Source organism: Rhizobium sp. BK312, assembly GCF_014193605.1.
Lineage (GTDB): Bacteria > Pseudomonadota > Alphaproteobacteria > Rhizobiales > Rhizobiaceae > Rhizobium.
The window spans coordinates 111,826-167,963 of sequence record NZ_JACHZP010000003.1; the positions used below are offsets into that span (position 1 = coordinate 111,826).

The following is a 56,138-nucleotide window of genomic DNA, read 5'->3' on the forward strand; positions in this document are numbered from 1 at the left end:
TTATCGGAAAAGGGAACCGGCCAATTAGCCGATGATGCCCATGATGTCGGCTTCCTTCATGATCAGAAGGTCTTCGCCGTTGAGCTTGACTTCAGTGCCCGACCACTTGCCGAACAGAACGCGATCGCCAACCTTGACGTCGAGTGCTACGACCTTGCCGGCCTCATCACGAGCGCCGGAACCGACGGCGACGATTTCGCCTTCCTGCGGCTTTTCCTTGGCGGTGTCGGGAATGATGATCCCACCCTTGGTCTTTTCTTCCGACTCGACGCGACGAACGACGACGCGGTCATGAAGGGGGCGGAAATTGGTGCTTGCCATTGTCTAATCCCTCGATCAAATGACATTCACGGATCAGCGGGGATCCGTATGGATTTTGTTAGCACTCATCCTCAGAGAGTGCTAGCGACCGTGATTTAGGGGTGGCTTCCGGACGAGTCAAGGACAGCACTGTGAATTTTTTGCGGCGCGCCTCGGCTTGTTTTGAGGATGATTAACGCCCATGGCGAAGCCGCGTAGCATGTAGTTGCAAAGGTTCTCTCATTTTGCCCTCGTGAAGACAGGGTCAGGTCAAGCCTTTTCCAGAGCGTCATCCCGTTGCTTCCGCTGCGCAATCTTGCCGCTCGCCGACCTTGCCCACGCCTGCTGCTCAGGCCTTGTGCGACGCAAAAACCTTGCATGGCGCTCTTGTAATTTGCCGGCCGGTTTGCGATGTCAGCCCGTGATTTATTTGATGCGAGGACGGCATGGGCAAACGGATCGAGAGCTTTCGCGACATCGGCGGACTTTATGATGTTGCGCTCTGCGATGTCTGGGGCGTGCTCCATAACGGCGTCACGGCCTACAAGGAAGCCTCCATCGCGCTCGAAGCCGCCCGCGACGAAGGCCTTGCGGTCGTCCTCATCACCAACTCTCCGCGCGTTGCTCTGAAGGTCGTCGAGCAGCTGCGTGCGATCGGTGTTCCCGACAGCGTCTACGATCGCATCATCACCTCGGGCGATGTCACCCGCAAGCTGATTGCCGAGGGACCGAAGAAGGTGTTTCTGCTCGGTCCGGAGCGCGACATTGGTATCCTCGAAGGTCTTGACGTTCAGCGGGTCGATGCCGGCGAAGCGGAAAGCATCGTCTGCACCGGCTTCTTCGATGACGAGACCGAAACGCCTGACGATTATACCGAGATGCTGACGGCCTGGGCGGCCCGCCACGTACCGCTGATCTGTGCCAACCCGGATCTGGTGGTCGAGCGCGGCCATCGCATGATCCCCTGCGCCGGCGCCATGGCCGCCTATTACGAGCGGCTCGGCGGCCAGACGCGCATCGCCGGCAAGCCGCACCAGCCGATCTACGATGCAGCGATCGCGGCCGCCCGCGAGGTCAAGAGCGAATTTCCGCTGTCGCGCGTGGTGGCAATCGGTGATGGCATGCCGACCGACGTGCGCGGCGCACTCGATTACGGCCTCGATCTTCTTTATATCAGCCATGGCATCCACGCCCGCGAATATGTCGTCGAGGGGCATACGGATGAGGCCGCTCTCGGCGCCTTCCTGGCGCGCGAACAGGCCTCGCCGAAGTGGTGGATGCCGCGCCTTGTCTGAGGAGGGTGGCAGTCGATGACCGTTTTCCACCGCAACGAAACCCGCGAGCCGCTTCCCGATGCCTTGAAGGGCGGCGTGGTCGCCATCGGCAATTTCGACGGCGTGCACCGCGGCCATCAATCGGTGCTGACGCGCGCACTGGAGATCGCCAGAGAGCGCGGCATTCCGGCTCTGGTGCTGACTTTCGAGCCGCATCCGCGCACGGTCTTCAAGCCCGATCAACCCGTGTTCCGCCTGACGCCTGCGCCTTTGCGAGCGCTGCTGCTGGAAGCGCTCGGCTTCAACGCCGTTATCGAATATCCTTTCGATCGCACTTTCTCGCAGCGCTCGGCGGATGAATTCGTGCATTCGATCCTGATCGACTGGCTGCACGCATCGGAAGTCGTCACCGGCTTCGATTTTCATTTCGGCCATGATCGTCAGGGAGGCCCCGCCTTCCTCATGAATGCCGGCAGTCACAACGGCTTCGGCGTGACGTTGATCGATGCCTTCCGCGACGAAAACACGGAGGTCATCTCGTCGAGCCGCATTCGTACGCTGCTCGCGGACGGCGACGTTGCCCAAGCCGCCGGTCTGCTCGGCTATCGCTATACCGTTCAGGCGCCTGTCATCGGTGGCGAAAAGCTCGGTCGCACGCTCGGCTTCCCTACGGCAAACATGCAGCTGCCACCCGAGACATCGCTGAGGGCAGGCATCTATGCGGTTCGCTTTCGAACGGCCGATGGCACCATCCGCGATGGCGTCGCCAGTTACGGCCGGCGTCCGACGGTAACGGACAACGGGGCGCCGCTGCTGGAAACCTTCGTTTTCGATTTCAGCGGCGATCTCTATGGCCAGATCTGTTCGGTCTCCTTCTTCGGTTATCTCCGCCCCGAACTGAAGTTCGACGGTCTCGATCCGCTGGTCGCGCAGATCCGCAAGGATGAGGACGAGGCACGCGCGCTGCTCGCCGGTGTCCAGCCGCTCAGCGAACTCGACCGGGTCATCGCTTTCAGCTGATTTTACTCGCCGAATTGCGCGCGGGGATTGCGGCGCTGCAATATCTTTTTGCCTTGAGCGGGTGGGAAGGATGTTGCAATGCTCATATAGCCGGGTGCGAGTCGCCGCGCCCATTTTCCGAAAGGCGCACGAGATGGATAAACGTTTCGGGACGGCGGCCTGCTGGCTGCTCGTTATTCCCTATATTGGTTTGCTTTGGGTCCCCTTCTACAACAGCCACGATCCTGTGCTGTTGGGTTTCCCTTTCTTCTACTGGTATCAGCTGGCGTGGGTGCCAATCACCGCTATTCTGACCTGGATCGCCTATCGGAGCATGCGCCATGATAACTGATATCGATCCGACTGCGCTTGCCGTCTTCATCTTCTTTTTGGCGCTCGTCACCGTCATGGGCTTTGTAGCTGCCCGCTGGCGTAGGCCGAAGACCCTTGCTCATATCGACGAATGGGGCCTCGGCGGCCGCACCTTCGGGACCTGGATCACCTGGTTCCTGGTCGGCGGCGATTTCTACACCGCTTACACCGTGATCGCCGTCCCGGCGCTGGTCTACACGGTCGGCGCCTATGGCTTCTTCGCGCTGCCCTATACGATCGTCGTCTATCCGTTCGTCTTCATGGTCATGCCGCTTCTCTGGAGGCGTGCGAAGGATCATGGTTACGTCACGGCCGGCGATATCGTACACGGCCAATATGGCTCGCGGGCGCTGGAACTGGCAGTCGCTCTGACGGGCGTTATCGCGACGATGCCCTATATCGCCCTGCAGCTCGTCGGTATGACGGCGGTATTCAAGGCGCTCGGACTTCATGGTGAACTGCCGCTCGCCGTCGCCTTCATCATCCTGGCGCTCTATACCTATTCGGCCGGCCTTCGCGCTCCGGCGCTGATCGCCTTCGTCAAGGACATCATGATCTACATCGTGGTGATCGCGGCCATCGCGCTCATTCCGGCGAAACTCGGTGGCTATGCGAATGTCTTTGCCGCGGCCGATGCGGATTTCAAAGCCAAGGGGGCGGGTAGTCTGCTGCTCGGCGGCAACCAGTACGTCGCCTATGCGACGTTGGCGCTCGGCTCGGCTCTGGCGGCCTTCATGTACCCGCATACGCTGACCGGCATCTTCGCGTCCAACAGCGGCAATACCATCCGCAAGAATGCGGTGCTGCTGCCGGCCTACACGCTGCTGCTCGGTCTCTTGGCGCTGCTCGGCTATATGGGCCATGCGGCAAATCTGAAGCTGGACAGCGCCAATGACGTGGTGCCTGCACTGTTCCAGACCTTGTTCTCGAGTTGGTTTGCTGGCTTCGCCTTCGCGGCTATCGCCATCGGCGCGCTCGTTCCCGCGGCCGTGATGAGCATTGGCGCTGCCAACCTCTTCACCCGCAACTTCTGGAAGGCTTACATTGATCCGCAGGTTTCCGATGCTGGCGAGGCGAAGGTCGCCAAGATGACATCGCTTGTCGTCAAGGTCGGCGCGCTTCTCGTCATCATTTTCCTGCCGACGCAGTTCGCGCTCGATCTCCAGCTTTTGGGCGGCATCTGGATCCTGCAGACGCTGCCGGCTCTGGTCTTCGGTCTCTATACCAAGTGGTTTCGTGCACCCGCTCTGCTCGCCGGCTGGTTCGTCGGCTTCTTTGGCGGCACCTATCTCGTATGGGATGCCGGCTGGAAGCCGCTGCACATGGTTCCGCTCGGCGAAACCGGCTTCACCGTCTATACGGGGCTGCTGGCGCTTCTCGCCAATATCGTCGTGGCCGTTATCGTCAATGCGGTCGTGCCGGCACGGGCAGCAGCACGAGCCTAATTAGATAGACCCTCAAATTGGCCGCGGGCGGAAACGTCCGCGGCTTTTCTATGGATTGCCGCAACTGTTTCCTCTTCCTTTCCCTGGAAAAAACGCCTATGAACCGGCGACCATGACCCAATTTCGGCTGAGCCACGCGATACGAATTATTGGCCCGGCCTTCCGCGCGCTTTAAGCTGCCGGAAGGTCCGGGTTTTTGGCGTCTCGTTCACGAGGCGCTTTCCGCCGCCGAAAAATCCCCGTATGGCTGCGCCAGTTGAGGCGCAAGACGCCCGAGACACCGAGGCAATTGTCACGACTATGACCGATACCGCTGAAAAGATGGATTACTCCAAGACCCTTTACCTGCCGGAAACCGATTTCCCGATGCGCGCCGGGCTGCCGCAGAAGGAGCCGGAACTGGTGAAGCGTTGGGAGGAGATGAACCTCTATAAGAAGCTACGCTCTTCCGCCGCTGGCCGCGAAAAGTTCGTGCTGCATGATGGCCCGCCCTATGCCAATGGCCACATCCACATCGGCCATGCGCTGAACAAGATCCTCAAGGACGTCATCACCCGCTCGTTCCAGATGCGCGGCTATGACAGCAATTACGTTCCGGGCTGGGACTGCCACGGCCTGCCGATCGAATGGAAGATCGAGGAGAAATACCGCGAGAAGGGCAAGAACAAGGACGAGGTCCCGGTGAACGAGTTTCGCCAGGAATGCCGCGACTTTGCCGCTGGCTGGATCAAGATCCAGTCCGAGGAGTTCAAGCGCCTCGGCATCACGGGCGATTTCGACAATCCCTATCTGACCATGAACTTCCATGCGGAATCCCGCATCGCCGGCGAGCTTTTGAAGATCGCCCGTACCGGTCAGCTTTATCGTGGCTCCAAACCGGTCATGTGGTCGGTGGTCGAGCGTACTGCGCTCGCCGAAGCCGAAGTCGAATATGCCGATGTCGAGAGCGACATGATCTGGGTAAAGTTCCCGGTGGCTGAAGGCCCGGCGCATCTCGCCGGCGCCTTTGTGGTCATCTGGACGACCACCCCCTGGACGATCCCCGGCAATCGCGCAATCGCATACTCCTCGCGCGTGTCCTACGGACTCTATGAGGTCACGGAAGCTGCCAATGATTTCGGCCCACGCCCCGGCGAAAAGCTTGTTTTCGCCGACAAGCTCGCCGAGGAATCCTTCGCCAAGGCAAAGCTGCAATACAAGCGCGTGAGCGACGTGACCGCCGCCGACCTGGCCGCACTCACCTGTGCTCATCCGCTCGCCTCTCTCGGCTACGGCTTCAAGGTGCCGCTGCTCGATGGCGATCACGTCACCGATGATGCCGGCACCGGCTTCGTGCACACGGCGCCCAGCCACGGCCGCGAAGACTTTGACGCCTGGACGTCGCATGCCCGCGATCTTGAAAAGCGCGGGATTTCCTCCGCCATCCCGTTCCCTGTCGACGACGCGGGCTTCTACACCGCCGATGCCCCGGGCTTCGAAGGTGGCCGTGTCATGGACGACAACGGCAAGAAGGGCAATGCCAACGACCTCGTCATCAAGGCGCTGATCGAGACGAACACGCTGTTTGCGCGCGGCAGGCTGAAGCATTCCTATCCGCACTCCTGGCGCTCCAAGAAGCCGGTCATCTTCCGCAACACGCCGCAATGGTTCGTCTATATGGACAAGGACTTTGCCGACGGTTCGACGCTGCGTTCGCGCGCCCTGAAGGCGATCGACGACACCCGTTTCGTGCCGGCTGCAGGCCAGAACCGCCTGCGCGCCATGATCGAGCAGCGCCCTGATTGGGTGCTGTCGCGCCAGCGCGCCTGGGGCGTGCCGATCGCGATCTTCGTCGACGAGCAGGGCAACATCCTGCAGGACGATCGTGTGAACGCCCGTATCCTCGAGGCTTTCGAGCAGGAAGGCGCCGATGCCTGGTTTGCCGAAGGTGCGCGTGAACGCTTCCTCGGCGAAAAGGCCAACGAGGCCTGGACGCAGGTCATGGATATCCTTGATGTCTGGTTCGATTCCGGTTCGACCCACACCTTCACGCTGGAAGACCGCCCGGACCTGAAATGGCCGGCTGACCTCTATCTCGAAGGCTCCGACCAGCATCGCGGCTGGTTCCATTCGTCGCTGCTCGAAAGTGCCGCGACGCGTGGCCGTGCGCCATACGATGCCGTCCTCACCCATGGCTTCACCATGGATGAGAAGGGCGAGAAGATGTCGAAATCCAAGGGCAACGTCACTTCGCCGCAAGAGGTGATGAAGGATGCGGGCGCCGACATCCTCCGCCTTTGGGTCATGACGTCGGACTATTCGGAAGATCTGCGCGTCGGCAAGGCCATCATCCAGACCAATGTCGATGCCTATCGCAAGCTGCGCAACACCATCCGCTGGATGCTCGGCACGCTGGCGCACGACAAGGGCGAAGTCATCCCCTATGCCGACATGCCGGAGCTGGAGCAGCTGATGCTGCACCGTCTCGCCGAACTCGATGAACTGGTGCGCGAAAGCTACGATGCCTTCGACTTCAAGCGCATCGCCCGCGCTCTGATCGATTTCGCCAATGTCGAGCTTTCGGCCTTCTACTTCGACGTCCGCAAGGATGCGCTTTACTGCGATGCGCCGTCGAGCTTGCGCCGCCGCGCCTCGCTTGCCGTCATCCGCTCGATCTTCGACTGCATGGTGACGTGGCTGGCGCCGATGCTGCCCTTCACCACGGAAGAGGCATGGCTCTCGCGCAATCCGTCGGCAGTCTCTGTTCACCTCGAGCAGTTCGTCACCATTCCCGTCGAGTGGAAGAACGAGGCGCTGGCCGAGAAGTGGAAGAAGATCCGCGCTGTGCGCAGCGTCGTCACCGGCGCGCTGGAAATCGAGCGCAAGGACAAGCGGATCGGCTCCTCTCTGGAAGCTGCTCCGGTCGTCTACGTCGCCGACCCCGAGCTGCTGAAGGTGCTCGAGGGCCAGGACTTCTCGGAAATCTGCATCACCTCCGATATCACCATCCTGGGGGAGCAGGGCCCTGCGGATGCCTTCCGCCTCGACGACGATGCCAAGGTCAGTGTCGTGCCCAAGCTCGCGGAGGGCCGAAAGTGCGCCCGGTCCTGGCGCATCACGACCGACGTCGGCTCCGATCCGGAATACCCGGATGTCTCGGCGCGTGACGCCGCGGCACTGCGCGAACTTGCCGCTGTCAACTGAAGAAAATTGCCGGATGAATTGCCTTTGCGGCGTTCATCCGGTAAAAGCTGCCTGAAAATGGCCAGAATTTTACGGCAGTTGCCGTTGAATGGGGTCCTATTGCGTTTATTCCGGCATGGCTGGGAAGGGTTTTCATGAGAGCGATGCATAAGGTTCGTGTCGGCGTCAGCTTGGCGGCACTTGTGGTTGGCTGCGGCGCCATGTCCGGTTGCCTTAGCAGCCCTACTTACGGCACCGACAAGACGGCCGGCGTCCAGCTCCTGGATGACCTCGGCGACATCGCCTCCGTTTCGGCTGCAACGCCGAAGGACAAGGGCGTGAAGTATCCGAACCGCCCCGGTCTGGTCGTTGCCGGAAGCAAAGACACTCTGACCGCTCCACAGCAGTCCCTGGCAAGCAAGGACAACCCGGCCTGGCTCGAATCGCCGGAAGACGCCCGCAAGCGCCTTGCCGCGGAAGCCGACGAGAAGAAGAACGACGTCAACTATCGCTCGCCGCTGGCTCAGGCTGACAGCGCCAAGAATCACATGAGCGAAGCACAGCAGACGGCAGCCTATCGTGCCGCGCGCCAGGATCAGGCCGGCAGCTATATCGATCAGCGCCGTTACCTGATCGACCCGCCGCAGCAATATCGTCAGGTTGCCGACCAGGCTGCCCTCAACGATCTCGGTACACCCGAGTCGAAGAAGGAAAAGAAGCGCAAGAAGGACGCCGAGGCCGCGCAGCAGACGAGCAACAGCAGCTGGTGGAAGCCTTTCCAATAAAAGCCCTCAAGGCGGCGGTATCAAAACCGCCGCTTTTCAGTCTTCGGAGCGTTTCGCCTGAAAGAAACCTCTGAGGATGTCGGCGGATGCGGTCTCGCCGAGGCCGGAATAGACCTCCGGCGCATGATGGCAGGTAGGCTGGCGATAGAAGCGCACGCCATTGTCGACACCGCCGCCTTTGGGATCCTCGGCGCCATAGTAGAGACGTCGGATGCGCGCGAACGAAATGGCCGCCGCGCACATGGTGCAGGGTTCCAGCGTCACATAGAGATCGGCGCCCGCAAGACGTTCCTGGCCCAATTCCTCGCAGGCCAGGCGGATGGCGACGATTTCGGCGTGGGCGGTGATGTCGTTGAGCTCGCGGGTACGGTTGCCGGTAGTGGCGATGACTTTGCTGTCGAGCACGACTGCGGCGCCGATCGGCACTTCGCCACGCTCTCCGGCACGGCGCGCTTCGGTCAAAGCAAGCTCCATGAATTGATTTGTAGCCGCCATTCAAGTTTTTCCACTTAACCGCAAGGGCGTGACCTGATAGGAACACGCGTTAAAAATTCAGGCAAACAACAAATGACGATGAATGACAAGCCCAAGCGGCCTGGGTCTAAACCCTTTGCTGGCGACAAGAAGACGATAAAGCGCGATGGCGCGAAGCCTGCGAAGGCCGCAACCGTCAAGGCTGCGGATGAAACCGCAGTCGAGGATGGAAAGGCCGAGCGCATTTCCAAGGTGATGGCGCGCGCTGGTGTGGCCTCGCGCCGCGATATCGAGCGCATGATCCTCGATGGCCGCGTCAAGCTGAACGGCGTGCTCCTCGATACGCCGGTGGTCAACGTGACCCTGACTGATAAGATCGAGGTCGACGGCGTGCCGATACGTGGCATCGAGCGCACGCGACTGTGGCTCTACCATAAGCCGGCCGGCCTGGTGACCACCAATGCCGATCCTGAGGGACGCCCGACCGTTTTCGATAATCTGCCGGAAGAGCTGCCGCGCGTTATGTCGATCGGCCGCCTCGATATCAACACCGAAGGCTTGCTGCTGCTGACCAATGATGGCGGCCTTGCCCGTGTTCTGGAATTGCCGACCACCGGCTGGCTGCGCCGTTATCGCGTGCGCGCCCATGGCGAGATCGATCAGGAAGCGCTCGACAAGCTGAAGGAAGGCATTGCCGTCGACGGCGTGCTCTATGGCTCGATCGACGCGACGCTCGATCGCACGCAAGGGTCCAACGTCTGGATCACCATGGGCTTGCGCGAAGGCAAGAACCGCGAAATCAAGAACGTGCTCGGCGCGCTCGGCCTCGAGGTCAACCGCCTGATCCGCATTTCCTATGGCCCGTTCCAGCTCGGCGAGCTGCCGGAAGGCCATGTGCTCGAGGTGCGCGGCCGCACGCTGCGCGACCAGCTCGGCCCGCGCCTGGTCGAAGATGCCAAGGCGAATTTCGATGCGCCGCTCTATAACGCCCCGGCCATTGCCGAGCCCGAAGAGGCGGATGCCAAGCCGGCGCGGACGCCCCCGGTTCGCGCGGGCAAGGAAGAGCGCCCGCGTCGGGAGCGTCCCGAGGATAAGCGCGAACGTGCGCTCAGCCGTCTCGATACCAAACGCGATGCCAAGCGCGACGATCGTCGCGAAGGCGGCCGCGATGTTGGGCACAAGGACGATGACCGTCAGAAGCGCCAGCCGCTCGGCCCGCGCCGCAGCGCCAATGTCTGGATGGCGCCCGGCGCCCGCCCGCTCGGCGAAAAGGCAGCCGCGAAGGCGGCCAAGAATGCAAAGACCGCCTTCCGGCGCGGCGAGCCCGAACGCCCGCAGCGCAGCGGCTTCGACCGTCCGGACGAAGGCCCGCGCGTTCGCATCAACCGCGTCGACGAGGGCGATGGCGAGTGGATCCGTTCGAGCGAGGAAGCTCCGCGCCGGTCGCGTGGCGATGATGAAGGTTTTGACCGCAAGCGCCCTCGCGGCGATCGCCCGCAAGGTGATCGTCCCCGCGGAGATCGTCCGTTTGGCGATCGTCCGCGTGGTGAACGTGGTTCGCGGCCAGAGGGTGGCGATCGTCCTCGTGGGAAATCCTTCCAGGGGGAGGCCCGCTCCGAGCGCTCCTTCGGAGATCGGCCCGCGCGTGGCGACCGGCCTTTCGGCGATAAGCCCCGTGGTGATCGACGTCCGCGCGCCGAGGGAGACGAGCGTCCGCGCAGCAAGTCTTTCGGCGGCGAGCAGCGCTCCGAACGTCCCCGCGGCGCTCGCCCGCAGGGGGATCGTCCGTTTGGTGATCGTCCGCCCCGTGGTGACCGACCCTTCGGTGATCGCCCGCAAGGCGATCGGCCGGCCGGCAAGCCCTTCGGCAAGAAGCCAGGCGGCGGCAAATCCTTTGGCAGCAAGCCGGGTGGAAAACCCGGTGGTTCGCGCGGCTTTGGCGGCAAGCCCAGCGGCGCAGGTCGCCCGTCTGGCGGTCCGCGCGGTGGTTCCGGTCGGGGTGGCCCCGGCAGGGGCGGTCCCAAGGGCGGCAGGGGCTGACGCGCGGTGAGGATCGTCGGCGGTGAGTTTCGCGGTCGCTCGCTTGCAACGCCGAAGTCGAACGACATTCGTCCGACGGCGGATCGCACGCGCGAAAGCCTGTTCAACATTCTGAACCACGCCTATCCCGAAGCCATCGACGGCACGCGGATGATGGATGTGTTTGCCGGCACCGGCGCCGTCGGGCTGGAGGCAGCCTCGCGCGGCTGCCGGCATGTGCTCTTCGTGGAAAGCAGCGTCGAGGGCAGGGGTCTCCTTTGGGAAAACATCGATGCCCTCGGCCTGCATGGCCGCACGCGTATGCTGCGCCGTGACGCGACGGATCTCGGCAGTGTCGGCAATCTCGAGCCCTTCGATTTTCTCTTCGCCGACCCGCCATACGGTAAGGGGCTGGGTGAGAAGGCTTTCGCGGCCGCTGCAGCCGGTGGCTGGCTGGTGCCGGGCGCTCTGGCGATCCTCGAGGAGCGCGCCGATGTCACAGTTGCCGCGCCGTCGGATTTCCTGTTTCTGGAGGAGCGAACCTTCGGTGACAGCAAGATGCATTTCTTCCGTTACCAGCCGTTGGCGGCCTGACGGAGGAAGGAGAACAATATGGGCGATTATGCTGATTTCGTCGGCAGCGACTATCCGCTCGCCGCTTCCGGCACGCCGAGCGTCGCAGTCGCCTTCGGCTGCGGCGGTGCGCGCGGTCTCGCCCATATTCACATCATCGAGGCGCTGGACGAGCTCGGTATCCGCCCCGTCGCCATAGCAGGTTCCTCCATCGGCTCGATCATGGGCGCGGCCATGGCCGTCGGCATGAGTGGCGCTGAGATCCGCGATTATACGCTGGCAACCGTCGGCAATCGTCCGGCCGTTCTCAACAAGATCTGGAGCCTGCGGCCGGTCAGCATGCGCAGCATCCGCTTCGGTCAGTTCAATCTCGAACGCATTCTGCGCACCTTCCTGCCGCCGGCCATTCCGGAAAGCTTTTCCGAGCTGCACATCCCGCTGAAGGTGGTCACGACCGATTATTACGACCAGGCGGAGGTCGTCATCGAGAAGGGCGAGCTCTTCCCTGTGCTCGCCGCCTCTGCCGCCATTCCCGCCGTCTTCATGCCGGTCAAGCTCGGAGACCGCGTGATGATCGACGGCGGCATCATGAATCCGGTTCCTTATGAACATCTGGCCGGGCTTGCCGATATCATCATCGGCATCGACGTCGTCGGCGGGCCGGAAGGCAGTGGCCGACAGGTTCCGAACCGTATCGAGAGCCTGTTCGGTGCTGGCCAGCTGACAATGCAGTCCAATATTGCCTTGAAGCTGCGCCTGCAGGCACCGCAAATCTTCCTGCGCCCCGCCGTCGGCCGCACCGGCGTTCTCGATTTCCTGAAGGCACGCGATATCCTCGCCATGTCGGCCGGCGTCAAGGACGAACTGAAATTCGCCCTCGACCGGGTGATGACAGCGAAGAATTAGTATTTAGCCAGTAGCCGCTGGCTGTGTTTCCGCCGGGACCGTACGAAGATTAAGCCCGCTCCGGCTCCTCCTGCGGCAAGGCAACGAGATCGTCTGCATCGCTGTAGGTTTCGGCCGCACGCTTCGGCTTGACCAGCGGCTCCGGCTTGACGGGGCGCGAGTAGAGCATGTCGGTGCCGGCCTGCAGCCCCTCGCTGACCTGCAGCACGAGCCGCTGCTCGTCGCGTTTGCGGATATCCTCGCCGATCTCATAAGCTTCCGCCTCGCTGACCCCAAGCGCTTCCAGGGTGCGGCGGCCGAAGAGCAAACCGGATTCCAGCGTTTCGCGCAGCTCGTAATCCACGCCTTTGTGTCGCAGCTCGATCGAGTGAATACGGTCGTAGGAGCGCACGAAGATGCGCGCGTGCGGATAATCCGTCTGCACGAGTTCGACGATCTTGTCGGTCACCTCGCGCAGATGCGTGCTGACGACGACGATCTTGGCGCGATCGATGCCGGCGGAGCGCAGTACGTCCTTGCGGGTGCCGTCGCCGAAATAGATGCGGAAACCGAAGCTCGATGCCTGGCGGATGCGATCGGCGGAGAAATCGATGACGGTGACGTCGCGGCCGCTGGCAAGCAGGATCTGCGCGGCAATCTGGCCGAAACGTGAAAAGCCGATCATCAGCACGTCGGAGCCTGCGCCCTCGAAATCCTCGTCCAGCTCTTCCTGCGCGTCTCCCTTGACCATCCGCTTCGCCAGCGCGGAACTCAGCGGCGTCAGCGCCATTGATAGCGTCACGATGGCGATCAGCGTCGATGCCGTGTTGGCGGAGAAGAGCCCGCCGCTGGCGCTGGCCGCGCTGAAGAGCACGAATCCGAATTCGCCGCCTTGTGGCAGGAGGCCGGCAATACGCACGGCATCGTTATGCGGGGAGCCTGTGACGCGGCAGAGCGCATAGATCACGATCGCCTTGATGAACATCATCATCGGAACAGCGAGCACGATCAGCACCCAGTTGTCGAGGATCACGTCGAGTTTCAGCGACAGGCCGACGGCGATGAAGAAAATGGCGAGCAACACGCCACGGAAGGGCTCGATATCCGCCTCCAGCTCATGCCGATAGGAGGATTCGGCCAGCATTACGCCGGAGAGAAAGGCACCCATCGCCATGGAAAGGCCGGCAAGCTGCATCAGCGTTGCCGATCCCATGACGACGAAGAGGGCGGCCGCAATCATCGCCTCGCGGGCGCCGGTGCGAGCGATCACCTGAAACAGCGGCGTCAGCAGATAGCGCCCCGCGATGATCATTGCCGCCACCGCACCGACGGCGATTGCCAGGCTCGGCAGGGGATTGGCGGTTTCCTGCGCGCCGTCGAGCACAGTGATCAGCGCCAGCAGCGGCACGATGGCGAGATCCTGTAGCAGCAGCATCGAGAAGGAGCGCTGGCCGTATTTCGTGTTGACGTCGCCTTGCTGTTCGAGGATCTGCATTGCGAAGGCAGTCGAGGAAAGCGCCAGGCCGAAGCCGATGATGATGCTACCCTTCCAGCCGGCAATGCCGCCGAAATAGGCGGCTACCATCAGTGCAAGTCCGCTGAGAACAACTTGTGCCGTGCCGAGACCGAAAATATCGCGACGCATCTGCCACAGACGCGATGGTTTCAACTCCAGGCCGATGATGAAGAGCAGGAAGACGACGCCGAGTTCGGCAACGGCAAGCACGGCCTCGCTGTCGCCGATGCTATGGAGGATCGGCCCGATGACGACGCCGGCGGCGAGATAGCCGAGCACGGTGCCAAGCCCCAGTTTCTTGAAGATAGGCGCCGTGACGACGGCACCGCCGAGCAGCAGCAGGGTTTCGGTGAAAAGCGTATTGGGGGCGGACATCGTCTGTTTCTTTCCGTGGGGCAGGCGGTGTTGCGACGCTTGGCCATGATAAACAACCATGCGTGAAGGGATTAGTACAAGAATCGGCTTTGCCGCACTTGATGCTTTATGTAGTGCACAATAAATGGAACGCGAAGGAAAGGCTAAATCATGACCTCTGAAATCGATTCCGCCGCTCTGCTTTCCCGCGCCAGCCAGTTGATCGATCTTGCCCGTAAAGCCGGCGCGGATGCGGCCGATGCTGTCGTGGTGCGATCGAGGGCCCATTCCGTCAGCGTACGCCTCGGCAAGGTGGAAGGCACGGAATCCTCCGAGAGCGACGACTTTTCGCTGAGGGTCTTCGTTGGCAATCGGGTCGCCAGCGTTTCGGCCAATCCAGGCTTCGATCTGAATGCTCTTGCCGAGCGCGCGGTCGCCATGGCCAAGGTTTCGCCGGAGGATCCCTTCGCCTGCCTTGCCGATGAGGCGTATCTCGCCAAGAGCTATCCCGATCTCGAACTGTTCGATCCGACCGAGGTTTCCACGGAGCAGCTACGCGAAGCGGCGCTTGCGACCGAGGCGGCAGCTCTTGCCGTTTCCGGCGTCACCAATTCTTCCGGCGCCGGCGCCTCGGCCGGCATGGGCGGGCTTGTGCTCGTCACCTCGCATGGTTTTTCCGGCCACTATATGGGCTCGCGCTTCGGGCGCTCCGTCAGCGTCATTGCCGGCGAGGGCACCGGCATGGAGCGCGACTATGATTTCGACAGCCGTCTCTATTTTGCCGATCTCGATGCGGCTGAGGAGATCGGCCGCCGCGCCGGCGAGCGGGTGGTCAAACGCCTCAATCCGCGGCAGGTTCCGACCGGCAAGAATGTCACGGTCGTTTTTGATCCACGTGTCGCGCGCGGCTTCGTCGGCCATATCGCCGGCGCCATCAATGGCGCGTCCGTCGCCCGCAAGACCAGCTTCCTGCGCGACAAGATGGGACAACAGGTGCTGAAATCAGGCCTTTCGATCACGGACGATCCGCTGATCGTGCGCGGCCCGTCCTCGCGCCCCTTCGACGGCGAAGGCGTGTCTGGCAAGCGGCTCGTCATGATCGAGGACGGTGTGCTGAAGTCCTGGTTCCTGTCGACGGCGACGGCGCGGGAAGTCGGTGGCGGGCTGAAGACCAACGGTCGCGGTGTGCGCGGCGGCACGTCCGTATCGCCTGCTTCCACCAACCTCGCGCTGGAACCCGGCGATATTTCACCCGAGGAACTGATCCGCAGCGTCGGTGCGGGCTTCTATGTCACCGAGCTCATCGGCCAGGGCGTCAATATGATCACCGGCGAGTATAGCCGTGGCGCCACCGGTTTCTGGATCGAGAACGGCGAATTGACCTTCCCGGTTTCGGAGGTGACGATCGCCTCCAATCTGAAGGACATGTTCATGCGCGTGACGCCGGCGAACGACATCGATCGCGATTTCGGCATCGCCGCTCCGACGCTTGCCATTGAGGGCATGACGCTCGCGGGCCGCTAAAAACGAGCGGAGATTGGAATTCGTCAATGATCGATAGCAAGGCCGGCCAATTGAGCGACGTGGACCTGATCGTGGGTGCCGCGCTCGAGGCGGGCAAAATCGCTCTCGGTTTCTTCCGGCAATCGCCGGAAGTCTGGTGGAAGAATAACGGCCAGTCCCCGGTCAGCGCCGCGGATTTTGCCGCGAACGAAAGCCTGGCCGCTACGCTTCGTACCGCAAGGCCCGATTATGGCTGGCTTTCCGAGGAAACCGATGATGACGCCGAGCGTCTGAAGCACGCGACCGTCTTCGTCGTCGATCCGATAGACGGCACCAGAGGTTTTCTCTCCGGCCTGGATCTATGGTGCGTCAGCGTTGCCGTCGTCACTGACGGCCGGCCGGTGGCGGGTGTCCTCTATGCGCCGGCGCTGGACGAGCTCTTTGTGGCGACGGCCGGCGGGCAGGCCTTGAAGAACGGCGAGCCGATCAGCGTTTCCCAGAGGGTCGGCGACGATATCAATCGTCTTGCGACCGGCGAGGAGATGCTGAAGGGCTTCGATCCGGATTTTCGCAAGACGGTCGAGCGGGTGAAGCACGTGCCGTCGCTCGCCTACCGCCTTGCCATGGTGGCGGACGGCAGGCTTGAGGGAACAATCGTCAAACGCAACTCCCACGACTGGGATCTCGCCGCCGCCGATCTCATTCTGGAGCGAGCCGGCGGCGCTCTCGTGGATCTCTCCGGCAAGACCTTGCGCTACAATCGCGCCGAAGTATCCCATGACGAACTTTGCGGTGCGTCGGCAGCACAATTACCGGAGTTCCTCCGTCAACTATCGAACCGACGAGACGGTTGACCTTTCCGTCAAAATCCCGCAGATGAAGGACGGAGGGGGACGACAGTAGAAAGAGACGAAAATGACTGATACCAGCGGCAAAAAGCAGCTCCTGCACCTTGTCTTCGGCGGCGAATTGGAAAACCTCGAAGAGGTTCAGTTCCGCAATCTCAATGAGCTCGATATCGTCGGCATGTATCCCGATTATGCGAGCGCGCTGGTGGCGTGGAAGTCCAAGGCACAGCAGACTGTCGACAATGCCCATATGCGTTATTTCATTGTCCACCTGCATCGCTTGCTTGATCCGCAGGAAAAAGCGGCATCCTGAGGTCGCATTACTCCGAATTTTGCATTTGATATCTCTATCCGGGAAAGCGTTGTCGCTTTAAATCCGGCCATGAAGCAGTATCTTTGACACAATAAGAACGAAAATTCGGCTGCTTATTCGGCCGCGTGGTTATCGGGATTTGGCATAGATGATGATCAGCTGGGATGGGAGGCGGTCGAAATGAGTAGCCTCAGGGCGCGTCTTGCCTTGAGCGCCTATCGTTTCGGCGGAATTGCCGTTTATCCGTTCATCGGGCCTTATCTCGCCGTGCGCGCGGCGAAGGGCAAGGAAGATAGCTCCCGCAGGCTGGAGCGCTCAGGCTATGCCAGCGCCAACCGCCCGCAGGGACCGCTGATCTGGTTCCATGCCGCAAGCGTCGGCGAAACCTCGGCCGTCATTCCGTTGATCCGAGAAATCCGTCGCCGAGACATTCACGTCATCCTGACGACGGGCACAATCACCTCTGCCAAGGTCGCGCATCAGCGGCTTGGCGACGAGGTAATCCATCAATACGTTCCCCTTGATCTCAAGCCTGCCATCAAGCGGTTCCTCGATTATTGGCAGCCCGATTGCGCCATTTTCGCCGAATCCGAGATCTGGCCGACAACGATCATGGAGCTTGGCCGCAAGCGCATTCCGCAGATCCTCGTCAACGCCCGCATGTCGGATCGATCCTTCGCGCGCTGGAGCCGGCATCCCTCGCTTGCCGAGGCGCTGTTCGAAAATCTGGCGCTGGTCGTGGCACAGTCCGACCTCGACGCCGAGCGCTTCCGTGATCTCGGCGCACTGCAGGTTCTCAAATCAGGTAATCTCAAGGTGGATACCGACGCGCCGTCCTATGATGCGCCGACGCTTGCCGGCTACATGAAGCAGGTCGGCGACCGCAAGACCTGGGCAGCCGTCTCCACCTTCGAGGGCGAGGAGGGTGCTGCAGCCACCGTCCATTCGATGCTCAAGGAGCATAACGGTCAGCTCACCATCATCGTGCCGCGCCATCCTGAGCGCTGCGATACGATCGAGGCGATGCTGGTCGAACAGGGCCTGAAAGTGGCGCGCCGTACCCGCAATGACATCCTTTCGCCCGACGTCGATGTCTTCCTTGGGGATACGATCGGCGAGATGGGGCTTTACCTGCGGATGACGGAAGTCGCCTTCATGGGCAAATCGCTATTCAACGAAGGCGGCCAGAACCCGCTTGAGCCCGCCATGCTCGGCTGCGCGATCCTGACGGGCGGCCATGTCCAGAATTTTCGCGACTCCTATCAGTTGCTGGCCCGCCGCGGCAGCGCCCGCATGGTGCGCGATACCGAGATGCTGGCGCGCGGCGTGCATTATTTGCTCACTAACGACACGGCACGACGCGGTATGATCGACGCCGGCTTCGCAGCCGTGCATGAAATGCGTGGTGCACTGGCAGCAACGGTGAAAGGGCTGGAGCCTTATATCAATCCGCTTTCGGTCAAGGCGCGGCTGATGCCGAAAACGATGGCGAACGGATAAGAAGGGAAGGGTATGACAGCGGCGAAGCTGGGAGCGATTGCGGGCATTCTTTTCGACAAGGACGGCACGTTGCTCGACTATGACCAGAGCTGGCTGCCGGTCAATCGTGAGCTTGCCAGGATCGCCGCTCAGGACGATCCCATTCTCGCCGATCATCTTCTCTCCGCCTGCGGCATGGACCCGATCACAGGCCACATCGTGCCGGATAGCCTGCTTGCGGCAGGTAATACTCGGCAGATTTCCGAGGGCCTGGTGGCTGCCGGCTCGAAAGTGGATGTCGCGGAGCTGGTGGAAAAACTCGACGCGCTTTTTGCGCATGCGGCCGATTTCTCCTCGCCCGTCACCGATCTTGCGGCCTTCTTCCAGCGCCTGCATGAGCGCGGATACAGGCTCGGCGTTGCCTCCAGCGACAATGAGCGCTCCATCCGCCAGACAGCGCGCCGCTTCGGCTTCATCGACTATATCGATTACATCGCCGGCTACGATAGCGGCTTCGGTACCAAGCCGGAGCCGGGCATGGTACTCGGCTTCTACGCCGCGACAGGCCTTTCGCCGGCACAGGTCGCTGTGGTCGGCGACAACAATCATGATCTCCACATGGGCCACAACGCCGGCGTCGGCCTGACCGTCGGCGTGCTGACGGGCACCGGTTCGCGCGAGACGTTGACGGCCGCATCGGATTATTGCCTCAACGACATTACCGAGCTTGAAAACCTGCTCATGCCTGTGGCGCAATCGGCCTGATCCCGGCAATGGCTTGCTTTTTCATGCAATCTGCCCTTTCTTGCCGCTTGGTCGCAGGCACAGGAATAGGGCTGGATTAGACGCATGGTATCGGAAGCCCCACCTTTCTGGTGGCGAAAGCCGGATTGGCGTGCCTGGGGGCTCTCACCCTTTTCTTTCCTGTATGGCCGTATCGCCGGACATCGCATGGTGCATGGCAAACGCACCTCCGTGCCAGTGCCGGTCATCTGCGTCGGCAATTTTACGGTCGGCGGCGCCGGCAAGACGCCGACGGCGCTCGCGCTCGCCCAGGCCGCGAAGGCGAAGGGGCTGAAGCCGGGGTTCCTCAGCCGCGGCTATGGCGGCTCGCTCGATGTCACGACGGTTGTCGATCCCTCGCATCATCATGCCACGGCCGTCGGCGACGAACCGCTACTGCTTGCCCGCGAGGCGCTGACGGTCATTGCCCGTCGCCGTGCCGATGGTGCGGAAAGGCTCGTGCGCGAGGGGGCTGATCTCATCATCATGGATGACGGCTTCCAGAGCGCGCAGATTGCGATCGACTATGCCCTTGTGGTGGTCGATGCAGGCAGGGGCATCGGCAACGGTCATCTGGTTCCCAGCGGTCCGGTGCGTGCACCGCTGCGCACACAGCTCCTCTATGCGTCCGGCCTGCTGAAAGTCGGTGAAGGCACCGCCGCCGATCGCGTTGTGCGTCTTGCGGCAAGGGCGGGGAAGCCTTTCTTTTCAGCGAGCGTCAGAGTGCGCGGTCAGGAGGATTTGCGCGGCCGCAAGGTGCTTGCCTTCGCCGGCATCGCCGATCCCGCCAAGTTCTTCCGCACGGTCGAGACGCTGGGGGCTGAGATCGCCGTCCGGCGCAGCTTTGGAGACCACGAACATCCCGGTGAGGATGACGTTTCCGACATGCTCGACATAGCCGCGCGCGAAGGGCTGGAGATCGTCACCACGTCGAAGGACTACGTGCGCCTGATCGGCCATCATGGCCGCGCCGACGAACTGCTGCAGCGCTGCCGGGTGATCGAGATCGATATGGTCTTTGACGATCCTCAGGCCCCAGCCCTGATTATCGACAGGGCCATTGCAGCCGCGCGAGAGCGGCGCTTGCGGGAAAAGCGCAATAGCAAAGTGGCCTAGGGCCACGTCTGGTTATTCAGGAAGAGAAATCAACGCTTCTGATTGGGCAGCGCGCCGGCGCGCTTTTCGGCTTCGAGCGAGGTGATGACGTCCGCATAGGGTTCCTGCCGGGCAACGCTCCAATAGCGCAGCTCATCGAGCGCAATATGCTTGCCGGTCATGGCGCAGACTACATAAGAACCCGGCATCAGGATTTGGAAATCGCCGTCGAGGTAGCGAATTTTCGCCTCGCGATTTCCATGTCCCTCGAAAAGATTCATCTGATGCCGTCCTTGATCTGTCTCATCCGTTTGCCATACCGCACTACAGCGCCATGCGTCAAATATGACGCGCAAGGTCGCTACGGCGGGCGTGACTTTCCTGACTATTATTTCGCGGAAAAGTTCCTTTTGGAAATAGCTTAGGTCAGCTGCGCCCGAACAGCCGCTCGATGTCTGTGAGCTTCAACTCTATATAAGTCGGCCTGCCGTGATTGCATTGTCCGGAGCCCGGCGTCGCCTCCATCTGACGCAAAAGCGCGTTCATCTCTTCCGGGCGCAGGCGCCGGCCGGACCGTACCGAGCCGTGGCAGGCCATGGTCGCGGCCACATATTCCAGCTTGGCGGCAAGGCCTAAGGCCGTATCCCATTCGGCAATCTCGTCGGCCAGTTGCCGGACCAGGCCCTGTGCGTCGACCTCGCCGAGCATGGCCGGCGTCTCCCTAACGGCGACCGCGCCTGGCCCGAAGCGTTCGACGGCAAGGCCGAGTTCGCCGAGCTCTTCGGCAAACACCATCAGCCGGTCGCAATCCTCTTCGGGCAGCTCGACGATCTCAGGAATGAGCAGGACCTGCGAGGGCAGGCGCTTCGAATGCAGGGCCTTGCGCATAGCTTCGAACACCAGCCGCTCATGCGCCGCGTGCTGATCGACGATGACGAGCCCGTTTTCCGTCTGGGCGACGATATAGTTTTCATGCAGCTGAGCGCGGGCAGCGCCCAGTGGAAAGCGAGCGGGTTCCTCGGCCCGTACCGGCTCCACCGGCGGTGCGACTTCCGCGCGAGCCGTCGGCATGGCAAGTCCGTCGAAGGCGGCCTGCGGTCTTTCGGCAAATCCGTAGCTCGCCGGTGCCGCTGCTCGCTCATAGGGACGAGATGGCGAAGTTTCCGCCGTCCATGGAGCCGCTGCCGGCGCGGGTCGCCAGCCCGATTGGAAGCCGGAGCGGCCAGCGGTAAACGCCCGCAGCATGCCGTCCGCGCCTGTCGTGGCGGCCCGGTCGCCCTCGCGCGCCAAAGCTTCGCGAATGGCACCGACGATCAGGCCGCGCACGAGACCGGGATCGCGGAAACGTACATCGGATTTCGCCGGATGCACGTTGACGTCGACCAGCGCGGGGTCGAGCGTCAAGGAAAGGACAGCGACAGGATAACGGCCGGAGGGGATGGTTTCCGCATAGGCACCGCGGATTGCCGACAGGATCAGCTTGTCCTGCACAGGCCGGCCATTGACGAAGGCATATTGATGCGCGGAATTCCCACGGTTGAAGGTCGGCACGCCGGCAAAACCGGTGAGGCTCACATCCTCTCGCACCGCATCGAGCGCGATGGCATTGTCCTTGAAATCGGCCCCCAGTATCTGCGCCATGCGGGCGAGATGATCATCTCCGGTCGCGGGAAATTCGAGCGTCGAGCGGTCGCTGCCCGACAGCACGAAGCGCACGCGCGGAAAGGCGATCGCCATTCGCTTGACGACCTCGGTGATCGCTGCTGCCTCCGCCTTCTCCGTTTTCAGGAATTTGAGACGCGCGGGCGTCGCGAAGAACAAGTCGCGCACCTCGACGATCGTGCCGGGATTGGCGGCCGCTGGGCGCAGATGCAGAACCTTGCCGCCGGCAACGGCGATCTCGGCGCCGCTGCTTGCTCCCGCTCTGCGGCTTGCAATCGAAAGCTTCGCCACCGAGCCGATGGAGGGTAGGGCCTCGCCGCGAAAACCGAGAGTACGGATATCCTCCAACGTGTCGGAAATCTTCGAGGTGCAGTGGCGCCGGACCGCGAGTTCGAGGTCGGCTTCCTCCATGCCCGAGCCGTTGTCGGTCACTCTCAACAACGCCTTGCCGCCGCCTGCGGTGGCGATCTCGATGCGGGTCGCACCAGCATCGAGCGCATTTTCGATCAGCTCCTTGGCCGCGCTTGCCGGGCGCTCGATGACTTCGCCGGCGGCGATCTGGTTGATCAGGGTCTCGGAAAGTTGCTTGATGGCCATGGCTGCATTCTCGTGGATTCGCGCCGGTGTGGAAAGAGGAAAGGCGATCCGCACGCGCTTACCCACTCGTTTCCCGCCCGTGCTTTGTTGAGAAATTTAATCAATGTTTAAGGGAATGATGACAGGTTGCCGAGACAGAACTTGAAATGACCGCAGGTGGCGCGTTTCGTGCATGCTGACGGCTCTCGATGGCAGGTTGGTGGCCGTCAACTTTCATGAGCCAGGTGCCATCTGCTTCAAGTGCCAAGGCCAGCATGCAACTTCCACGAATTTGCCTTGCAGAGCGAATGCCGCTTTGTCGATTTGCCGTGTTGTGAAACTAGTTGAGCGTAGGAATCCGACGAATGACTGCCGAGATTGAAAAGGCAGCTTTGGCAATGACGACGGCTGATGCCCCTTTCGGCGGCAGTCTGCAGACGATGTTCTTCGGTGCCCTTTGCGATGGTCTTTCCAGCGCCTTTTTCGCCTATGACAAGAACGACCAGCTGTTGTTTGCCAGCCGTCAGGTTCTGAACTTCTTCCCGATTGCTCCGGAATTCCTGCAGCCTTCCACGCGGCTGCGCGATTTTCTGGGTGCCGTCTTCGATACCGGTGTACGCTATCAACGCCATCAGACAAAAACGGCCGCCAGCCGTGACGATTGGATATCGCAGCGCATAGCCTCGCATTGGCGCGAACGCTTCGAGACCACCGAGCACTTTGCCGACGACCGCTGGGTGCGCGTCCTCAACCGACGGCTATCCTCGGGTATCGGCTTCTGCATCATTTCCGATGTGTCCGAAGCCAGGAAACGCGAAGAGCAATGGCGCGTCGATATGGAGCGCGTGCAGCTGACCGAGGATATTCTCGACAATCTGCCCTTTCCGGTTTTCGTCAAGGACCAGAATCTCGTCTATGTCGCGGTCAACCGGGCATTCTGCGACAAGTACCAGACGGCGGCGGACGAAGTGCGCGGCCGCAAGAGCATCGATATCTTCTCCACCGACCTCGCCAATCGCTTTCATGAGAGCGACCGGCATGTGATCGAGACCGGCGAAATGTCGATCTCGCGGCAGCGCCAGATTGCGCGTGACGGCGTCGAGCGCGATATCGTCACCCGCAAGCAGCGCATCGGTAAGCCCGGCCGCTATTTCCTGGTCAGCACCATGCAGGACCTGCCCAAGGATGGCGGTGATTTCGACGAGTTCGCGCTGGCATCGAGCATCCGGGAAAACAGTGATCGCTCCTATCGCCGCGCCTATGTTCCGATGGTTGCGCTGCAGACCATTTCGCGCCGCCCGGCCGCCATGGAAACCTTCGTTCCGGAGAATTTCAACGGCCGCAAGGTGCTCGTCGTCACGCCGGATTTCGCTGCCGAAACGGCGGCTCTGAAGACGCTCGAGAAATATGGCTTCGAAGCCTGCGTCGTTCACAACGAGAATGAGGAGGCGGCTTTTCTGGACGTGGCGAGCGCGCATGGCGTCAAGATTGACCTGGTCATCGTCGACAACCAGCTCGGCAAGCGCGGGATTGAGCTGGCCGAACGGCAGAACCTTACCGCGCTGTCGTTGGACGGATCGCAGCTTGCAACCGAGCTTGCCTTCCTGATCGCGCGTCATTTCAATCGTAATATCCGTGGCGAACTGGGCGAGATCGTCGAGCCGGGGCTTGCATCCGAATGGCGGCGCGCGGCCGGTGAGGAGCGCCGGGCGCAAATCCTGGTCGCCGAAGACAATGACATCAATCAGATCGTCTTCTCGCAGATCCTCGAAGGGTTGGGATACAGCTATGTGATCGCCGCAACCGGTGATGAGGCGGTGCGCCTGTGGCAGGAGCATCGTCCGGAACTGATCCTGATGGACATTTCGTTGCCGGGGCTGAACGGTTTTGAATCCACCCGGCTGATCCGCGGCGCGGAAAAGGGCAGCGGCACCCATACCCCGATTATCGGCGTCCTGACCCAGGCTTTCGAGCGGGACCGCAAGGAATGCGCCGAGGTCGGCATGGACGACGTCATTCTGAAGCCGGTAAGCCCCGACATCATCGAGACCGTCTTCCAGAAATACATGCGCGGTGCCCTGAAGGCGCAAAATAGATAAATGCTACGATGATATCACCACCGACGGCAACTTATCGCCGGTGCCGAATGACCGTCTTGTTGGCATCCTTTATTAAGACTTCCCCGGCATGCTTTTCCCCCGGGTGGAGAAAAGGTCGGAACCAAATATGAAGTCGACTGAGATGCTGCCGGGGCCAGCCAGTCAAGAACCGCAAGCAATTGCCTATACCGATCCGCTCACGGGGCTCGGCAATCGATATCGCATGCGTGAACGCGCGCGCGCGCTTTCGCTGGAACGTGCCGACGATCCGGCACCCTTTACGATCGGAATCGTCAATCTCGATGCCTTCAAGCCGATCAACGACCTGTTCGGCGTCGAAGCGGGTGACGAGATCCTCTGTCAGGTTGCCCATCGCCTCAAGGCTTGCATACCCGATGGCGCGCTGGTGACACGTCATGACGGCGATGAGTTTGCCTTTGTGCTGCCGCTTGTTTTCGAACGGGTCGGTGCCGAGAAATTCGGACAGATGATCCGCGAAGTGCTGTCGGCACCCTATGATCTCGGCGATCGCAATGTCCGCCTTTCCGCGTCCTTCGGCTTCGCCATCCATCCTTTCGCCGGAGAGGAGTTCGACGATCTCCTGAAAAATGCGGATACGGCGCTCTATCGCTCAAAGCGTCGCGGCCGCGGCCAGATCACCGTCTATTCCCGGGAGATTGCACAGGAAATGAGGCGGGCGACGCAGCTCGAGCAGGCGCTGCGTAATGCCATCATTTCCGATTCCATAGACGTGCACTTCCAGCCGATCGTCTCGCTTGCCAATAACATGGTTCTCGGTTTCGAGGCCCTGGCGCGCTGGAACGATCCGGATCTCGGCTTCGTCTCTCCCGCTGTCTTCGTGCCGCTTGCCGAAGAGAGAGGCTTCATCGACGCGCTGTCCGAAACCCTGCTGCGAAAAGCAGCGGAGGCAGCACTCTCGTGGCCGCGCGAATTATTCCTCTCCTTCAATCTCTCCTCGGCACAGCTGATGGACCCCGGCACGAGCAGCAGCATTCTCGCGATCCTGACGCGCGCCGGCCTGGATCCGCATCGTCTCGAACTCGAAATCACCGAAACCGCGGTCATGAGCTCAGCCGAGACGGCCCATCGCATTATCACCGACCTGCGCGCGGTCGGCGTGCGCATCTCTTTGGATGATTTCGGCACCGGGCAATCCAGCCTTGGACGCTTGCGGGAGTTCATCTTCGACAAGGTGAAAATTGACCGGGCGTTCGTCTCCCGCATGAATTCGGATAGGGCTTCCGAACATATCATCAAGGCTGTTCTTGCCATGTGCGAAGGACTTGATCTGCGTGTTGTCGCTGAGGGTATCGAGGACCATGCCGAAGCGACGAAGCTGAAGGCGCTGGGCTGCGCCATGGGGCAGGGCTATTATTTCGGAAAGCCGGTCGACGGCGCTGCGACGCTTCGTTACCTGCAGACCCATTATTTCGATCTCAGCCACGAACGCGAAATTGCTTGAGTTTGAAAAAAAGGTCAAAGAAAGCGGCGATCCGTAAGGGTCGCCGCTTCTATATTTCGCCAGACTTCGTCGATATTTACTTGTTGGTGGTCGACGAAGTTGTCGTGTTGTCGGTTGCCGGCATTGTCGACGTTCCGGACGATTGAGCAGCCTTTTCGGAAGCCTGCATCGAGAGGGTTTTGAACTCCGGTGCGGCCTTCAGGGAATCGGCCGTTTCAGTCGTCGTCAGCTTCACCGTCCCGTCCTGAGGGTTCTGGGTGGCGCTGATCTTATCAAAAGGAACCGCGACGTTTTTCTGGCCTAAGCCAAGGAAACCGCCGACACCGACGATGGCGGCAACGACGCCGCCCTGCTTCTGCAGGATCAGGTCGTTGATGCTGCCGATGCTTTCATTCTGACCGTTATAGACCGACTGGCCCATATAGGTCTTGGCGCTGATCTGATCCGCGGATTGTGTGGTCAGATAGCCAGCTTGGCCGCCCGTTGCGGGGGCAGGAGCCTGAGCACTTTTCTGTGCTGCCGAGCCAGCAGGCTTGGTGACGTCAGGCGTTGCCGGTGCGCTTTGCGTCACTGGCGCGTTATTGCCTGCGCCGCCGTTCGATGGCTGTTGCGCCTGGGCAAAAGCCATGGGTGAAAGCACGGACGCCGTAGCAAAGATGGCGCCTGCGGCAACGGAAGTAAAGAGTTTCCCAGTCATCGTGAACCTACCTTTCATTCTGATGGGCATGCTTCGTCATACGCGCATGCTTACCAGCGCGAGTGGAACTTTTGTAATGCCGGCCGTTGTCGGACCGGTCCTAGAAGCAATGGCTCAGGGAGGTATTGGTTCCGTCAAAAGTTGCAGAAATTGCGTCGTGCAGCTCGGAAACAAAAGGAATATGTTGGGGAATCAACGGCTACTGCAGCAAAAGACAACCGGAAAGATTATTAGGATCGCAGAGAACGATTGAGTTTAGATTTCAATTTGTTTCGAAGCCGAACGTGTCTTGCGCCCTGCATGATCCGTCAAAATAATACCGCCCTCAGCCAGATCGGTTGAGGGCGGCCTTCAATCAAAGCTTGTATGGGGGGTCGAAAACGCCCTTCACGGTCAGGCCAAGCTCCAGAAGAGCACCGGCCTGCGGCTGCATCGAGCGGGCCTCCTCATCCAACCCTTCCCAGGCGGTCGTCACGGCCAGCCGGTCCGCATTCTTGCCGATGAAGGCGGGGCAGGACGGCTGCATGGCGGGTACGCGATAGCGCTCGATGCGCAGGCCATCCGGGCTGTATTTGTCGACGAAGCCGGAGCCCCAGCGCGCGTTCCAGATATAGCCGTCGGCATCGCAGACCGAGCCGTCGAGGCCGCCTGGATCTTCCATGCTGTCGACCATGACGATCGGCTCGCCCGCCGGAAGCCCCGTCTCGGGATCCACGAGCACGCGCATGAGCTGGCTGACGCGGGTATCGGTGAAATATCCGATCGTGCCATCGGGCGAGAAGCAGATGGAATTCGGAATGCTGATCTGGTCGAAGATCTTGGTCACCTTGCCGCCGGCGACATGATAGATCGCGCCTGCCTGCATCTCGGCGCGTTTTCCCATGGTGCCGATCCAGAGCGATCCGGAAATATGCGTGCGTCCGTCATTGGAGCGGTTTTCGGGCTTGTCGGCTTCAATGGCCGCATAGAAGCTCAATTCGCCAGTTGCGATATCGCGCAGGAAGAGACCCTGTTCGGTCGCGATCATCTGCCGTTCCGCATCGACGCGTGCCAGCACGCTCGCCATCATCGGCAGCTCGTGAACCTGCTTCTTGCCGGTCGGCAGGTGCAATTCGTGCAATTCCTTGCCGAGGATGTTGAACCACCAGACTGTATCCGTATCAGGGTCGTAGGTTGGGCCTTCCCCGAGGACGGAGGAGGTGTTGCAGAGAATATTCCCCTGAAAATCATGAATATCGGTCATAGATCAGGCTCCTACGGCTGCATCATAGGCATAAATGGTGACCTTGGCACGTTCGGCAACCTCTGCAGCCGTCATTCCCGGCTTGTAGAGGCTGGTGCCGAGGCCGAAAGCGAGCACGCCGGCCTTGGTGTAATCGGCGAAATTCTTGTCCGAAACGCCGCCGACCGCCGCAATGACGAGTTCGGGCGGCAAGACAGCGCGAATGGCCGTGATGCCGGAGGCGCCGAGCACGCCGGCGGGGAAGAATTTAAGCCCGGTGGCGCCGGCGCGCGCGGCCGAAAGCGCTTCCGTGGCGGTGAAGACGCCGGGCATTGTCACCATGCCTTTGTCGCGGGCGCGGCTGATGACCGCAGGCTCCACATTCGGTGTCACCAGGAGCTTGCCGCCGGCGCCATCAAGCCTGTCGACATCTTCGACCGTCAGCACCGTGCCGGCGCCGATCAGGCAATCGGCCGGCGCCATCTTGGCAGCGATTTCGATGGAGCGGAACGGCTCCGGCGAATTCAACGGGATTTCAATTGCCGTGAAGCCTGTCTCGATCAGCGTGCCGACAATGTCAGCCGTTTCCTCGGGCTTGATGCCGCGAAGAATGGCAATGAGCGGGCGCTTCATGGGCGGAAAGGGGGTGCGAGTTGTCATCAGCTTTTACTTTCTTTCTTGAACCAGATCGCTTCGGCCGCAGCGGAAAGTCCGCGACGGACGGCGGCATCGGCGTCGATCGTCTTAAAGGGGAGGGAGAGGGCGCGGAACGCGTCTTCGTAGAGCGCCTGGAGGCGGCCGGAGGCAACGAGCGTGATGGCCGCATTCTGCCCCGCAGAGGCGCGCGCGCCGGCGATTTCCGCGCCGATCAGTGTGCCCGATATGAGCGCCTGCGCACCGGCTGCCGTCAGCCCGTTCAGAAGCTGGCCGGAGCGAGCCGTGAACAGCAGATTGGTGAGGAGCGCCGGCTTATCCAGGGCCGCCTTGAGGGCGGTCTCGAATGTCTTTGTGTCGGCCGGCATGTCTGCAGCACCGGCAACCGCATGCGACAGGATGCTGTGCTTGGTAATGACGTCGAAAAGCTCGCCCGTCATGAAGGTGGAAAAGCCTGTCACCTGACCATCCAGCACGCGCACCCATTTCGAATGGGTTCCCGGCATGCAGACGAGTTGTTCGCCCGTGGCATCGGCCGCAATCGTGCCGAGCAGCTGCGTTTCCTCGCCGCGCATGACGTCCGGTACCTGTTGGCTGCGTTGCGCCAGGCCGGGCAGGATGCGAATGTCGCGGGATTGTCCGGGCACGGAAACAGCGGCCGTGAGGATTGCGGCAAGGGAGGTCGGCGTGTCGATGTAGCCGGCTTCCACCCAGCCCTGGCGCGCGCCGGCCATGCCGCAGACGATGACGGGAATGGCGTCCGGCGCCGATACGGCGTCGAGATGTGCCTGCAGGACCTTGTCAAAGCCGGTTTGCGCAGCCGTGGTCATGCCTTCGCCGCTACGGCGCTCCGCGAGAATGCTGCCGTCTTCGCCGATCAGCCACAGCCGGAAACTGCTGGTGCCCCAGTCCACGGCGACATATGCCGGTTTCGTCATAAGAAATGCTCCAAGTCTTGCGTCAGAAATCTTGAGATTAGAAAATACCGCCATCGACAGTGATGGCTTGTCCGTTCATGGCGCCGGAGCAGTCCGAAGCCAGGAAGAGCACTGGACCGACCAGATCCTCGGGGCTCAGCACGCGCTTCAGGCATTGCCGGTCCATCATCTTCGCCATGCCGTCCTCCGTCAGCCAGAGGTCGAGCTGGCGCTGTGTGACGATCATTCCAGGCAGAACGGCGTTGACGCGGATATTCTCCGGCCCGAAGCGTCCGGCAAAGCTCTTGGTCAGCCCGATGATGCCGGACTTCGCGGTCGCGTAGGAGGACAGAAGCGGCGGGTTCATCTTGAAGACGATCGAGGAGAAGTTGATGATCGCGCCGCCGCCGGCTGCGCGCATGCCCGGTGCCGCCGCCTGTGAGACGAAGAAGACTTGCTTCAGATTGATCGCCTGATTGTTGTCCCAATATTCTTCGGTCGTGGTGTCGATGTCGTGCCGGTCGTCCCAACCCGCGTTGTTGACGAGGACCCGGATCGCCCCGAGGTCGGCCTCGATGGCCGCAACTGTGTTTTTGATCGCGCCGACATCGCGCAGGTCGGCATGGTAGAAGGCAACAGGATGGGCAAATTGACCTGAAAGCTTGGCCGCCAGCGCCTTGCTGGGTTCCTCGGCTATATCAATGAAGGCGACTTTCGCCCCCTGACGGGCAAAAGCCTCCACCAGGCTTGCGCCGATGCCGGAGCCTCCGCCGGTGACGAGAACCGTGCGATCTTTCAGATCGGGAAATTGCGCCTGAATATCGGCCAAGATGTCTCCTCCCAAGATCAATAAAAAGTTCCATTATTCGGAACGTAATTTGACTATATGGAATTATCGGACTACCCTTGCACAGTGTCAAGGACAGTGCGGTTTTGCCAGAGATAAATGAACGAGTATGGGTCTGGGTTCAGAGGCGGGAAAAAATAAAAGGCATCGCGATCGGGAAACGGGGACGCTCGGAAAGCTCGTCTCCCTGCTCGATTTCGTCGCGCTGGCTGATGGCCCCATGCGCTTTACCGACATTCTCTCGCTTTCCGATCAGCCGCGCGGCACGCTGCATCGGCAATTGTCGCATCTTGTCGAGGAGGGGCTTCTGGAGGTCGACCGCGACGGGCGCTATCGGATCGGATTGCGGCTCCTGACCCTTGCCTCGCGCAGTTGGGCGCGCAACGAGTTTCGGGCGATTGCCGAGCCGCATCTTCACCGTTTGCAGGAGGTGACGGGTGAGACCGTGCATCTCGGCGTCCTGCGGGGCGCGGAGGTGATCTATCTCGACAAGGTGGAAGGTCAGCAATCCGTGCGGATGTATTCGCAGGTCGGCAATGCTTCTCCCGCCTATTGTACCGGTGTCGGTAAGGCAGCACTCTCTGTACTCGACGATGCCGAGCTTACAGAGAGAATCTCAGGTCTCGAATATCGCCCCTACACAGAGCATACCCTTCGCTCCCCCTCGGAGCTGCTCTCCGATATCTCGCAAATCCGGGCGCGCGGCTACGCCTTCGATCTTGAGGAACACGAAAACGGTATCTGCTGCGTCGCTGCGCCGATCCGGTCCGATGATGGTCATATGCTTGCCGGAGTCTCGGTGACCGGCCCGGCCTATCGCGTCACGCAGCAGAGGCTGCAGGCATGGGCGCCACGGGTGGTCGTTGCCGCTGATTCGATCATGATGGACATGCGCAACCGCATGGGCCCCAAACGCTGATCCCAGCAGATCTGGCGCAACGACTGCGGGAACTCCGGGGGATTTAATGCTGCCGGCGCGGGATCTTAGCGCAATTGCTCGTTTATCTTGAATTTTACTGTTGAGATATGGCAAAGAACTGCCATTATCTTCAGGTGATTGCTGAAGCCGTAGAGGATTTAGCGAGGTGACGAGGGGGAGATAATAGTAACGGGCGTCGACGCAATCACGATTTTGGAAAACTTATATTTTGCCGAGCTGCCGATAGTGGCGCCGGGACGTTAATCGTAAAGGGCAGCGAGCGGAAGCTTCCTATTTTTGCCCTCTTTTACATAAAGAAGACTGATGATGGCGGCATTGGTACAAGCAGGAACGTCCCCTCGCGACGAGGATCTGATCGAGGAAATCACCAGGCTTAAAACGCAGTTCGATGTGTTCCGTTTCATGAAGGGATTGACGGAGGCCTACCGGTGCCGCGCCTTCATGGTCCTTAATCTTCCGCCGATCACATCCTCCGACCTGCAAAGCAGCTCGGTAATCAACAACTGGCCGGCCGAGCTGCTGTCGATCTACGATCAGGAAAGCCTGCTGTCGACCAGTCCCGTGTTGCTGCGGCTGCGCGCCTCCACGCTGCCTTTTCTTTATGATGTGGTGGCAAATCCCAATCGCGAAGAAAACAAATCGCAGCTTGTCGTGGCTTTGTTTGAGCGTTTCCGCATGACGCGTTTCGCTTATTTTCCAACCCATGATGCCTCAGGTCTTCGCGGCGCTGTTTCTTTGGCTGGCGATCGCGAACACTTTTCGCCGCAGGAGATCAAGGATCTCTTTTATATTGCGGTTCACGTGTTCGACCGGCTTGCTGAAATTCGTAACCTGGATGTTCGCGTCGTCGACACCCTTACCGACCGTGAGATCGATTGCCTGAATTGGACGGCAGCTGGAAAGACCAGCGCCGAAATCGCGGAAATCCTCTCCCTGTCGGAGCATACGGTCAATCACTACCTCAATCGCGCAACCAAGAAGCTCGACACTGTCAACCGCACGCAGGCCGTCGCCAAGGCCCTGCGTGTCGGATTGATAAAATAGCGAGGCCTTCCATTGCGGTGATGCCATGATACGGCGGTGATGGGAATTTGCGCAGCATGTGAATAATTTTTGTGCGCTGCAAATAAAATATGATGAAGTCTGCAGCGACCATCCGCTCTCCTGTTCCAGGTGCGATTCAGATAACATGCTGAAGACTCGTCGCTTTCCGGATTTTTGGAAACTGGCACGCTTCCTGCTTCTTAAGAAACAGAGGTCCAGAGGGGACTTTGATAACAGCGCCGATGAAAACGTGCGCGGATCAAGCGACCGCCGCCGACACCTTCGTCATAGCTTCTCCCGGCGAAGGGATCGGCGGCGGTTGTTACTTATTTGGCACGCTGATTAGGTTCCGACGCAGTTTCGAGACGATTTTCGCGCCGTTGCCCTATATATTTCAAATGAATGATCTATGTCGGCCCGCGACCATGTCTTCCCGAATTGGGAGAGCGTTGCGGCTGGTAAGGGTTTTTCTTTATGGACCCGGCGGACCTGCCGGCCGCAACGAAGACGTTTTTATCAACGGCGTCCCGAATTTCGTTTGGCGAAGCCACGCCTCTCCACTATCTAAGCCAGAATGATTTCGGAAAGCGCCCGTCTATGCCGCGCTGCCGAAAAAGATTCTGCAGTGAGGATGAAATGGCAGACATCACCAAGGAACAGGTGCTGGAAACGTTGAAGACGGTTCGCGGCCCGGACCTGGAGCACAATATCGTCGAGCTCGGCATGGTTTCCGATGTGTTCATTTCCGACGGCAAGGTCTATTTTTCCATCACCGTTCCCGCCGAGCGTGCCAAGGAGTTGGAGCCGCTGCGGCTGGCGGCCGAGCGTGTCATCAAGGACATGCCCGGCGTCAAGGGCGCCCTTGTCGCGCTGACGGCCGACAAGAAGGCTGGCGCTCCGGCGGCGAGGCCCGCGCCTGCACAGGCTGCCCCGCACGCCCATTCCCATTCGCATCCTCATCAGCACGCGCCGCAACAGCCGCCCCGCGCCGCCAAGATCGGTGTTCCGGGCGTCAAAGCCATCATCGCGGTCGCCTCGGGCAAGGGCGGCGTCGGCAAATCGACGACGGCGGTCAATCTGGCGCTGGGGCTGCTTGCCAATGGCTTGAAGGTCGGCATTCTGGATGCCGATATCTACGGCCCTTCGATGCCGCGCCTCCTGAAGATTTCCGGACGCCCCACCCAGATCGATGGGCGCATCATCAATCCCATGGAGAATTACGGCCTCAAGGTCATGTCGATGGGTTTCCTCGTCGAGGAGGAAACCGCCATGATCTGGCGCGGGCCGATGGTGCAATCCGCTCTGCTGCAGATGCTGCGCGAGGTCGCCTGGGGCGAGCTCGACGTGCTTGTTGTCGATATGCCGCCCGGCACCGGCGACGTGCAGCTCACCATGGCGCAGCAGGTGCCGCTTGCCGGTGCCGTCATCGTCTCGACGCCGCAGGATCTGGCGCTGATCGATGCGCGCAAGGGCTTGAACATGTTCCGCAAGGTCGAGGTTCCGGTTCTCGGCATCGTGGAGAATATGAGCTACTTCATCGCCCCCGATACCGGCGCGCGCTATGATATCTTCGGCCATGGCGGCGCTCGCAAGGAGGCGGAGCGCATCGGCGTGCCTTTCCTGGGCGAAGTGCCGCTGACCATGGGTATTCGCGAGACCTCGGATGCGGGAACGCCGCTTGTCGCCGCCGAGCCGAACGGGGTCGTTGCAAATATTTATCGCGAAATCGCGGCCAAGGTCTGGAAGCAAGTCGCGGATAGTCCACAGCGCGCGGCACCGGCGATCGTATTTGAATAATTCACCAGGACGGATCTGCTTTCCCTGTGGCGGCGGATTGTCTTGGCGGCATCCTGTGCTATGACTTCGCAGGATTGGCCAAACTGCGGCGAAGCATGCGATGAAGAGGTTGTGACTTGATTCTTTGCGAGCTTTGCTGCATATGCGCCGCCTGCGTGGAACTGGTCGGTCGTTTCCGATGACCAATCTCCGCCAAATGGTGGTTTTATTTCGGCCGCGCAGGCGTCTTCGCCCGGACGGACGAGGGATTGGTACAGCAGCGCAATGGAACATGAACACGGATTCCCGGCCGGACGGGCGGGATATGACCGGGGTTTTATGAGCTTTTTTTGTCGGCCATTGGTGAGATCGCAGGGGATGCGGGCAAGGTGTCCTGACGCCGCCTGCATCCGTGCCGCCGCAGGAGCGCGCAGTTGATAACTGCCTATTGCTCAGGTTCGAAGCCGCTCGAGCTTCCCGATCTTTCGGCCATCGATCGGTTGCCCGACGACGCCGTGTGGATCGACATGGTCGATCCGTCGCGCGAAGAGGAAGCCAATATCGAGCGGCTGCTTGGGCTCGAAGTGCCGACGCGTGAGGACATGAAGGATATAGAACCCTCGAGCCGGCTCTATATCGAGGACGGTTCGGTCTTTTTGACGGCCTCGCTCCTGTGCAAGGCCGATACCAGCCTACCGATGTTGACCGATGTCGCCTTTATCCTGGCGGGACCTCGGTTGATCACCATCCGCTACGCTCAACCGAAGTCCTTCGCGCTTTTCATCGCGGCGCTTCAGCGTATCCCGCAGGATCGGCGCACAGGCGTGGCGCTCCTGGCGAAGCTGCTCGAAACGATCGTCGATCGGACCGCCGAGGTCCTTGAACAGACGGTTGCCGGTGTCGATATATTGTCGGTGCATGTATTTGGCGATCGCGTGAAGAAGGTCCGCCGGCCGGGGAACTATCTCGAGGAAAAGCTCAAGGACATAGCGCGCTATCACCGTACGCTCAGCAAGATACGTGACAGTCTGAGTTCGCTGTCGCGCCTGCTGACCTTCCTTCAAGCTATCCCCGCCATGCAGCAGGACCACGAAGCAAGGGATCTCTGCCGCAATGTTTCGAGGGATGTTCAATCTCTTTCCGAGCATGCGTCGTTCGTGGCGGGCAATATCACCTTCCTGCTCGACGCATCGCTGGGGCTGATCAACATTGAGCAGAACGCCATCATCAAGATCTTCTCGATCGCTTCCGTGGTGTTCCTGCCGCCGACGCTTGTCGCCTCCGTCTATGGCATGAATTTCGAACATATGCCCGAATTGCATTTTGCCTTCGGCTACCCTGCATCGCTGTTGTTGATGGTGGTTTCCGCCATCGTTCCGTTTTTCTTTTTTCGCTGGAAAGGCTGGCTCTGAGAGTCTAGTGATCCTGAATGTCTAACGAAACCCATCATTCTCCCGACGGGAAAATGGACGCTCGCAAGCTCGCCTACCTCGCCCTCGGTTCGATCGGCGTTGTTTATGGCGATATCGGCACGAGCCCGCTCTATGCCTTTCGCGAAGCATTGAAGCCGGTAGCCGCTGATGGTCTGACGCGCGGCGAAGTCATCAGCGTCATCTCGCTGATGTTCTGGACGCTGACGATCATCGTCACGATCAAATATGTCCTTTTTCTGCTCCGCGCGGACAATGACGGCGAAGGCGGCACGCTCTCGCTCCTGGCGCTGTTGATGAAGACGGCGAACGGCCACACCGCCATCCTGATGTTGCTGGGATTGCTGGGTGCCGCGCTTTTCCTCGGCGACGCGATGATTACGCCGGCGCTTTCGGTCCTTTCGGCCGTCGAAGGCCTGAAGCTCGTGACCCCGCAATTGTCGGATTATATCGTGCCGATATCGGTGGCCATTCTGGCATTGCTTTTTGCGATCCAGTCGCATGGTACCGGTGCCGTCGCCCGTTTCTTCGGCCCGATCACGGCGCTGTGGTTCATCGTCATGGGTCTTGTCGGCATCATGCACATTTCTGATGATTACAGCATTCTGGCAGCGCTCAATCCCTGGTATGCGGTGACCTTTCTGATGCGCGAGGGCTTCCTCGGCGTCGTCGTTCTCGGTGCTGTGTTCCTGACGGTGACGGGCGCGGAAGCGCTCTATGCCGACCTCGGCCATTTCGGCCGCCGCCCGATCCAGTGGGCCTGGTTCGTGCTGGTGTTTCCGTCGCTTACCTTGAACTACTTCGGTCAGGGCGCGCTGGTGCTGCGTGACCCCATGGCTATGTCGGACCCGTTCTTCCTGATGTATCCGCACTGGGCGATCCTGCCGGTGGTCATTCTTGCCACGATGGCGACGATCATCGCCAGCCAGGCCGTCATCACGGGTGCTTTCTCGTTGACCCGCCAGGCGATTCACCTCGGCTTCCTGCCTCGCATGGAAATCCTCTTCACCTCCGAGACCAATACCGGGCAGATCTTCCTGCCGTCGGTCAACACGGTCCTGTTCTTCGGCGTCATCTTCCTGGTGCTGGCCTTCAAGACCTCAGATGCGCTGGCGACCGCCTATGGCATCTCAGTGACCGGCGCGATGGTCGTTACCTCGATCATGGCCTTTGAATTCGTCCGTGTCCGCTGGAACTGGACGCTGCCGATGGCGGTTGCCGTGCTCACGCCGCTCTTGCTGCTGGAATTCGTTTTCCTCGGCGCCAACCTCTTGAAGATCCACGATGGCGGCTACGTGCCGGTGATGATCGCGACGGCCTTTACCGTCATCATGTGGACCTGGCGCCGCGGCACCGCGATCCTTATGGAAAAGACACGCCATACCGATATCCCGCTCTCATCCTTCGTCAGCTCGATCGAGCGCAAGAGCGATCACTCGCCGGCGCATGTGCCGGGTACGGCGATCTTCCTGACGAGCGATCCGGAATCGGCTCCCGCCGCGCTGCTGCATAATCTGAAGCATAATCACGTCCTCCACGACAAGAACGTCATCCTGACGATCCGCACCATCAACAAGCCGCGCGTCGCCCAGGAAGATCGTTATACCGTCGAGAAGGTTTCGGACCGTTTCTCGCGCGTCGAGCTACGCTTCGGCTTTATGGAATCACAGAATGTCTCGCAGGCGCTCGCGACCTTGCGCAAGACCGGCTTGAAGTTCGACATCATGTCGACCTCCTTCTATCTCGGCCGCCGCAAGCTGGTGCCGGATGCGAAATCAGGCATGCCGCACTGGCAGGACCGGCTCTATATCGCCCTCGCCAACGCCGCGACCGATCCCTCGGACTACTTCCGCCTGCCGGCCAACCGCGTGGTGGAACTGGGCTCGCACGTTATCATCTGACGCGGATATTCTTGCAATTGGTTCAGAAGACCCGGTGGATATTCCGCCGGGTCTTTTGTTTTCGGTTCACCGCCTGCATGACCATAGATTCGCCCGAATTAACCATCCATCAAGGTTAATGGGAGATTATTCCGGCTCCTGGTTTCGAGTGCCGTTTGGAGTCCGGTGTTGTCTCGCTCGCGTTATGTCAGCCGCAAGTCGCGGTTCCTGCCACAAAATTGGACCTCTCCAGCCGTCTTCGGGCTCTGCGCCTGGCTTATTTTTCCGTCGACGGCCGCCTATGGCGATCTTGCCGGCCTGCTTGCGGGTATCGATAGGGAAGGCGCCAACTGGCGCATGGTGATGACAGACTCGCCGGCCGGCTCCACCCATCAGGCGGAGCTGGCCTTTGGCGATGTCAAGGCGTCGCCTGCCGTTGGAGACGGCGGTCTGATATTGCCGGATGGACGGCGCGTCGCGTTCCAATCCGAAGCCAAGGGCAGCGATCCCCGGCCCGATGAGGACCGCATTAACCGGCAGGACAAGAAAGGCAGAGTGGTGGCCATCACGCCGATGCTGCCGCCGAAGGATTTTTCCGCAGGCTCCGTGCTGCAGCGTCAAAGTCTGCTGCTTCGGCCGGAATCGGCAACCGGCGAACGCACGGCATTCCTGAAGCCGAACCTCGGCGGCAAGGAAATCCAGATTGCGACCGCCTTCTACAAGAAGGAGCCGCCAAAGCCGGACGACAGCGTGCCGGCCTATATCGCCAATTTGGTCACCAACCAGAATGCCGATGTTCTGGCCGCCGCCTATGCCTCGCCGGCTCCGGACTATGCCCGTGTCTCGCCCTTCGATTCCATTCTGGCCAAGGATCAGGACGACGAGGGGCGCTTCGTGCCGCAGATCGGCCCGAAGGATCATGCCTGGGCCGCCAATGTCCTGCCGCCATCGGTCTTTTCATCCGACGAGCAGCAATGCCTTGCCACCGGCATCTATTTCGAGGCGCGCGGCGAGTCCGTGAAAGGACAGGCCGCTGTCGCCCAGGTTATTCTCAACCGCGTTCGCAATCCCGCCTATCCGAGGACCATCTGCGGCGTCGTCTACCAGAATGAGGATTGGACCAACGCTTGCCAGTTCTCTTTCGCCTGTGACAACGTCAAGGAGCGCGTCAATTCGCCAGAACACTGGCGTATTGCCCGCCAGGTCGCCATGGCGGTCACCGCCGGCAAGATCTGGCTGCCGGAAGTTGGTTCCGCCACTCACTATCATGCTGTCTATGTCCGGCCGAAATGGGCAGCCGAAATGGTGAAGGTCGGCCGCATAGGTATGCACATCTTCTATAGGACCTATGGCGGCGGCTGGAGCTGAGGCGACTGGTTCCGGCAGATTGACACCAGCGGCAGGGCCGCTTCCCCCGGCAAAAAAGCCACGGGAAAGCATGGGCTGAAGAGGATTCTTCAGCTCAGTTTTCGGTCAATATGGCTCTTTCGCTCTAAACTCATGATTTAATTGGGCTAATTTATGGCTGGACAGATGGTGTCTACGCCTTGACTATGCTTTTTCCTAAAACTATGTTGCGCGCGACTTCAAAACGGGCCGAAAGGTGGCGAAACCTGCTGTTCGTTTACGCGTTGACCGGGGTACAGGGATTACGCGCAACGAAAATGGGGAGGATGCCACCATGACGGATGACCGCGACGAGGGTCTGGAACAGCGGCGGGCGCAGCTGGGAGCCGAATTGGCGAACAAGCGCGCTGCGGTGAGAGAGGATGAACGCGGGGAGGTTCGCGCCGAGGAGAGCCGCAAGGGCTACGCTCAGGCGATGAAGCTTTCCAGTGAGTTCATTGCTGCAATCATCGTTGGAGCCGTTCTGGGCTATGTCCTGGACCGTTTTCTCGGTACGACGCCGTGGGGCATGATTATTTTGCTGCTTCTCGGATTCTGTGCCGGCGTGCTGAATGTGCTACGCTCTGCAGGCAAGGTGGCGACGCCGGAGCCGCAGGGACGTGAGCCTGGTAAGAAATGAGCGGAAGCGACGCAGCGGCGTTGTTTCCAGATGAGAAGCATCTGCTCGGTGGAGCGGAATAATGAAAGAGAACAAGCGGTGGCAAACGATCCTACCCATCAGTTCCTGATCTTTAAGATTATCCCGATCGATATCGGTGGAATTGATTTTTCGTTCACCAATGCTTCGCTGTTCATGGTTGCCTCGGCAGTGCTGTCCGCGGGCTTTCTGTATTTTGCCAGCGCGCCACGCGCCGTTGTCCCGACGCGCTCGCAGTCCGTTGCGGAAATGGCCTATGAGTTCATCGCCTCGATGTTGAAAGAGGGGGCGGGGACGAAGGGAATGAAATTCTTCCCGCTGGTCTTCTCTCTCTTCATGTTCGTCCTCACGGCGAACCTGCTCGGCCTCGTTCCTTACTTCTACACCGTCACCAGCCAGATCATCGTCACGCTGGCGCTCGCATTGCTCGTCATCTTCACCGTTATTTTCTACGGCTTGATCAAGCATGGTTTCGGCTTCTTCAAGATTTTCGTTCCTGAAGGTGTTCCGGGAGTTCTCTTGCCGCTGGTAGTGGCGATCGAGATCATCTCGTTCCTCTCCCGCCCGGTTTCACTCTCTGTTCGTCTTTTCGCCAACATGCTGGCCGGTCATATCACGCTCAAGGTGTTCGCAGGCTTTGTCGCCTCGCTCGGAGCCCTCGGCGCGCTTGGTATCGGCGGAGCAGTTCTTCCTCTTATCATGACCGTCGCCCTCACCGGTCTCGAGTTCCTTGTCGCCTTCCTTCAGGCTTACGTCTTTGCGGTGCTGACTTGCATGTACCTCAACGACGCAATCCATCCGGGCGGCCACTAAGGATAAAGACATTGGCGTCTAATGGCGTCAGTCATTCACCGCACAACCATTTCAAAGGAGTTCAACATGGACGCGGAAGCAGCAAAGTTCATCGGCGCAGGTTTGGCTTGCTTTGGTATGGCCGGCACGGCTCTCGGCCTCGGCAATATCTTCGGCAGCTACCTGTCCGGCGCACTGCGCAACCCGTCGGCTGCTGACAGCCAGTTCGGCCGTCTGGTATTCGGCTTCGCCGTTACGGAAGCTCTGGGCATCTTCTCGCTGCTCGTCGCTCTCCTCCTGCTCTTCGCCGTCTGATATCAGCGGCGTCATAGATCACGGTTCGCGAGCAGCGAGCCGTGATTCTTTGTATTTGCAGACCACCTGGAGGTGAGCATGTTTGTGACCCCGGCATATGCTGAAGAAGCACCGCCGGCCGCCGGAGCGGTGCACACGGAAACGGGTGCGCCGAATGAAGGCCATCACGGCGGCGTATTCCCGCCGTTTGACCATACGACGTATCCATCACAGCTGCTTTGGCTGGTAATCACCTTCGTCATCTTCTACGTGGCCATGCAGAAGATCGTTATTCCGCGCGTCGGCACCATTCTGGAAAGCCGGCACGACCGGATCGCCCAGGATATCGAGGAAGCCTCGCGTCTGAAGGCTGAAGCCGACGCCGCCGTCGCGACCTATGAAAGCGAATTGGCTGCTGCGCGCGCCAAGGCAAATTCCATCGGCGCCACCGCTCGCGATGCCGCCAAGGCCAAGGCCGAAGAGGATCGCAAGACAATCGAGGCGAGCCTGGCTGAGAAGCTCAAGGCCGCAGAAGGCCGCATTGCTGAAATCAAGGCGAAAGCCTTCGGTGATGTCGGTGCAATTGCCGAAGAGACCGCAGGTGCTGTCGTCGAGCAGTTGGTCGGAAATGTCGCCGGCAAGGCCGATGTCGCCTCTGCGGTTGCGGCAGCCGCCGCAAAGCAGGAGGGCTGATCCATGGAATTTTCTTTCGACAACACCTTCTTCGCGTTTGTCAGCCTTCTCATCTTCCTAGGCCTGATCGTTTACCTCAAGGTTCCCGGCATGATGGCAAAGTCGCTGGACGACCGCGCCGATCAGATCCGTAACGAGCTGGCCGAAGCCAAGCGCCTGCGTGAAGAGGCACAGCACCTGCTGGCCGAATATCAGCGCAAGCGCAAGGAAGCCGAGGCTGAAGCAGCACATATTGTTGCCGCAGCCGAGCGCGAAGCGGAAATGCTGACGACCGAGGCTCGCAAGAAGACCGAGGAGTTCGTCGCCAACCGTACGGCTCTGTCCGAGCAGAAGATCAAGCAGGCCGAAGCCGATGCGATGAAGGCGGTCCGCTCCGCTGCCGTCGATCTGGCAATCGCCGCTGCAGAATCGGTGCTTGCCAAGAAGGCCGATGGCAGCGTTCAGTCCGGCCTCTTCAACGACGCCGTCAAGGAAGTGAAGACGCGGCTGAATTAAGCCCTCGCAATATCGAATTCGAAAGAGCCCTGCTTCCGCGGGGCTTTTTTTGTTTCATGCTCAGTCATGATTGATCATCGCCACAGTGGGAGGCAAGATCAGTGCATGAGGGGAGAGTGGATGCAGTCAACGACTGGCAGCGAACCGTTTCGTCAAGACGATCTCATCGTGAGACCGGCGGCCACCTGGACACCGGGCGTCCATGCCTTGCTAGCTGCGCTACATAGGTATGGTTTCGATGCAGCTCCGCATCCGGCTGGATATGACGAGGTCTGGGAGCAGGTAACCTATCTGCCCGGAGATACCGGCGATCTCGATGGCCGCGCCGCTATGCGCGGCGAAAAGGCGCTGCGGTCGGCTGCATCGCTACTGCGTCGCTATCACGATTGCTCCGCCCTGTTCGCAAAAAGCCTCGCGGCCAGCTATGCATGGCAACTGCCGGCCCGCTCGCCTTGCGAGGTAATCTGCCATGGGGATTTTGCCCCCTACAATGTCGTCCTGAACCATGGCGAAGTGACCGGGATCATCGATTTCGAGGCTGCGCATCCCGGTCCGCGAATGTGGGATCTGGCTTATGCCGTCTATCGCTGGGCGCCGCTGTCCTCCGGCGCCGCTATCAAGGGAATGGACACTCTTGCCGCCCAAGTCGGTCGCACCCGTATCTTTATCGATGCCTATGGCCTGTCCGTTAACGAGCGTAGCTCATTGCTTGACGTCATCGTCGAGCGGCTTGAGGCGCTATTGGTTTTCATGGAACGGGAAGCTGCCCGCGGCATCGAGAGATATCGCCGGAATCTCCAGGAAGGACATGATCGCATCTACAGGGAAGACATCGCCTATATCAGAAAATACTCGACTGAAATCGTCGCCGGACTGACGGGCTGAGTTTCAAACGGCCTCTTTGCGCAGCGGACGAAAGCTCATGCGGTGCAGCGGGCAGGGACCATGCTCCTCGATGCCAGCGCGATGCTGAGGAGTGCCATAGCCGGCATGGGCTGCGAAACCATAGGCTGGAAAGACAATGCCCGCGCGCGCCATCATCCGGTCGCGGGTCACTTTGGCGACGATCGATGCGGCAGCGATGGAGAAGGAGCGCGCGTCTCCTTTGATGACGGCCTTTCCCGGGCATGCAAGCCCGGCTGGCACATCGAGCCCATCGGTCAGCACATAGCTTGCCGGCACGGCAAGTCCGCAAATGGCGCGGCGCATTGCATCGAGGCTTGCCTTGCGGATATCGGTCGTGTCGATACGACCGGCACTCGACGAGGCGATAGAGACCGTTGCTGTTGCGAGAATCTCCACGAACAGCTCTTCGCGTCTGGCCGCGGTCAGCTGTTTGGAATCGTTGAGCCCTTGCGGGATCCGCTCAGGGTCGAGAATGACGGCGGCGGCGACCACCGGTCCGGCAAGCGGCCCCCGGCCAGCCTCATCGGCTCCGGCGACAGGCCAATGGCCGGCCCGGCGCGCAATCAGCTCCAGCTCAAACGTGGGAACGAGCGGGGCGTCCTCGAAAAGCATTGGAGAATCGGGTGGTGTGCTGCGTTTCATGCGGCGAAGCTCGCACACCACCCGATCTCCTGCAAGCCCCCGGTGGATCAGGGCGGCGAACCGGGGGGCTTTTCCAGCGGGGTCAGGGAAAACCCGCAAGGAATATCAAAGCAGCGACAACTGGACGCCGCTGCCGTCTGGCGGCACGAACAGATCGTCGCGCAAAGCGATATTGCGGCGCGTAAGCTCTAGCCGGCGCGTCGCCATTTCGAAGCGGCGGCTGATCTGCCAGGCATAAGGCCCGGCGCCCTTCATGCGCTTGCCGAACTCCGCATCGTAATCCTTGCCGCCGCGCATCGAGCGGATCAGCGACATGACGTGGCGATAGCGATCCGGATAATGCTGCAGCAGCCAATCGCGAAAGAGCGGGCTCACCTCCAGCGGCAGCCGCAGGATGACATAGCTTGCTTCCTGCGCGCCGGCGGCCTTGCCGGCGTCGAGGATACGCTCGATTTCATGATCGTTGAGGGCAGGGATAATCGGCGCCACCATGATCGCGGTGCGAATGCCGGCCTCGTTCAAAGCCTGGATCGCCTCCAGCCGCCGCGGCGGCGTCGCTGCCCGCGGCTCCATGGTGCGCGCGAGCTTGCGGTCGAGCGTCGTCACCGACAATCCCACCCGCACAAGGTTCTTGGCGGCCATCTCCTTTAGAATATCGATATCGCGCATGACCAGCGCCGATTTGGTGACGATAGCAACGGGATGGTTCGCCCGGTTCAGCACTTCGAGGATCTGGCGCATGATCCGCCATTCCTTCTCGATCGGCTGGTAGGGATCGGTATTCGTCCCTATGGCGATGACGCGCGGCTTGTAGCCGGGCTTTGCCAGTTCGCGTTCCAGCAGCTTGGCCGCATCCGGCTTGGCAAACAGCTTCGATTCGAAATCCAGCCCTGCCGACAGGCCCATATAGGCATGCGTCGGCCGCGCGAAGCAGTAGATGCATCCGTGCTCGCAGCCGCGATAAGGGTTGATCGATCGATCGAAAGGAATATCGGGCGATTCGTTACGGGTAATGGCCGTGCGCGGCTTCTCCACCTGCACTTCGGTTTTGAAAGGCGGCAGCTCTTCCCAGCTCTGCCAGCCGTCGTCGAAGGCCTCGCGCTGCTGCGGCTCGAACCGGCCGCTCGGGTTCAATCCGGCGCCGCGTCCGCGCCGACGCTCGACATCGACCCTGAGACCGGAATCGGCGATCAAAGCGTTGGCAACGTCTGCCGTATTGGCAGGCGCGAAAGCGGCCTGCCCTGCAAGGGACTGCTCGTTCATCGGTAGCTCCGGGGCGGCTCATGCCATCGCACGCCGCGTCTAAGATGATTAAATTCCTATCCGACAAATGAGAACATTGCAAGAACAAAAATCCGAAATCACCATTTTCCACCTCGTTGAGAGGAGGTGTTTGGCGATACCGGCGGTGAGCGTTTCCGGCGGCATATGATGCTTTTCTTAAACGTTTGGAGCCGAAGGTTGGGTGCTGGCAATAAATTATGCGCCGCTCTATAAATGGGCAATGTTGACGGTCATTATCGAATGCCAGGATCACGAACCCGAGCTGGCGCAGACATTGGCGGCATTGGTGGCAGGCGCGGTCGAGGGGCTGGTCAGCGACGTGATCGTGCTCGATCACGGTTCGAGTGATGGCACATCGAAAGTGGCGGATGCTGCCGGCTGCCGCTTTTACTCGCAGTGGGATATCAAGGACATATTGCGGGCGGCCCGCGGCGAATGGCTGTTGCTGGTCGAGCCGGGCGCGCGGCCGCAAGCGGGCTGGATCGACGAGGTCGCCGAATATGTCTCCCTGAACAAAGGCCCGGCGCGGTTTACGGCGTCGCGGGGCTATCGGCGCCCCTTTCTGAAGCGGATCGGCCGCCGTTCGCCGCCATTGGAACTGGGTCTGCTGCTTTCGAAGCACCAGGCCATCGCGATCGCCAGGTCGGACATGCAGCTCGCGGAATTTGCCAAGGGCCAGAAGGGCCGCAGGCTTTCAAGCGAACTCATTCCCTCCTGGGTGGCGCGCGCGGCGCGATAGGGTTTCACGTTCCGCAGATTCCATTTGTAAACGCGGGAATAGCTGCGATAATTCGTGTGTGGCGGCACCTTACGCGTGTCGCGTTGGTGACCGACCATGAAGATGCCGATATCAGGCGGAACTGGTCAGCGGAATTCTCCTTTTTCGCCAGGATTTCGGCGAAAGGAGGTGCGTTATGAAACGCACGATGCTCTACCGCCTCATGGCAACTCTCTTCGTTGCAAGTGCAATTCTTTTCCCCGGCAATGCCGCCGCTCAGGTAACCTTGGCCTGTGCCAAGCGCGTCGATATCGTCGCGTTTCTTGGCGACCATCTTTCGGAAAAGCTTTCGGCTGTCGGCAAGCTCGATCAAAGCACGATCGTTGAAATCTATGCTGCTGAGAGCGGCAACTGGACACTGCTGATGAGCGACATATCCGGCCGGAGCTGCATCATACTCAGCGGCGATTCCTGGGAATCAATTCCTGTCCTGCCGAAGGCATGACCGCCACGCAATATCGCAGCGAGCAGAAGACCTATCTCGAGCCGGCGCCGCGCTTTAGATGCTCGTCAAGGCGCGGCATGATCTCCACGAAATTGCAGGGCATGTGGCGATAGTCGAGCTGCGCCTTCAAGATGCCGTCCCAGGCATCCTTGCAGGCACCGGGAGAGCCCGGCAACACGAAGATGAAGGTGGCATTGGCCACACCGCCTGTGGCCCGCGACTGGATGGTCGCCGTGCCGATCTTGTCATAGGAGATGCGATGGAAGACTTCCGAAAACCCATCCATTCGCTTCTCGAACAAAGGCTCCAGCGCTTCCGGCGTGACGTCGCGGCCGGTAAAGCCCGTGCCGCCGGTGGTGATCACGACGTCGACCGCATCATCCTTGGTCCAGGCTTCCACCTGCGCGCGGATGCGCTCGCTGTCGTCGGGAACGATGGCGCGGGCAGCAAGCCTGTGGCCGGCTTCCGCAATGCGGGCAACCAGCGTATCGCCGGATTTGTCGTCGGCGAGCGTGCGCGTATCGGAAACGGTCAATACTGCGATGCCGACGGGAATGAAGGATCTTTCGTTGACCGGACCTGCCATCATGCCTCTCCCGCGATCGTCTCCGTTACCTGGAAATACCAGTCCGGTCTCTGTCTGTGAAGCGAGGCGGCGGCTTTCTTCGCCCGTTCGGCATCGGCGAAGATGCCGAAACAGGTGGCGCCCGAGCCGGACATGCGCGTCAGGATCGGGGATTCGCTTTCGATCAGGCCGGAAAGCACGCCAATCTCGCCGCAGATCGAGCGCGCCGGCGGTTCGAGATCGTTGCGCAGGGCCTTGATCGTGTCGATCCATTCGCCTTGCCCCTGCGGCATTTGCGACGGAAACAGCAATGGCGGATTATCCTTGCGCGACAATTGGCGGAACACGTCGGGCGTGGAGACGCCGACGAGCGGATTGCCGAGAATCATCGGAAAAGAAGGAAAGGAAGGCAGCAAATCTATCGCCTCGCCAATTCCACGCGCAATCAGCGGCCGGCTCGAAAGACACATCGGCACATCGGCGCCAAGCTTCAGGGCGATCATTTTGAGGGTGCCTTCAGGCAGGCTGAGGCGCCAGAGCCGCATGAGCCCACGCAATGCCGCCGCCGCATCCGCCGAACCGCCGCCGATGCCCGATGCGATCGGCAGGTTTTTTTCCAGATGAATATGGACGGCGGGAGCATCGAGGCCGGATGAATTGGCTGCCTGGCGCAAGAGATCGCGCGCCTTGAGCACGAGATTGTCGCCGGCCTCGGCATCGGCCGAAAGCAACGGGCCGAACCGTCCCGAAAGGCTGAAATCGTCATCCGCACTTGCGCGAAAGAAAAGACGATCGCCGTGGCGGGCAAAGCTGACGAGCATGTCCAGCAGATGATAGCCGTCGGCGCGGCGCCCCGTGACATGTAGCGCAAGATTGATCTTTGCGGGCGCTTCTTCCGTAAGGTCGAAATCACCCGCTGCCAAGATCGTACTCATGGAAGTCTTAGGACTTCTTGTCGACCGGCGCCGGAGCGTTCGTGTCGGGCGAGGGGGCGGGCGCCGGATCAGGCTGCTTGCTCTTGTCGACGGTCTTCGGATCGTTGTCGAGCGGCGGCAAGCCCTTCTCGACCTTCTCCTTGATCTTCGGAATATCGGCCTCTTCCGGCTTCGAGGCGAGCGCCCGATTCCACTGATAGACGGCTTCGAGTTTACGATTGACTCGCCAGTAGGCGTCGCCGAGGTGATCATTGATCGTCGGGTCGCCGGCCTTGAGCTGTGCTGCCCGCTCCAGTTCGCTCACGGCATCGTCGAAGCGGTTGAGGCGGAAATAGGCCCAGCCAAGCGAATCGACGATATAGCCGTCGTCCGGCCTCAGATCGACGGCCTTCTTGATCATGTCCAGACCCTGGTCGAGGTTCATGTTCATATCGACCCAGGAATAGCCGAGATAGTTTAGCACCTGCGGCTGATCCGGATTGAGCTCAAGGGCCCTCTTGAAGTTCGGCTCGGCATCCGCCCACTTTTTCAGCCGCTCATAGGCAATGCCGCGCTGGAAGAACACCGCCCAGTCGCTGCGCTTCGGCACGGGGCCGATGATCTGTACGGCCTTGTCGTAATTGTCGGCCATGGCCTGGAAGTCCTTGGCATCCGAAAGGACGCTGCCATAGGCGAGATAGCTGCGGACATCGTTGGGATCGGAATCGATCAACGCCTTCAGATGCTTGCGTGCATCGTCGACTTTCCCTGCCTGAGCGAGCGCAAGTCCGAGCTGCAGCTCGGAGATGCGGGCCATCGGCGAGTTATCGGGCACCTTCCTGTAGAAGCCGATCGCACGATCGGTCTGCTCCTGCTTTTCGGCCAGCCCGCCGAGCAACACCAGCGTATCGGCCGCTTTGGGGTCGAGAGAATTGGCAATCTGCAGATAAAGCGAGACGACATCCTCGGCCCCGTCGCGGTTCAGCGCGGCACCGATGGTGAAGAGAACGGCGGCCGCACCCTCGCTGGCATTGGTGACCTGCTGGTCCGGCGTATCACCCTTGCTGATGCTGTCGCGCAGCGCATTCAACGGAGCATAATTGCTGACAAGATTGTCGCCGACGGAGATTGCATCCAGGGCCTTCTGCTTGTCGCCGGCCTTGGCTTCGAGGCGCGCGAGCGCCATGACGGCGCGCATGAACGTATCGGGAGCCGTCGCTCCGCCCGTCTTGTCGAGGATCGCATCGTTGAGGTGCGAGCGTGCCGATTTCAGGTCGCCCATCGTCAGTGCAATGGCGCCGGCATGATAGTTCTTGAAGATGTTGAACCAATCCGGGCCTTTCATCTTGTCGATCATCGAGATGGCTTCCTTGCCGCGGCCGGATCCGGCGCGAGCCCAGGCGGCGAGCAGATTGGTCATCATCCGGTCGAGATCGTTCGGACCGCTATATTTGAGGATTTCCTGGGCGGTACGGTATTCGTGGCGGCGGATGGCATCCATGCCGCGCACGATGGTGGTCACGCGTTCGACGGAAGGGTCGCTCTTCAGCTCGTTGGCGTATTTGACGCCCTCTTCCAGATTGCCGTTGAGCAGCAGCGAGATCATCAGCCGCTGGCGGATTTCTGGATTGCTCGGGTCGATCATCAGCGCCTTTTTGTAGAGCGCGATGGCAGTATTGTAGTCGTGATCGACATCGGCGGTGCGGGCAGCGAGGAACGCGCCTGCGAAGGTATCGACACTATCCGTATCGAAGGCGACCGGGGCGCTGGCCTCCGATGCTGCCGCCGGCTTATCATCGGCGCGCGCGACATTCAGGGCGGACACCGAAAGGACCGCCGCCAAGGCTACGCCCGAGAGGAAACGGATGGCAAGTCTCTGCCGCATTAGAAAGCCTTTCATCAAGGGACAGCCGGCGAAGACGCCGGCGGCATAAAGCGTTCGTGTCAACTGATTCACAACAGGATGGCTTTTTTGAAGCGGCCCTGCAACAAATTCAGGCAGCCGCCATCAATTAACGCGTTCGATGCAGAAATCGATCACTTCCAGAAGTGCCGATTTCCAAGGCGTTTCCGGCAGGGGTGCCAGGGCGTCGCGCGCGATGGTGCCGTAATGGACCGCACGGGCAATTGTGTCGGCCAGCGCGCCATATTTCGTGATCAGGCCGAGAGCCTTCTCGAGATTCTCGTCACTGTTGTTGCCGGTTTCGATGGCCTCGCGCCAGAAGGCACGCTCCTTCTCCGTGCCGCGGCGATAGGCGAGAATCACCGGTAGCGTGATCTTGCCCTCGCGGAAATCGTCGCCGACATTCTTGCCGAGATCGGCGGCCTTACCGCCGTAGTCGAGCGCGTCGTCGACGAGCTGGAAGGCGAGGCCGAGATTGGTGCCATAGGACTTCAGCGCATTGCGCTCCGCCTTGCCGGCATTGGCAACGATCGGGCCGACTTCAGCTGCAGCGGCAAAGAGCGCTGCAGTCTTGGCGCGGATGACCGAGAGATAATCGTCTTCCGTCGTCTCCATGTTCTTGGAAACGGAAAGCTGCAGCACCTCGCCTTCGGCTATGACGCAGGCAGCCGAGGACAAGACGTCGAGAGCTTCGAGCGAGCCGACTTCCACCATCATGCGGAAAGCTTGGCCGAGCAGGAAATCCCCGACCAGCACGCTTGCCTGATTGCCCCAAATCATCCGGGCGGTGGACTTGCCGCGACGCAGATCGCTTTCATCAACCACATCGTCATGCAGCAGCGTCGCCGTATGCAGGAATTCGACCGATGTCGCGAGCTTGATGTGATTGTCGCCCTGATAGCTGTAAAGAGCGGCAGACGCGATGGTCAGCATCGGCCGCAAACGCTTGCCGCCAGAGGAAATGAGATGCTCTGCAACCTCCGGGATCATCTGCACATCAGAGCCGGCCTTGGACAGGATGAGCTGATTGACGCGTTCCATATCCGCCTTGGTCAGGTCCACCAACGGCTTGATGGATGCCAGTTTATTCTTGCTTTCTTCCAGCGGTATCACGACGCCCAACGATCCGGACTCCTGTTCATTTTCTGCAAAGCACAATAAGAAGGGGCGAAACGGGCGGCAAGAGGCGAATTGTCTCGTCGCGTAAATTTGACAGGAATTCTAAGGCCTATGCACGAGTTGATCCGTACCAATGACCCGGTCCTTCTCTCATTCGCTGAGAGCCTGATGAAGGATGCGGGAATTCATTGCTTCATTGCGGACCAGGCCATGAGCATTCTGGAAGGCTCCCTCGGGATGCTGCCGCGCCGCTTTCTGGTGGAGGAAGAGCGTGCCGATCTGGCCCGGCGTATCCTGATCGATGCCGGCCTCGGCGACGAGTTGCGCCCGGCCCGGTCCTAAGGTTCGCCATGACCGAAAGCCCCTCCGAAACCATCGATGCCTTCCACCGCGGCGCCTTCCATGTCGTGCAGCCGAAGGGCAGGGGGCACCGCTCCGGCATGGATGCCATGCTGCTCGCAGCGCTTGTCGCAGATGAGCGTACGATCCGGGTGGCGGATCTCGGTGCGGGCGCCGGAGCCGCCGGAATGGCCGTGGCCTCGAGACTCGACCGGGCGGAGGTCGTGCTGTTCGAGCGCTCGTCTGATATGGCCGAGTTCGCGCGCAAAAGCCTCCTGCTGCCGGAAAATGCGCGTTTTGCCAACCGCGTCTCGGTTATCGAAGCCGATGTCACGCTGACCGGCAAGGATCGCAATGAAGCGGGTCTTGTCGACGACAGCTTCCACCACGTTATCATGAACCCGCCCTTCAACGATGCCAGTGACAGGCTGACACCGGACGCGCTGAAAGCCGAAGCGCATGCCATGACCGACGGGCTGTTCGAACGGTGGATCCGCACGGCAGGCGCGATCATGATCCCGGGCGGCCAGCTCTCGCTGATCGCCCGGCCAGAATCGATCGGCGAGATCATCGCCGCCTGCGGCCGCCGCTTCGGCGGCATTGAAATCACGCCGATCCATCCCCGCGAGGGTGAGAGTGCGGTGCGCATTCTGGTGACGGCAATCAAGGGTTCGAGGGCCAGACTGGCGCTTCGGGCGCCATTGATCATGCATGGCCAGGGGACGCATAAATTCACCGATTTCGTCGATGACATGAACAACGGCCGCACTTCGTATCCGCGCCGCTAGCCATTCGGCGCGCTCAGCATCAGAGCATCAAATACGATCCGCAATATTGCGTTTGTCGTTTCCGTGCATACATCACGGGGCAGCAAACATCATGATTCAGGGATGACGAATGGTTGGGTTCTTGAGACGCATGCTTCCGAAGCGCTTCCGCAAGGAGGAGGTGATCGTCCCCGTCGTCCGTCTGAGCGGCGTCATCTCTGCCGGTGGTGGTCCGCTGCGGCAATCGCTTAATCTCGCCGGCGTTTCGCAGTCGCTTGAAAAAGCCTTCGGAATAAAGACGGCGCCGGCTGTCGCCATCATCGTCAATTCGCCGGGCGGCTCTCCGGTGCAGTCGCGGATGATTTACAATCGCATACGCGATCTGGCCGCCGAGAAAGATAAGAAGGTCCTGGTCTTCGTTGAGGATGTCGCAGCCTCTGGAGGTTACATGATCGCGCTGGCGGGAGACGAGATTATTGCCGATGCCACCTCGATCGTCGGTTCGATCGGCGTCGTCTCCGGCGGGTTCGGTTTTCCGGAGTTGTTGAAGAAGATCGGCGTCGAGCGCCGCGTCTACACAGCTGGTGCGAACAAGGTGATCCTCGATCCGTTCCAGCCGGAGAAGGAAAAGGACATCGAATATCTGAAGAGCCTGCAGCTCGAAATCCACAAGGTCTTCATCGACATGGTGCTCGAGCGTCGCACAGGAAAGCTCTCGGCGGACGAAACGGTATTTTCCGGCCTGTTCTGGACCGGCAGCCGCGGGCTGGAGCTTGGCCTGATCGACGGCCTGGGAGACATGCGTCAGGAATTGAGGAAGCGTTTCGGCGATAAGGTCAAACCAACGCTGATCACCGCGCCGCGCAGCCTTTTCGGCCGCAAGGCTCCCGGCATTTCGCTTGGCGGCATGGATGGCCTCGGCGCCGGGATTGCATCCGGGCTTGCGGAAGCGGCAGAGGAAAAGGCATTGTGGGGCCGGTACGGATTGTAGGCGGGAGCGCTGGCTAATGTCCCGGATCATCTTCTTCATCATCGCCGTCGGCGGGATTTGGTTCCTGTATCGGCGTTTCGTCCGCGATGCCCAGCGGCTCGCCGAAAAATCTCGCCGTGCCGAGACGGAACGCCGCACCGGCGCTATGGGAACGCTGGTGAAAGATCCGAAGACCGGCGAGTATCATGTGAAGCGCGAGGATGAATAAACCCATGTGCCTCGGCGAGGCAGGCTGCAGCGCCGTTTATGCTGCAAAGCCTTGACCCATTCGCCACGCCGTGGCACCTGTCCGCCAAACAATTCGCTAGCGGAAGAAATCAATTCCCATGACTGCCAACGTGCCCGACCATATGAACCCGAAGCGCTCCTTTCAGGCGTTGATCCTGACGCTGCACAATTATTGGGCCGACAAGGGTTGTGCGGTTCTGCAGCCCTACGACATGGAAGTCGGCGCCGGCACGTTCCATCCGGCAACTACCCTGCGTTCGCTCGGGCCGAAGCCTTGGCGGGCCGCCTATGTCCAGCCGTCCCGCCGCCCCTCCGACGGTCGCTACGGTGAGAACCCCAACCGCCTGCAGCACTATTATCAGTATCAGGTCATCCTGAAGCCCAATCCGCCGAACCTGCAGGAGCTCTATCTCGGCTCGCTGAAGGCGATCGGCCTCGATCCGCTGCTGCATGACATCCGCTTCGTCGAGGACGATTGGGAAAGCCCGACGCTTGGTGCTTGGGGTCTCGGCTGGGAATGCTGGTGCGACGGCATGGAAGTCTCGCAGTTCACCTATTTCCAGCAGGTTTGCGGCATCGAATGCGCACCCGTCGCCGGTGAGCTGACCTACGGTCTGGAGCGTCTTGCGACCTATGTTCAGGGCGTCGACAGCGTCTATGACCTGAATTTCAACGGCCTCGAAGGTGAAGACAAGATCACCTACGGCGACGTCTTCCTCCAGGCCGAGCAGGAATATTCCCGGCATAATTTCGAATATGCCAATACCGAGATGCTGCACCGCCATTTCATCGATGCCGAGAAGGAATGTCAGGCATTACTGGCAGCCGGCGCGCCCGGCGACAGTGAAAATCATCGCCTGCACAAATGCGTCTTTCCGGCTTACGACCAGTGCATCAAGGCGAGCCACGTCTTCAATCTGCTCGACGCCCGCGGCGTCATCTCGGTCACGGAACGCCAGAGCTACATCCTGCGCGTGCGCACGCTGGCCAAAGCTTGTGGCGAAGCCTTTCTGCTGACGGATGCCGGCGGCGTCAACTGGAATCAGCAGGCCGCCTAAGGCAAGCTTCCGCGGGATTGGGCACCGCCACAGCCTATCTTGGCTCTGCGCCGCCGTTAAAGCTGGGTGACATTGGCGGGGAATCTGCCTAGTGTCCCTTGGGTTGCAGTCGCCACGGGGGATTTCAGATGCTTATTCTTCTAGCGATCATAGTGCTGGCCGCGCTCTATGTCGTCTTCGCCTATAACGGGCTCGTCCGTGCACGCCAGGTGGCGGAGGAGGCCTGGTCCGGCATCGACGTTCAGTTGAAGCGCCGCGCCGACCTCATTCCCAATCTGGTCGAGACGGTCAAAGGCTATGCCGGCCATGAACGCCAGACCTTGGAAGAGGTTGTCGAACTGCGCAACAAGGCGCAGGCCGTGCCGTCTGGGGATGTCGCCGCCCGCGGTCAGGCGGAGGGTTTGTTGTCGCAGGCGCTGGGCCGCGTGATCGCGCTCGCCGAAGCCTATCCCGATCTCAAGGCCAACACGAACTTTCTCGAATTGCAGCGCTCCCTGGAGGGCGTCGAGGGCGAAATCCAGATGTCGCGCCGTTATTACAACGGTGCTGCGCGCGATCTGAACGTCAAGGTCGAGACCTTCCCAAACAACCTCATCGCCGGCCCCTTCGGCTTTACCAAGAAGGCCTATTTCGAGATATCAAACGAAGCGGACCGTGCCGTTCCAACGGTAAAGTTCTGAGATTTCCGCTATCAGTTTTTCATGTGAGGCGGTAAAGGATGCCGACCGCTGGCCATCGGCCGCTTTCCTGACTGACCAAAGAGAATGATGATGGGTAGAGCCAAACTCACGATTATCCCGCCGGGCAAGCCTTTGACCGGGCGCGCCATGCCGCCGGGATCGAAGTCGATCACCAACCGCGCACTGCTGCTGGCAGGCCTTGCCAAGGGCACGAGCCGGCTGACCGGCGCGCTGAAGAGCGACGATACCCGCTATATGGCCGAGGCTTTGCGCGCCATGGGCGTAGTCATCGACGAGCCCGACGACACGACCTTCATCGTGACCGGCAGCGGCAAGCTGAAGGCGCCGGCTGCCCCGCTTTTCCTCGGCAATGCCGGCACGGCGACACGCTTCCTGACGGCAGCTGCAGCGCTGGTTGACGGCAAGGTCATCGTCGATGGCGATGCCCATATGCGCAAGCGGCCGATCGGCCCGCTCGTCGACGCATTGCGCTCGCTCGGCATCGATGCCTCCACGGAAACCGGCTGCCCGCCCGTTACCATCAACGGTACCGGCCGCTTCGAGGCAAGCCGCGTGCAGATCGATGGCGGCCTGTCCAGCCAGTATGTTTCGGCTCTGTTGATGATGGCTGCCGGCGGTGACCGCGCTGTCGACGTCGAACTGCTCGGCGAGCATATCGGGGCTCTCGGCTATATCGATCTGACGGTTGCTGCCATGCGCGCTTTCGGCGCCAAGGTGGAGCGTGTGAGCCCGGTTGCCTGGCGTGTCGAGCCCACCGGCTATCATGCCGCCGACTTCGTGATCGAGCCCGATGCCTCCGCTGCGACCTATCTCTGGGCAGCTGAAGTGTTGAGCGGTGGCAAGATCGATCTCGGCACGCCGGCGGAACAGTTCTCGCAACCTGATGCGAAGGCCTATGATCTGATCTCGAAGTTTCCGCATCTGCCCGCCGTCATTGACGGCTCGCAGATGCAGGATGCTATCCCGACGCTTGCCGTTCTCGCCGCCTTCAATGAAACGCCGGTGCGCTTCGTCGGCATCGAGAACCTGCGCGTCAAGGAATGCGATCGCATCCGCGCCTTGTCGAGCGGCCTGTCCCGCATCGTGCCGAACCTCGGGACTGAAGAGGGCGATGATCTCATCGTCGCATCCGATCCGAGCCTCGCCGGCAAGGTGCTGCCGGCAGAAATCGACAGCTTTGCCGATCACCGCATCGCCATGAGCTTTGCGCTCGCCGGCCTGAAGATCGGCGGCATCACCATTCTCGACCCTGATTGCGTCGCCAAGACCTTCCCGTCCTACTGGAACGTGCTGGCGTCTCTTGGTGTCGCTTACGAAGACTGACGCTCCGCCATCTCAAGGGAGGCTGAGCGCAGGCATGTTCCTGACGTGAAGCGGCGCCGGCAACGGCGTCGCGGCCATCCTTTGGGGGAGTGATGACACGGCTTTGCGGGTTCTTCCTGGCTTTGTGCCTGCTGCTTTGCGCGACGGCGGTAACGGCGGCCGAGATCATCACGAATTTCGATCAGGCCATCGCCCTGCATCGCGACGGTTCGATGCGGGTGGTCGAGACGATCTCGGTGAACGCTGAGGGACGTGATATCCGCCGCGGCATCTTCCGGGATTTCCCGCTGACAATGACCGATGCCAACGGCCGCGAGATCGAGGTGGATTTCAAGGTCGTCTCCGTCGAGCGCGATGGGCAGCCGGAGGATTGGCATAGCGAGCGCATCAAGGGCGGCGAGCGCATCTACATCGGTAACGCCGACAGAAGTCTCAACCCAGGCCCGCATAC

The 56,138-nt window shown here is 60.6% G+C and carries 54 protein-coding genes and 1 pseudogene (1 of these 55 running past the window's edge); 39 read left to right on the forward strand and 16 right to left on the reverse strand.

Going from position 1 to position 56,138, the window contains the following annotated elements; genetic code table 11:
* Positions 1–24: 24 nt before the first annotated feature.
* Positions 25–321, reverse strand: a complete 297-nt coding sequence (gene groES, locus FHT85_RS09140) for a co-chaperone GroES (RefSeq protein WP_015338933.1) — start codon at positions 319–321, stop codon at positions 25–27.
* A 425-nt stretch (positions 322–746) separates the two neighbouring features.
* Between groES and FHT85_RS09145 the strand changes: the two genes are divergently transcribed.
* From FHT85_RS09145 to FHT85_RS09170, 6 genes are all read left to right on the forward strand, one after another.
* Positions 747–1,595: a TIGR01459 family HAD-type hydrolase gene (locus FHT85_RS09145; RefSeq protein WP_112409953.1), complete on the forward strand. Its 849-nt coding sequence runs from the start codon at positions 747–749 to the stop codon at positions 1,593–1,595.
* 15 nt (positions 1,596–1,610) lie between these two features.
* Positions 1,611–2,594: a bifunctional riboflavin kinase/FAD synthetase gene (locus tag FHT85_RS09150; protein ID WP_112409954.1), complete on the forward strand. Its 984-nt coding sequence runs from the start codon at positions 1,611–1,613 to the stop codon at positions 2,592–2,594.
* Between the two features lie 133 nt (positions 2,595–2,727).
* Complete coding sequence (locus tag FHT85_RS09155; protein ID WP_112409955.1) at positions 2,728–2,925, forward strand: DUF3311 domain-containing protein; 198 nt, start codon at positions 2,728–2,730, stop codon at positions 2,923–2,925.
* Positions 2,915–4,390 (forward strand): monocarboxylate uptake permease MctP, encoded by a 1,476-nt coding sequence (gene mctP / locus FHT85_RS09160; RefSeq protein WP_112409956.1) that lies wholly within the window; start codon positions 2,915–2,917, stop codon positions 4,388–4,390. The genes FHT85_RS09155 and mctP overlap by 11 nt, the downstream gene beginning before the upstream one ends.
* 300 nt (positions 4,391–4,690) lie before the next feature.
* A complete protein-coding gene (gene ileS / locus FHT85_RS09165; protein WP_112409983.1) occupies positions 4,691–7,573 on the forward strand; it encodes an isoleucine--tRNA ligase in 2,883 nt (960 codons plus the stop codon).
* A 134-nt stretch (positions 7,574–7,707) separates the two neighbouring features.
* The gene (locus FHT85_RS09170) at positions 7,708–8,337 is read left to right on the forward strand and encodes a hypothetical protein (protein ID WP_112335401.1); all 630 of its coding nucleotides are present in this window, start codon (positions 7,708–7,710) and stop codon (positions 8,335–8,337) included.
* Between the two features lie 36 nt (positions 8,338–8,373).
* On the opposite strand, the gene FHT85_RS09175 is transcribed toward FHT85_RS09170, so the two are convergent.
* The gene (locus FHT85_RS09175) at positions 8,374–8,832 is read right to left on the reverse strand and encodes a nucleoside deaminase (RefSeq protein WP_112335402.1); all 459 of its coding nucleotides are present in this window, start codon (positions 8,830–8,832) and stop codon (positions 8,374–8,376) included.
* A gap of 72 nt (positions 8,833–8,904) precedes the next feature.
* Between FHT85_RS09175 and FHT85_RS09180 the strand changes: the two are divergent.
* The 3 genes and pseudogenes from FHT85_RS09180 to FHT85_RS09190 all read left to right on the forward strand — a co-directional run bounded on the left by FHT85_RS09180 (position 8,905) and on the right by FHT85_RS09190 (position 12,309).
* Positions 8,905–10,877: pseudogene (locus FHT85_RS09180) on the forward strand (pseudouridine synthase).
* Positions 10,858–11,424 carry a 16S rRNA (guanine(966)-N(2))-methyltransferase RsmD gene (gene rsmD, locus FHT85_RS09185; protein ID WP_095434065.1) on the forward strand — a complete coding sequence of 189 codons (567 nt, stop codon included), beginning with the start codon at positions 10,858–10,860 and terminating at the stop codon, positions 11,422–11,424. The pseudogene FHT85_RS09180 and the gene rsmD overlap by 20 nt, the downstream one beginning before the upstream one ends.
* Positions 11,425–11,442: 18 nt before the next feature.
* Complete coding sequence (locus FHT85_RS09190; RefSeq protein ID WP_112335405.1) at positions 11,443–12,309, forward strand: patatin-like phospholipase family protein; 867 nt, start codon at positions 11,443–11,445, stop codon at positions 12,307–12,309.
* A gap of 49 nt (positions 12,310–12,358) precedes the next feature.
* On the opposite strand, the gene FHT85_RS09195 is transcribed toward FHT85_RS09190, so the two are convergent.
* Positions 12,359–14,179, reverse strand: a complete 1,821-nt coding sequence (locus FHT85_RS09195) for a monovalent cation:proton antiporter-2 (CPA2) family protein (RefSeq protein WP_112409958.1) — start codon at positions 14,177–14,179, stop codon at positions 12,359–12,361.
* Positions 14,180–14,329: 150 nt separating this feature from the next.
* Here FHT85_RS09195 and FHT85_RS09200 point away from each other — a divergent pair, with 150 nt between their 5' ends.
* The 6 genes from FHT85_RS09200 (at position 14,330) to lpxK (ending at position 20,200) form a co-directional block, all read left to right on the forward strand.
* Positions 14,330–15,682, forward strand: coding sequence for a TldD/PmbA family protein (locus FHT85_RS09200; RefSeq protein ID WP_112409959.1), 1,353 nt, complete (start codon positions 14,330–14,332; stop codon positions 15,680–15,682).
* Between the two features lie 26 nt (positions 15,683–15,708).
* Complete coding sequence (locus FHT85_RS09205) at positions 15,709–16,515, forward strand: 3'(2'),5'-bisphosphate nucleotidase CysQ (RefSeq protein ID WP_112335408.1); 807 nt, start codon at positions 15,709–15,711, stop codon at positions 16,513–16,515.
* A 61-nt stretch (positions 16,516–16,576) separates the two neighbouring features.
* Positions 16,577–16,822 carry a DUF4170 domain-containing protein gene (locus FHT85_RS09210; RefSeq protein WP_015338950.1) on the forward strand — a complete coding sequence of 82 codons (246 nt, stop codon included), beginning with the start codon at positions 16,577–16,579 and terminating at the stop codon, positions 16,820–16,822.
* 180 nt (positions 16,823–17,002) lie between these two features.
* Positions 17,003–18,322 carry a lipid IV(A) 3-deoxy-D-manno-octulosonic acid transferase gene (gene waaA / locus FHT85_RS09215; RefSeq protein ID WP_112409960.1) on the forward strand — a complete coding sequence of 440 codons (1,320 nt, stop codon included), beginning with the start codon at positions 17,003–17,005 and terminating at the stop codon, positions 18,320–18,322.
* A gap of 12 nt (positions 18,323–18,334) precedes the next feature.
* Positions 18,335–19,066, forward strand: coding sequence for an HAD family hydrolase (locus FHT85_RS09220; RefSeq protein ID WP_112409961.1), 732 nt, complete (start codon positions 18,335–18,337; stop codon positions 19,064–19,066).
* Between the two features lie 84 nt (positions 19,067–19,150).
* Positions 19,151–20,200, forward strand: a complete 1,050-nt coding sequence (gene lpxK, locus FHT85_RS09225; protein ID WP_112409962.1) for a tetraacyldisaccharide 4'-kinase — start codon at positions 19,151–19,153, stop codon at positions 20,198–20,200.
* A gap of 29 nt (positions 20,201–20,229) precedes the next feature.
* Here the strand turns inward: lpxK and FHT85_RS09230 are convergent, their stop codons facing one another.
* Both FHT85_RS09230 and mutL read right to left on the reverse strand, forming a co-directional pair.
* Positions 20,230–20,460 (reverse strand): DUF2093 domain-containing protein, encoded by a 231-nt coding sequence (locus tag FHT85_RS09230; RefSeq protein ID WP_015338954.1) that lies wholly within the window; start codon positions 20,458–20,460, stop codon positions 20,230–20,232.
* 145 nt (positions 20,461–20,605) lie between these two features.
* Complete coding sequence (gene mutL, locus FHT85_RS09235) at positions 20,606–22,438, reverse strand: DNA mismatch repair endonuclease MutL (protein ID WP_112409963.1); 1,833 nt, start codon at positions 22,436–22,438, stop codon at positions 20,606–20,608.
* Positions 22,439–22,782: 344 nt separating this feature from the next.
* Here mutL and FHT85_RS09240 point away from each other — a divergent pair, with 344 nt between their 5' ends.
* Positions 22,783–24,516 carry a response regulator gene (locus FHT85_RS09240; RefSeq protein WP_112409964.1) on the forward strand — a complete coding sequence of 578 codons (1,734 nt, stop codon included), beginning with the start codon at positions 22,783–22,785 and terminating at the stop codon, positions 24,514–24,516.
* Positions 24,517–24,643: 127 nt separating this feature from the next.
* Positions 24,644–25,999 (forward strand): putative bifunctional diguanylate cyclase/phosphodiesterase, encoded by a 1,356-nt coding sequence (locus FHT85_RS09245; RefSeq protein WP_112400596.1) that lies wholly within the window; start codon positions 24,644–24,646, stop codon positions 25,997–25,999.
* Between the two features lie 76 nt (positions 26,000–26,075).
* Here the strand turns inward: FHT85_RS09245 and FHT85_RS09250 are convergent, their stop codons facing one another.
* The 5 genes from FHT85_RS09250 to FHT85_RS09270 form a co-directional block, all read right to left on the reverse strand.
* The gene (locus tag FHT85_RS09250; protein ID WP_112335415.1) at positions 26,076–26,696 is read right to left on the reverse strand and encodes a PRC-barrel domain-containing protein; all 621 of its coding nucleotides are present in this window, start codon (positions 26,694–26,696) and stop codon (positions 26,076–26,078) included.
* A 355-nt stretch (positions 26,697–27,051) separates the two neighbouring features.
* A complete protein-coding gene (locus FHT85_RS09255) occupies positions 27,052–27,939 on the reverse strand; it encodes an SMP-30/gluconolactonase/LRE family protein (protein ID WP_112335417.1) in 888 nt (295 codons plus the stop codon).
* Positions 27,940–27,942: 3 nt separating this feature from the next.
* Positions 27,943–28,578, reverse strand: coding sequence for a 2-dehydro-3-deoxy-6-phosphogalactonate aldolase (locus tag FHT85_RS09260; RefSeq protein WP_112335418.1), 636 nt, complete (start codon positions 28,576–28,578; stop codon positions 27,943–27,945).
* Positions 28,578–29,510: a 2-dehydro-3-deoxygalactonokinase gene (locus FHT85_RS09265; protein ID WP_112400598.1), complete on the reverse strand. Its 933-nt coding sequence runs from the start codon at positions 29,508–29,510 to the stop codon at positions 28,578–28,580. Before FHT85_RS09265 ends, FHT85_RS09260 begins: the two co-directional genes overlap by 1 nt.
* A gap of 37 nt (positions 29,511–29,547) precedes the next feature.
* On the reverse strand, positions 29,548–30,318 hold the full coding sequence (locus FHT85_RS09270; protein WP_112409966.1) for an SDR family NAD(P)-dependent oxidoreductase: 771 nt from the start codon (positions 30,316–30,318) through the stop codon (positions 29,548–29,550).
* A gap of 127 nt (positions 30,319–30,445) precedes the next feature.
* Between FHT85_RS09270 and FHT85_RS09275 the strand changes: the two genes are divergently transcribed.
* The 12 genes from FHT85_RS09275 to FHT85_RS09330 all read left to right on the forward strand — a co-directional run bounded on the left by FHT85_RS09275 (position 30,446) and on the right by FHT85_RS09330 (position 42,609).
* Positions 30,446–31,255, forward strand: coding sequence for an IclR family transcriptional regulator (locus tag FHT85_RS09275; protein ID WP_112335421.1), 810 nt, complete (start codon positions 30,446–30,448; stop codon positions 31,253–31,255).
* A 324-nt stretch (positions 31,256–31,579) separates the two neighbouring features.
* Positions 31,580–32,320 (forward strand): helix-turn-helix transcriptional regulator, encoded by a 741-nt coding sequence (locus FHT85_RS09280; protein WP_181476154.1) that lies wholly within the window; start codon positions 31,580–31,582, stop codon positions 32,318–32,320.
* Between the two features lie 636 nt (positions 32,321–32,956).
* Positions 32,957–34,117, forward strand: a complete 1,161-nt coding sequence (gene apbC / locus FHT85_RS09285) for an iron-sulfur cluster carrier protein ApbC (RefSeq protein ID WP_112409967.1) — start codon at positions 32,957–32,959, stop codon at positions 34,115–34,117.
* Between the two features lie 413 nt (positions 34,118–34,530).
* Positions 34,531–35,508, forward strand: coding sequence for a magnesium transporter CorA family protein (locus FHT85_RS09290; RefSeq protein WP_112335424.1), 978 nt, complete (start codon positions 34,531–34,533; stop codon positions 35,506–35,508).
* Between the two features lie 53 nt (positions 35,509–35,561).
* Entirely contained in the window at positions 35,562–37,427 is a 1,866-nt protein-coding gene (locus tag FHT85_RS09295; RefSeq protein WP_405047957.1) for a potassium transporter Kup, read from the forward strand.
* A 168-nt stretch (positions 37,428–37,595) separates the two neighbouring features.
* A complete protein-coding gene (locus FHT85_RS09300) occupies positions 37,596–38,774 on the forward strand; it encodes a cell wall hydrolase (protein WP_112409968.1) in 1,179 nt (392 codons plus the stop codon).
* 313 nt (positions 38,775–39,087) lie between these two features.
* Positions 39,088–39,432, forward strand: coding sequence for an AtpZ/AtpI family protein (locus FHT85_RS09305; protein WP_112335428.1), 345 nt, complete (start codon positions 39,088–39,090; stop codon positions 39,430–39,432).
* Positions 39,433–39,510: 78 nt separating this feature from the next.
* The gene (locus FHT85_RS09310; protein WP_112335429.1) at positions 39,511–40,263 is read left to right on the forward strand and encodes a F0F1 ATP synthase subunit A; all 753 of its coding nucleotides are present in this window, start codon (positions 39,511–39,513) and stop codon (positions 40,261–40,263) included.
* Between the two features lie 66 nt (positions 40,264–40,329).
* Complete coding sequence (locus tag FHT85_RS09315) at positions 40,330–40,557, forward strand: F0F1 ATP synthase subunit C (RefSeq protein WP_015338972.1); 228 nt, start codon at positions 40,330–40,332, stop codon at positions 40,555–40,557.
* 78 nt (positions 40,558–40,635) lie between these two features.
* Positions 40,636–41,229, forward strand: coding sequence for a F0F1 ATP synthase subunit B (locus tag FHT85_RS09320; protein ID WP_112335430.1), 594 nt, complete (start codon positions 40,636–40,638; stop codon positions 41,227–41,229).
* Positions 41,230–41,232: 3 nt separating this feature from the next.
* Positions 41,233–41,724: a F0F1 ATP synthase subunit B gene (locus tag FHT85_RS09325; protein ID WP_112335431.1), complete on the forward strand. Its 492-nt coding sequence runs from the start codon at positions 41,233–41,235 to the stop codon at positions 41,722–41,724.
* A 66-nt stretch (positions 41,725–41,790) separates the two neighbouring features.
* Positions 41,791–42,609: a phosphotransferase gene (locus FHT85_RS09330; RefSeq protein ID WP_409527325.1), complete on the forward strand. Its 819-nt coding sequence runs from the start codon at positions 41,791–41,793 to the stop codon at positions 42,607–42,609.
* Between the two features lie 3 nt (positions 42,610–42,612).
* Here FHT85_RS09330 and FHT85_RS09335 read toward each other — a convergent pair whose 3' ends face one another.
* Together FHT85_RS09335 and FHT85_RS09340 are read right to left on the reverse strand one after the other, a co-directional pair.
* Positions 42,613–43,272, reverse strand: a complete 660-nt coding sequence (locus FHT85_RS09335; RefSeq protein ID WP_112409984.1) for a ribonuclease HII — start codon at positions 43,270–43,272, stop codon at positions 42,613–42,615.
* 105 nt (positions 43,273–43,377) lie between these two features.
* Positions 43,378–44,535 (reverse strand): PA0069 family radical SAM protein, encoded by a 1,158-nt coding sequence (locus FHT85_RS09340; RefSeq protein ID WP_112335433.1) that lies wholly within the window; start codon positions 44,533–44,535, stop codon positions 43,378–43,380.
* 241 nt (positions 44,536–44,776) lie between these two features.
* Between FHT85_RS09340 and FHT85_RS09345 the strand changes: the two genes are divergently transcribed.
* A complete protein-coding gene (locus tag FHT85_RS09345; RefSeq protein WP_112409985.1) occupies positions 44,777–45,295 on the forward strand; it encodes a glycosyltransferase family 2 protein in 519 nt (172 codons plus the stop codon).
* A gap of 175 nt (positions 45,296–45,470) precedes the next feature.
* Positions 45,471–45,779, forward strand: a complete 309-nt coding sequence (locus tag FHT85_RS09350) for a hypothetical protein (RefSeq protein WP_112400605.1) — start codon at positions 45,471–45,473, stop codon at positions 45,777–45,779.
* Between the two features lie 31 nt (positions 45,780–45,810).
* Here the strand turns inward: FHT85_RS09350 and moaB are convergent, their stop codons facing one another.
* The 4 genes from moaB to FHT85_RS09370 form a co-directional block, all read right to left on the reverse strand.
* Positions 45,811–46,365 carry a molybdenum cofactor biosynthesis protein B gene (gene moaB / locus FHT85_RS09355; RefSeq protein ID WP_112409971.1) on the reverse strand — a complete coding sequence of 185 codons (555 nt, stop codon included), beginning with the start codon at positions 46,363–46,365 and terminating at the stop codon, positions 45,811–45,813.
* Positions 46,365–47,279 carry a 4-(cytidine 5'-diphospho)-2-C-methyl-D-erythritol kinase gene (locus tag FHT85_RS09360; protein WP_112409972.1) on the reverse strand — a complete coding sequence of 305 codons (915 nt, stop codon included), beginning with the start codon at positions 47,277–47,279 and terminating at the stop codon, positions 46,365–46,367. Before FHT85_RS09360 ends, moaB begins: the two co-directional genes overlap by 1 nt.
* Positions 47,280–47,286: 7 nt before the next feature.
* Positions 47,287–49,143: a tetratricopeptide repeat protein gene (locus FHT85_RS09365; RefSeq protein ID WP_112409986.1), complete on the reverse strand. Its 1,857-nt coding sequence runs from the start codon at positions 49,141–49,143 to the stop codon at positions 47,287–47,289.
* Between the two features lie 123 nt (positions 49,144–49,266).
* Complete coding sequence (locus FHT85_RS09370; protein WP_112335438.1) at positions 49,267–50,283, reverse strand: polyprenyl synthetase family protein; 1,017 nt, start codon at positions 50,281–50,283, stop codon at positions 49,267–49,269.
* A 108-nt stretch (positions 50,284–50,391) separates the two neighbouring features.
* Here FHT85_RS09370 and FHT85_RS09375 point away from each other — a divergent pair, with 108 nt between their 5' ends.
* The 8 genes from FHT85_RS09375 to FHT85_RS09410 form a co-directional block, all read left to right on the forward strand.
* Positions 50,392–50,622, forward strand: a complete 231-nt coding sequence (locus tag FHT85_RS09375; protein ID WP_015338984.1) for a DUF2007 domain-containing protein — start codon at positions 50,392–50,394, stop codon at positions 50,620–50,622.
* 8 nt (positions 50,623–50,630) lie between these two features.
* On the forward strand, positions 50,631–51,407 hold the full coding sequence (locus FHT85_RS09380; protein ID WP_112409973.1) for a tRNA1(Val) (adenine(37)-N6)-methyltransferase: 777 nt from the start codon (positions 50,631–50,633) through the stop codon (positions 51,405–51,407).
* A gap of 109 nt (positions 51,408–51,516) precedes the next feature.
* Positions 51,517–52,377, forward strand: coding sequence for a S49 family peptidase (locus FHT85_RS09385; protein ID WP_112409974.1), 861 nt, complete (start codon positions 51,517–51,519; stop codon positions 52,375–52,377).
* Positions 52,378–52,393: 16 nt separating this feature from the next.
* A complete protein-coding gene (locus FHT85_RS09390) occupies positions 52,394–52,585 on the forward strand; it encodes a hypothetical protein (RefSeq protein ID WP_112335442.1) in 192 nt (63 codons plus the stop codon).
* A 118-nt stretch (positions 52,586–52,703) separates the two neighbouring features.
* Positions 52,704–53,663, forward strand: a complete 960-nt coding sequence (locus FHT85_RS09395; protein ID WP_047627810.1) for a glycine--tRNA ligase subunit alpha — start codon at positions 52,704–52,706, stop codon at positions 53,661–53,663.
* 128 nt (positions 53,664–53,791) lie between these two features.
* Complete coding sequence (locus FHT85_RS09400) at positions 53,792–54,343, forward strand: LemA family protein (protein WP_112335446.1); 552 nt, start codon at positions 53,792–53,794, stop codon at positions 54,341–54,343.
* A gap of 87 nt (positions 54,344–54,430) precedes the next feature.
* Positions 54,431–55,687, forward strand: a complete 1,257-nt coding sequence (locus FHT85_RS09405) for a 3-phosphoshikimate 1-carboxyvinyltransferase (RefSeq protein ID WP_183774093.1) — start codon at positions 54,431–54,433, stop codon at positions 55,685–55,687.
* Between the two features lie 92 nt (positions 55,688–55,779).
* On the forward strand, positions 55,780–56,138 hold the beginning of the coding sequence (locus tag FHT85_RS09410) for a DUF2207 domain-containing protein (protein ID WP_183774065.1). It continues 1,579 nt past the right edge of the window; only the first 359 of its 1,938 coding nucleotides appear in the window; the start codon lies at positions 55,780–55,782; the stop codon falls past the right edge of the window.

Excerpts from the sequence above, each read along its gene's own strand:
- groES (WP_015338933.1), bottom strand. The coding sequence starts at position 321 with ATGGCAAGCACCAATTTCCGCCCCCTTCATGACCGCGTCGTCGTTCGT.
- FHT85_RS09145 (WP_112409953.1), top strand. The coding sequence starts at position 747 with ATGGGCAAACGGATCGAGAGCTTTCGCGACATCGGCGGACTTTATGAT.
- FHT85_RS09150 (WP_112409954.1), top strand. The coding sequence starts at position 1,611 with ATGACCGTTTTCCACCGCAACGAAACCCGCGAGCCGCTTCCCGATGCC.
- FHT85_RS09155 (WP_112409955.1), top strand. The coding sequence starts at position 2,728 with ATGGATAAACGTTTCGGGACGGCGGCCTGCTGGCTGCTCGTTATTCCC.
- mctP (WP_112409956.1), top strand. The coding sequence starts at position 2,915 with ATGATAACTGATATCGATCCGACTGCGCTTGCCGTCTTCATCTTCTTT.
- ileS (WP_112409983.1), top strand. The coding sequence starts at position 4,691 with ATGACCGATACCGCTGAAAAGATGGATTACTCCAAGACCCTTTACCTG.
- FHT85_RS09170 (WP_112335401.1), top strand. The coding sequence starts at position 7,708 with ATGAGAGCGATGCATAAGGTTCGTGTCGGCGTCAGCTTGGCGGCACTT.
- FHT85_RS09175 (WP_112335402.1), bottom strand. The coding sequence starts at position 8,832 with ATGGCGGCTACAAATCAATTCATGGAGCTTGCTTTGACCGAAGCGCGC.
- FHT85_RS09190 (WP_112335405.1), top strand. The coding sequence starts at position 11,443 with ATGGGCGATTATGCTGATTTCGTCGGCAGCGACTATCCGCTCGCCGCT.
- FHT85_RS09195 (WP_112409958.1), bottom strand. The coding sequence starts at position 14,179 with ATGTCCGCCCCCAATACGCTTTTCACCGAAACCCTGCTGCTGCTCGGC.
- FHT85_RS09200 (WP_112409959.1), top strand. The coding sequence starts at position 14,330 with ATGACCTCTGAAATCGATTCCGCCGCTCTGCTTTCCCGCGCCAGCCAG.
- FHT85_RS09205 (WP_112335408.1), top strand. The coding sequence starts at position 15,709 with ATGATCGATAGCAAGGCCGGCCAATTGAGCGACGTGGACCTGATCGTG.
- FHT85_RS09210 (WP_015338950.1), top strand. The coding sequence starts at position 16,577 with ATGACTGATACCAGCGGCAAAAAGCAGCTCCTGCACCTTGTCTTCGGC.
- waaA (WP_112409960.1), top strand. The coding sequence starts at position 17,003 with ATGAGTAGCCTCAGGGCGCGTCTTGCCTTGAGCGCCTATCGTTTCGGC.
- FHT85_RS09220 (WP_112409961.1), top strand. The coding sequence starts at position 18,335 with ATGACAGCGGCGAAGCTGGGAGCGATTGCGGGCATTCTTTTCGACAAG.
- lpxK (WP_112409962.1), top strand. The coding sequence starts at position 19,151 with ATGGTATCGGAAGCCCCACCTTTCTGGTGGCGAAAGCCGGATTGGCGT.
- FHT85_RS09230 (WP_015338954.1), bottom strand. The coding sequence starts at position 20,460 with ATGAATCTTTTCGAGGGACATGGAAATCGCGAGGCGAAAATTCGCTAC.
- mutL (WP_112409963.1), bottom strand. The coding sequence starts at position 22,438 with ATGGCCATCAAGCAACTTTCCGAGACCCTGATCAACCAGATCGCCGCC.
- FHT85_RS09240 (WP_112409964.1), top strand. The coding sequence starts at position 22,783 with ATGACTGCCGAGATTGAAAAGGCAGCTTTGGCAATGACGACGGCTGAT.
- FHT85_RS09245 (WP_112400596.1), top strand. The coding sequence starts at position 24,644 with ATGAAGTCGACTGAGATGCTGCCGGGGCCAGCCAGTCAAGAACCGCAA.
- FHT85_RS09250 (WP_112335415.1), bottom strand. The coding sequence starts at position 26,696 with ATGACTGGGAAACTCTTTACTTCCGTTGCCGCAGGCGCCATCTTTGCT.
- FHT85_RS09255 (WP_112335417.1), bottom strand. The coding sequence starts at position 27,939 with ATGACCGATATTCATGATTTTCAGGGGAATATTCTCTGCAACACCTCC.
- FHT85_RS09260 (WP_112335418.1), bottom strand. The coding sequence starts at position 28,578 with ATGACAACTCGCACCCCCTTTCCGCCCATGAAGCGCCCGCTCATTGCC.
- FHT85_RS09265 (WP_112400598.1), bottom strand. The coding sequence starts at position 29,510 with ATGACGAAACCGGCATATGTCGCCGTGGACTGGGGCACCAGCAGTTTC.
- FHT85_RS09275 (WP_112335421.1), top strand. The coding sequence starts at position 30,446 with ATGGGTCTGGGTTCAGAGGCGGGAAAAAATAAAAGGCATCGCGATCGG.
- FHT85_RS09280 (WP_181476154.1), top strand. The coding sequence starts at position 31,580 with ATGATGGCGGCATTGGTACAAGCAGGAACGTCCCCTCGCGACGAGGAT.
- apbC (WP_112409967.1), top strand. The coding sequence starts at position 32,957 with ATGGCAGACATCACCAAGGAACAGGTGCTGGAAACGTTGAAGACGGTT.
- FHT85_RS09295 (WP_405047957.1), top strand. The coding sequence starts at position 35,562 with ATGGACGCTCGCAAGCTCGCCTACCTCGCCCTCGGTTCGATCGGCGTT.
- FHT85_RS09305 (WP_112335428.1), top strand. The coding sequence starts at position 39,088 with ATGACGGATGACCGCGACGAGGGTCTGGAACAGCGGCGGGCGCAGCTG.
- FHT85_RS09315 (WP_015338972.1), top strand. The coding sequence starts at position 40,330 with ATGGACGCGGAAGCAGCAAAGTTCATCGGCGCAGGTTTGGCTTGCTTT.
- FHT85_RS09320 (WP_112335430.1), top strand. The coding sequence starts at position 40,636 with ATGTTTGTGACCCCGGCATATGCTGAAGAAGCACCGCCGGCCGCCGGA.
- FHT85_RS09325 (WP_112335431.1), top strand. The coding sequence starts at position 41,233 with ATGGAATTTTCTTTCGACAACACCTTCTTCGCGTTTGTCAGCCTTCTC.
- FHT85_RS09330 (WP_409527325.1), top strand. The coding sequence starts at position 41,791 with ATGATTGATCATCGCCACAGTGGGAGGCAAGATCAGTGCATGAGGGGA.
- FHT85_RS09335 (WP_112409984.1), bottom strand. The coding sequence starts at position 43,272 with ATGAAACGCAGCACACCACCCGATTCTCCAATGCTTTTCGAGGACGCC.
- FHT85_RS09340 (WP_112335433.1), bottom strand. The coding sequence starts at position 44,535 with ATGAACGAGCAGTCCCTTGCAGGGCAGGCCGCTTTCGCGCCTGCCAAT.
- FHT85_RS09345 (WP_112409985.1), top strand. The coding sequence starts at position 44,777 with ATGTTGACGGTCATTATCGAATGCCAGGATCACGAACCCGAGCTGGCG.
- FHT85_RS09350 (WP_112400605.1), top strand. The coding sequence starts at position 45,471 with ATGAAACGCACGATGCTCTACCGCCTCATGGCAACTCTCTTCGTTGCA.
- moaB (WP_112409971.1), bottom strand. The coding sequence starts at position 46,365 with ATGGCAGGTCCGGTCAACGAAAGATCCTTCATTCCCGTCGGCATCGCA.
- FHT85_RS09360 (WP_112409972.1), bottom strand. The coding sequence starts at position 47,279 with ATGAGTACGATCTTGGCAGCGGGTGATTTCGACCTTACGGAAGAAGCG.
- FHT85_RS09365 (WP_112409986.1), bottom strand. The coding sequence starts at position 49,143 with ATGCGGCAGAGACTTGCCATCCGTTTCCTCTCGGGCGTAGCCTTGGCG.
- FHT85_RS09375 (WP_015338984.1), top strand. The coding sequence starts at position 50,392 with ATGCACGAGTTGATCCGTACCAATGACCCGGTCCTTCTCTCATTCGCT.
- FHT85_RS09380 (WP_112409973.1), top strand. The coding sequence starts at position 50,631 with ATGACCGAAAGCCCCTCCGAAACCATCGATGCCTTCCACCGCGGCGCC.
- FHT85_RS09385 (WP_112409974.1), top strand. The coding sequence starts at position 51,517 with ATGGTTGGGTTCTTGAGACGCATGCTTCCGAAGCGCTTCCGCAAGGAG.
- FHT85_RS09390 (WP_112335442.1), top strand. The coding sequence starts at position 52,394 with ATGTCCCGGATCATCTTCTTCATCATCGCCGTCGGCGGGATTTGGTTC.
- FHT85_RS09395 (WP_047627810.1), top strand. The coding sequence starts at position 52,704 with ATGACTGCCAACGTGCCCGACCATATGAACCCGAAGCGCTCCTTTCAG.
- FHT85_RS09400 (WP_112335446.1), top strand. The coding sequence starts at position 53,792 with ATGCTTATTCTTCTAGCGATCATAGTGCTGGCCGCGCTCTATGTCGTC.
- FHT85_RS09405 (WP_183774093.1), top strand. The coding sequence starts at position 54,431 with ATGATGGGTAGAGCCAAACTCACGATTATCCCGCCGGGCAAGCCTTTG.